The following is a 55673-nucleotide window of genomic DNA, read 5'->3' on the forward strand; positions in this document are numbered from 1 at the left end:
GTTGTTGAGGCGCTGGCGCAGCTAGTGCGCCAGAATTTTCGGATGCTTGGAAGCACCCCATTGCGTGCGGTCGCGGGGTAAACGCGATCAGGGCGTGATTACAATCTTGCCCGTCGACTTCCGCTCTTTGAGCAGTTGCATCCCCTGCGCGACGTCCTCAAGTTGCAGTGTATGGCTGATATGCGGCTTTATGCGCCCTTCTGCGTGCCACCGGAAAAGGGTTTCGAAGCTGTTGCGTACGGCCTCGGGGCGGAATTTTAAGTATCCGCCGATGTAAAAACCGATGACGGTCAGGTTCTTGACCAACAAGTGGTTTGCAGGGATTTGCGGCACCTCGCCCCCCGCGAAGCCAATTGGAAGCAAGCGGCCTTCGGGGTTGGTGGCACGAAACGCAGCTTTGAACACGTCGCCGCCGATGGCATCATAGACGACATCCGCGCCGCCCAGTGCTTTGACCCGCTCTCTCAGGTCTTCTGAGGCGTCGATCAGATGATCGGCCCCTGCGGCCTGGGCCACGGCAAGTTTGTCTTCGCCCCGCGCCTGCGCGATAACTGTCGCGCCCATGAGCTTGCCGATCTCGACTGCAGTCAAGCCAACGCCGCCCGCAGCGCCAGTCACTAAAAGTGTCTCGCCCGGTTGCAATCTCGCTCGATGATCCAGCGCCATGTGACTGGTGCCATAGGCGATCTGGATTGCGGCGGCCTCTTCAAAGCTAATGCAATCAGGCAATGGGATCGCGCGTTCGGCATCAAACACGCCGTATTCAGCCAACCCGTCCTGTCCGGAGTAGACCGCAATTCGATCGCCCGGTTTCAAACCCGACACGTCGGGCCCGATTTCATCCACAACGCCCGCGATTTCCATGCCCAGGGTAAAAGGGGCTGGGGGCGTGTCCTGATAAGTGCCTTTTTGCATCAGCAGGTCGGCGAAGTTCAGACCGCACGCCTTGATCGCAACCCGCACTTGACCCTTCGTTGGTGTTGGTACTTCAAGATCGCACAGCTCAGCCGGTACTCCGGTAGATTGAACGCTATAGGCCCGCATTTGTCCCCTCGCAATTTTGGGTCATAGGCACGCGTGAGGTGGCGAAAGTCAATTGGTTTGGTACATCAGAGGCAACGCGAAACCAGCAGGTTTCTTGCAACCAAGGCAACCGGGCACGTAGGGCGCAACGCAATACAACCACAACCCTTCAAAAAGGGGTATGACTCAACCGTCTTGAAAAAAATTCAAAAACCGGCATTATAAACGCCTAGTGCTGTTTAGGGGGGCGGCACAGTCCGTATTAGGGGTGCATTAAGGGGAACCCTCTAATTTTGCGATAGCGGACGTCGCGACCTCCAACGCAGATGTTTGTGTAGTATAGGAGAATACCAATGACTCATCACGTCGATGTCCATGTGGGCAAGCGCGTTCGGCATCGCCGCTGGCTGATTGGCATGACCCAACAGCAGTTGGCGCAGCAAGTTGGTATCAAGTTTCAGCAAATTCAAAAATATGAAACCGGAGCCAACCGAATCAGCGCTTCTCGCCTGTGGGATATTGCCGAGGCATTGGAAGTGCCGGTCAGCTTTTTCTTTGAAGGTTTGGAAGAAACCCAGAAAAGCGAATCGGACAAAAAATCCGTTCCTGCCGACCTGATGGGCGACAAGGAAGCATTGGATCTGGTGCGTTCATACTATGCGATTCCGGAAAATCAGCGTCGCCGTCTGTTCGAGTTGGCGCGAGTTCTCAGCGACGTCGCCTGAGTGACTTGACTTTGTTGGACATTGCTCGCACCTGTGAGCGATGCAACCAACGATCCAAAGCGACATCGAAATTGCCGAAGAAATGGCCGAAGCAGCACGTTCGGCCATTCTTCCGTTTTTTCGTCAAACAAATCTTGAAACGTCAAACAAGCTTACCGACGGGTTTGACCCTGTAACGGTGGCTGACCGCGCCGCCGAGCAAGCGATGCGAGAGGTTCTGTCCCGGCAGCGCCCAGAAGACGGTATTCTGGGCGAAGAGTTTGGTGCGCATAAAGGCTCCAGTGGCCGCACTTGGGTATTGGACCCTATCGATGGGACCCGCGGCTTTATCAGCGGAACGCCAACCTGGGGTGTTCTGATTGCGCTGAGCGATCACGATGGGCCATTTATGGGGGTCATCGATCAACCCTATATCGGAGAGCGTTTCATAGGATCGCCATCCGGCGCTCATTTGACCGGGCCTTTGGGCACCAGTAAAATGCAAACGCGCGATACCAGAACACTGGATCAGGCTACTTTGTTCACCACATTTCCCGAGGTCGGCACCTCAAAAGACCAGGCCGGGTTTCAGGCCGTATCCGAGCAGGTGCAACTAACGCGGTATGGAATGGATTGTTACGCCTATGCGCTTCTGGCCGCAGGACAGGCGGATCTGGTGATTGAGGCTGGCCTGAACTCTTACGACATTCAAGCACCTATCGCTGTAATTCAAGCGGCAGGGGGGATCGTGACAGATTGGCAAGGTGGCCCAGCGCATGATGGTGGTCGTGCCTTGGCTGCCGCGAACGCAGAGCTTCACGCCGCAGCCCTTGAGATACTGCGCCGATTCTGAACACTGTTGCCGCGCACACGAATGGCGGTTAAACCGTAAATAGCCGGTTCTTGAGCCCGTTTTCCGCCGGCCAACGCACTCCTTGCATGAAACGGGCAGATGCAGGAGAGCGATATGACCGAAATCCTACTCAAGAACGCTGACCTTATCCTGACGATGGACGACACCCGGCGGGAATTGTCTGGGGCTGACATTCTGATCCGCGAGGGGCAGATTGCCCAGATCGGGAAGGGCTTGCAGGCGCAGGGCGAAGTTCACGATGCCTCGGGCTGTCTGGTGACACCCGGTCTGGTGAACACCCATCACCACCTTTACCAAACCCTGACCCGTGCCGTTCCGGGCGGTCAGGATGCGTTGCTGTTTGGGTGGCTGCAAACGCTTTACCCGATCTGGGCAAGGTTCGGACCGGATGAGATGTTCACCTCTGCCCAGATTGGCTTGGCTGAACTGGCGCTTTCGGGCTGTACGCTCAGCTCCGATCACCTTTATCTCTACCCCAACGGCGCGCGGCTCGAAGACACGATTTCTGCTGCGTCCGAGCTGGGGATGCGGTTCCACCCAACGCGTGGCGCGATGAGCATCGGCGAGAGCGATGGTGGACTGCCGCCGGACAGCCTTGTTGAACAGGAAGCCGCCATTCTGGACGATATGATCCGGGTTGTTGACGCGTTTCATGACCCGTTAGAAGGGTCGATGTGCCGCGTTGGCCTTGCCCCGTGTTCGCCGTTCTCTGTCAGCCGTGAGCTGATGCGCGATGCAGCTTTGCTGGCGCGAGACAAAGGTGTGATGCTTCATACGCATTTGGCTGAAAATGATGAGGACATTGCTTATTCGCAGGCGCAGTTCGGGTGCCGCCCCGGTCAGTATGCCGAAGATTTAGGCTGGACCGGCCCCGATGTCTGGCACGCCCATTGTGTCAAACTGGATGGGGCCGAAATTGATCTGTTCTCGCGCACCAAAACAGGTGTGGCCCACTGCCCCTGTTCGAATTGCCGCCTTGGATCTGGCATCGCGCCAGTTCGGGCGATGCGTGACGCAGGCGTCAAGGTTGGTCTTGGCGCGGACGGCTCGGCCAGCAATGACAATGGCAACCTGATGTTGGAAGCGCGGCAGGCGATGCTGCTGCAGCGAGTGGCCAGCGGCGCAGACGCCATGTCGGCGCGAGAAGCGTTGGAGATCGCGACACGTGGCGGGGCTGATGTGCTGGGCCGCACCGATTGCGGCCGGCTTATGCCCGGTAAACGTGCGGATATCGCAGTGTGGGACACACGTTGCATCGAAAGCGCAGGCAGTTGGGATCCTGCAGCGTTGCTGTTGGCGGGGCCAATGACCGTGAAACATCTGTTTGTTGAAGGCCGTCAGATTGTGCGGGATGGGCATATCACTACGATTGATCTGCCCCGTGTGATCGAGCGTCAGAATGCGCTTGCGCGGGCGTTGCAGGCTTAAGCAGCCTGTTGCCCGCCGATCCAAACCTCGGCCACGGCCCGATCATCACCCATCATGATGGTCGGGAAGACTGCCTCCCACACATCGTTTGCATGGGCCTCGCGCTGGGCAATGGCTGGGGTCGAGGCGAGGTCGAGCACAACCAGATCCGCCTCCATCCCCGGTGCGACATTGCCGATGCAGTCATCCATGCGCAGGCTCCGCGCGGACCCGACGGTGCCCAGCCACAGCAATTGCGCCGGATGCAGCGGGCGGCCACGCAGTTGGCCGATTTCATAGGCTGCCGCCATTGTGCGCAGCATCGAGAAACTGGACCCGCCGCCTGTATCCGTGGCCAGACCGACGCGGTGGCCATCATGGATTAGCCCATTCATGTCAAACAGACCCGAACCGATGAAGGTGTTCGAAGTGGGGCAGTGGATCAGTGAGGCATCAACTTCGCGCAGCCGATCCCGCTCCCGGTCCTCCAGATGGATGACGTGTCCATAAAGACCGTTCTGGCCCAACAGACCGAACTTTTCGTAGGTATCAAGATAATCCCGCGCGTCGGGGAACAGGGATTGAACCCATTCGATTTCATCCGTTTGCTCGCTCAGATGGGTTTGCATCAGGCAATGTGGATGTTCGGCCCACAGCGCGCCCATCGCTTCCAGCTGTTCCGGGGTTGAGGTCGGCGAAAAGCGCGGGGTGATGGCATAGGACAGCCGGTCGATACGATGCCACTTTTCCAGCAGGGCTGCTGATTGATCGTAAGCAGTCTGCGCTGTGTCTCGCAGACCTTCGGGCGCATTGCGGTCCATGCATGTCTTGCCCGCCACCACCCGCTGCCCACGCTGCTGCGCTGCGGTAAAGAACGCATCCACACTTTCGGGGTGGATTGTGCAAAAGCTGCACATCGTAGTGGTGCCATGTGCGGTGGTCAGGTCCAGGTAACGATTGGCGATCTCGGTTGCATAGTCCGGATCGCCAAACTTCATCTCTTCCGGGAAGGTGTAGGTGTTCAGCCAGTCAATCAGCCGCTTCCCCCAACTGGCGATCATAGCCGTCTGGGGGTAATGCACATGCGGGTCAACAAACCCTGCCATGATCAGATGGTTGCCATGGTCCTTGGTGGCTGCATCGGGGTGAGCCTGCGTCAACGTATCGGCGGTGCCAACATCGGCGATGCGCCCGTCTTCGATCACAACCGCTTCGTGCAGTCGTGTGGCGTCGGTCGGCTCTCCTTCAAAAGGTGAACCTGTGAAACTCAGAACGCGCCCCTTCAAAAGCGTCTTTTGTGCCATTTGCCCTGTTCTCCACCTCATTTGAACCGCACATCAGCATAGGCGGACGAAAGAAGTGGGTAAATTGGCGCATTGTCATTGTTTTCCTGTAGCTGCTTCTTCTATTTAGGGGCCAATCGCCGAGACAAGGGGGCAGCGCATGACGACAGGCAGTGACGAAGCCGGACACGATCTGCCCCGGGACGAGGACGCCTATGCGCTGGACCCCAAGGTTGTGGCGGGAATCCTCTATGCGGTGGATATCGACGACCGCGACAAGCTGATTGAGCTGATGGAGCCGCTGCACGCGGCGGACATCGCGGACCTTCTTGAGCAGATCAACCCGTTTGACCGGTCCCGCCTGATCCGCCTGTATGACAAGGAATTTGACGGCGACATCCTGTCCGAACTGGATGAATCGGTCCGCGAAGAGGTGATATCGGTCCTGAACCCGGATGTTCTGGCTGAAGCCGTGCGCGAGATGGAAAGCGACGATGTCGTCGACCTGCTTGAGGACCTTGAGGAGCCTCAGCAGGAAACCATCCTGGATGCGCTGGAGGATTCCGAACGGATCGCCGCCGAACAGGCGCTGTCCTACCCTGAAAATTCGGCCGGCCGTCTCATGCAGCGCGAGGTCGTCATGGCGCCCGAGCATTGGACCGTCGGGCAAACGATTGATTTCATGCGCGCCAATGATGATCTGCCCGAGCAGTTTTATCACGTGGTGCTGGTCGATCCGCGCCTGAAGCCAGTGGCGCAGGTGACTTTGGGTAAGCTGATGGCGACGCGGCGCGAAGTACCGCTAACCGATCTGGCGGAAGAAGAATTTCACATCATCCCCGTCGATCAGGACGAAGAAGACGTGGCGTATGCCTTCAACCAGTACCATCTGATCTCGTCACCGGTGGTGGATTCTGATGGTCGTCTGGTTGGTGTTATCACCATCGACGACGCAATGGTTGTTTTGGATGAGGAACACGAAGAAGACATCCTGCGCCTCGCTGGCGTGAGCGACGAAAGCTCCATTTCCGACAGTGTGGCGGCGACAAGCCGACGGCGGCTGCCTTGGTTGGCGGTGAACCTATGTACGGCGATCTGTGCTTCGCTGGTGATTTCACAGTTTGAGGCCGCGATTGATCAACTGGTCGCGCTGGCCATCCTGATGCCCATTGTCGCGTCAATGGGTGGTAACGCGGGCACACAATCGCTGACGGTGGCCGTACGTGCTCTGGCGACGCGAGACCTGACCAATGCAAACGTAATGCGTGTTATCCGGCGCGAATTGTTGGTCGGCATGCTCAACGGGCTATGCTTTGCCATCGTGTTGGGTACCGTGGGGATGTTGTGGTTTGACTCTCCGCTATTGGGTGTCGTGATCGGCTCTGCCTTGGTCGTGAACATGATCATCGCCGGGTTCGCGGGTACGGTAGTACCTGTCGTGCTGGACCGTTTGGGTGTTGACCCGGCGCTGGCGTCCGGAACCTTTGTGACAACCACAACGGATGTCATGGGGTTCTTCATCTTTCTTGGCCTTGCCAGCGTGGTGCTCTTGTGACCGATCTGACCGAAATCAAGGCCGCAGCCCGCAAAGCGGCCTTTGCCCGCCGCAAGGCTGCATTTGATACGCGTTTGCCCGGTGCGGCCGGACGGCTATCCGAGGTTCTGGCGGGGCACCGGGGCGTACCCATGTCAGGCTATATGCCGATCCGGACCGAGATCGACCCTCTGCCCGCGATGGCCGAGGCATCGGCTTACGGGCCGGTTGGCGTGCCGGTCATTCAGGCCGCTGGTCAACCTTTGAAATTCTCTCGCTGGACGCCCGAAGGTGTACTAAAAGATGGCCCGTTCGGAGCCAAAGTGCCCGAGGTGGATGACTATTTCGACCCCGAGATTCTGATCGTGCCGCTGGTCGCGTTTGATGCAAATGGTGGTCGGCTGGGCTATGGCGGCGGGTTCTATGACCGCACGCTGGAAGGTTTGCGCGCCAAGCGCCCGACGCTGGCCATCGGTTTTGCCTTTGATGCGCAGGAAACAGAGGGCCTGCCGTTGGAGCCAACAGACCAACCGTTGGATATGGTCATCACGGAAAGCCGGGTGCTGACCTTCTAGCTGTTATTGCTCGAAATGGCTGCGCAAGTAATCCCAGGCATCAATTTCGGTGCCGTCTGTCAGAATGCAGACACCAAAAACGCTGCCGTCTTCGTTTTTCCGAAGTTGATAAGTCCCGTCGTTTTCGATGCAAAATGTTGCTGCGGGGTTGGGCATGGAGGTTTTGGTGCCTTCGGCAACGGCAGCCGAAGCAAACAAGACGCTGGCCGTCAGTAAAACTAAAGATTTCACGAAGAATTCCTTCTATTTTCAAACGCTCTTCAAAAATATTGCCACAGGTGAATGTGAATTCAACCCTCAACTCTGCGGCAAATTTCATGCTTCCGCCTTGTTATTGCCCTGCACAGCCCCTACGACCCGGATCATGAGGATTTTGTTTCTTGGTGACGTCATGGGGCGCGCGGGCCGCGCCGCCGTTCAGCAGCACTTGCCGCGCCTGCGCGATGAATGGCGGCTGGATTTTGTTGTGGTCAACGGCGAAAACGCGTCGAACGGTATGGGCCTGAGCGGCGATCACGCCAAGCTGCTTCTGGATGCGGGTGCGGATTGCCTGACGCTGGGTGATCATGCCTTCGATCAGAAGGACATGTTGCAATATATCGAGAAAGAGCAGCGCATCGTGCGCCCGGTGAACTTTGCCAAAGGCGCACCGGGGCGGGGGCATCGGCTGTTCAATGCACCGGGTGGGCGCAAGGTTCTGGTCGCGCAGGTGCTTGGGCAGGTTTTCATGAAACGGCCCTTTGACGATCCGTTCTCGGCCATCGAACCGATCCTGAAGTCGCATCCTCGCGGGGGGCAGGCGCAAGCCATCATCGTGGACATGCATTGCGAGGCGACGTCCGAGAAAATGGCGATGGGCCATTATTGCGATAAACGTGCCAGCCTCGTTGTAGGAACGCACACTCATGTGCCGACCGCAGATTCTCAGATATTGCCGGGTGGTACAGGCTATCTGACAGATGCAGGCATGTGCGGAGACTACGACTCGGTCATCGGGATGGACAAGCAGGAACCGATGCGCCGCTTCATCACCGGTATGCCCAAGGCGAGGTTCACCCCTGCAAATGGTGAAGCAACGCTAAGCGGCGTTTTCGTGGAAACCGATGATCGCGACGGGCGGGCAAAATCTGTGCATATGGTGCGCGTCGGGGGGCGTTTGGAACAAGCTGGGCCTGAATAACAAACGTCAGGCTTGCTCTGCCGTGCGCAATGCGTGAAACTGCATGTCATCAGGCGCTTGGGCCCGGGTTCGGACAGAATACCACGAATGAATTTCCTTTCACTGACAGACACGGGCAGCGCAATTCTGGCGTTGCTTATCGTTGCGGGCATGTTCGTCATGTTCCTGCGCGAGGTTTATCCGACCGAGGTTGTGGCCATCGGAGGCGTCTCGCTGATGCTTGTTACGGGCATTCTGCCCTATCAAAGCGCGTTGGCGGTTTTGTCCAATCCCGCGCCTTGGACGATCGCAGCAATGTTCATCATCATGGGGGCCCTGGTGCGAACGGGGGCATTGGATTCGTTCACCTCAACCGCGCAGAAACAGGCTCAGGTCAACCCGCGCATCGCGATTGGGCTGCTCATGGCGTTTGTCGTTCTGGCCTCGGCTGTGGTGTCGAATACCCCGGTGGTTGTGGTCATGATCCCGGTCTTTGTACAAATTGCGCGAACCTTGAATGTGCCCGCGTCCAAGTTGCTGATTCCTTTGAGTTATGCGGCCATTCTGGGCGGCACGCTGACATTGATTGGCACATCGACCAACCTGCTGGTTGATGGTGTTGCGCGCGCTCAGGGGATGACACCCTTTACAATCTTCGAGGTCACGCCGCTGGGGATCGTCCTTGTGATCTACGGGATGATTTATTTGCGCTTCATCGCGCCCAAGCTTTTGCCCGAGCGTGACAGTATGGCGTCATTGCTCAGCGACCGGTCGAAGATGAAGTTCTTTACCGAAGCCGTCATTCCACCCGACAGCAACCTGATCGGGCGCGAAGTGACCGGTGTTCAATTGTTCAAACGACCCGGAGTCCGTCTGATCGACGTGGTTCGCGGGGATGAATCACTGCGGCGCAATCTGAAAGGCGTTGAGCTGAGGGTTGGCGACCGTGTGGTTTTACGGACCGAGATGACCGAGTTGTTGAGTTTGCAAAGCAACAAGGAACTCAAGCGTGTGGATCAGGTTTCTGCCGTTGAAACCAAGACGGTCGAAGTGCTGATCACACCCGGATGCCGCATGGTAGGGCGGACCTTGGGAATGCTGCGTCTGCGGCGGCGATATGGTGTCTATGTCTTGGCGGTTCACCGTCGCAACCAGAATATCGGTCGCCAACTTGACGATCTTGTGGTCCGTGTGGGTGACACGTTGCTGCTGGAAGGTGCGCCCGCCGACATACAACGGCTTGCGGCTGAAATGGATATGGTGGACGTCACCCAACCGTCGGCGCGCGCTTTCCGACGCAGCCATGCGCCCATTGCAATAGGCGCACTGATTGGGATTGTTGCGCTTGCTGCGCTGGGCATCGCACCGATCCTGCTGCTTTCGATTGTGGCGGTGGCAGTAGTCTTGGTGACCCGCTGTATCGATGCGGATGAGGCATTTTCCTTTGTCGAAGGTCGGCTATTGGCTTTGATATTTGCGATGCTCGCCATTGGCGCAGCATTGGACAGTTCTGGCGCCGTGTCGTTGATTGTCGAGGCTGTTGCGCCTGGGCTTAGCGCTTTGCCGCCCTTCCTGATCATCTGGGCGGTCTATCTGCTGACCTCCGTCCTGACTGAACTGGTCTCGAACAACGCTGTTGCTGTTGTTGTTACGCCAATCGCCATTGGTTTGGCGCAGGCCGTGGGAATGGACCCGCGTCCGCTTGTGGTCGCGGTCATGGTGGCGGCTTCGGCCTCATTTGCAACGCCGATCGGCTATCAGACGAATATGATGGTCTATGGCCCCGGAGGTTATCGGTTTACCGATTTCATGAAGGTGGGCATCCCGCTGAACTTGACAGTTGGGTTGCTGGCGTCGCTGCTGATCCCGTTGATCTGGCCCCTTTAGGATCGGCTTAGAATTGCCACCTGTTTCAGGAAGCCCTTGTAAACGTGCAAAGACACACGATCTTTTTGAAATGTGATTTGTAAAAGGGGATTTGCCATGCTGACGACCGGAAAAGCCATATTGGCAGGTGCAGTGTTTGCCGCCATGATCAGTAGTGTCGCGATGGCGGGCACGGTTGAAGGTACCGCGACGTATCGAGAGCGTATCGCCCTTCCGCCCAATGCAACCCTGTTTGTTGAGCTTCAGGATATTTCGCTGGCCGATGCACCAGCCGTGACACTCTCGGCGCAACGATACGCTTTGACAGGTGTGCCTGCGCAGTTTGAACTGACCTATGATGATGCGTTGATCAAAGAAGGGCACAGCTACGCGGTGCGAGCGACGGTCACGCAGGGGCAAAAGCTGTTGTTCACTACAGACACGGTTTATCCGGTCCTGACAAACGAAGCGGGGAACTCGGCTGACTTGTTGCTGGTCCAAGCCCAAAGTCAGGGAAGTGTGACGATTGAGAACACCGAATGGGTTGCCGCAACCCTGAATGGCGCGCCTCTTGAGACGGAAAAACGCCCAGAGCTGAGTTTTGGGCAAGGCGGGTCCTTTGGTGGCAGCGGCGGCTGTAACCGGTTCAGCGGTCAGGCCGAGATTTCAGGCAACCGGCTCACATTTCCCGACAACATGGCCGCAACCCTCATGGCTTGTCCGCCCGAGTTGGATGAAGTTGAGCGCGCCTTCCTCAAGACGATGCAAAGCGTCACGTCCTTTGCGATGGAAGGCGACGCGCTGGCTCTTCTGAACGGCGACGGAGAGCCGGTGATCAAGCTGGTCCGCAAATAAAGCAGAGGGGCCATCAGGCGACAGCCCTAGACCGCCCTGCGTTGCGCCCCGAAAATATGCAACCGCCCAAGAACGTACCCTCGAGCGCGTTGTAGCCGTGGTAGCCTCCACCGCCGAACCCGGCGACTTCGCCAGCGGCGAACAGGCCAGGCACCACATTTCCATCGCCTCCGATCATCTGGCTGTCCAGGTTGGTTTGCAACCCGCCCAACGTTTTACGCGTCAGAACGTGCAGCTTGACCGCGATCAGCGGGCCGTTGGTCGGATCGAGGAACTTATGCGGTTTTGCTGTGCGGATCAGCTTGTCGCCGCGATAGTTTCGGGCGGCCAGAATCGCCATCATCTGGGCGTCTTTTGAGAATGGATTGTCGACCTGCGAGTCGCGCGCTTCGATCTGCCCGCGCAAGTGCGCCTCGTCAATCAACCCACCGCCCAGATGGTTCATCCGGTTGACCAGTTCGGTCAACGTGTTGGCGACGACGAAATCCTCGCCATGTTCTTTGAACGCTTCCACCGGTGCGGTTGCTTTGGAGCCTGACAGGATGCGCTGACGGATGACCTCTTTCCAACTGCCGGAGGTAAAGTCCGGGTTCTGTTCAGACCCGGATAGGGCGAATTCCTTCTTGATGACCTTTTGGGTCAGAACAAACCAGCTGTATTCGTATCCTGTTTTCAGGATTTCCTTCAGCGTCCCCAGCGTATCGAACCCCGGCAGGCAGGGCGGTTCCAGACGGTTTCCTTTGGCGTCGAACCACATAGAGCTGGGGCCGGGCAGAATGCGTATACCATGGGCAGGCCAGATCGGATCCCAGTTGCGGACGCCTTCGGTGTAATGCCACATGCGGTCGCCGTTGATCACATGTCCGCCGGCTTTTTCGCTGATCGCGATCATGCGGCCATCGACATGAAAGGGCACGCCAGCCACCATGTCTTTTGGAGGTTCGCCCAGACGATCCTTGGGCCAGTTCTGCCGAACCATTTCAAAGTTGCCGCCAATACCACCCGAGGTAACGATGACCGACGGCGCATAGGCCTCGAACTCTCCCACTTCGTCCCGGTTGGTCTTTCCGCCACGTTGGGCGGTGTCGTTGGCCAAAACCTCGCCTGATACGCCTTTGGCCGTGCCGTTCTGCATGATGATATGGCTGACCTGATGGCGGAACTTCAGCTGGATCAGACCGGCGCTGGCATGTTCGCGGACCCGACGGATGAAATGCTCCAGAACGCCGGGGCCAGTGCCCCAAGTGATGTGAAAACGCGGAACAGAGTTGCCATGCCCGTTCGCATAGGATCCACCGCGTTCTGCCCAACCTACGACCGGAAACCAGCGCAAACCCATCTGATGCAACCAGGGGCGCATTTCACCAGCCGCAAACTCGACATAACTCTCGGCCCATTTGCGGGGCCAAGCGTCTTCCGCGCGGTCGAACTGTGCGCTGCCCATCCAGTCACGAAGGGCAAGCTCTTGGCTGTCGTGTATGCCCATCCGCCGTTGTTCCGGAGTGTCGACCATGAACAAACCACCGAGGCTCCAGAACGCCTGACCACCCAGAAAGCTCTCGGGCTCCTGATCGACAATGATGACCTTTTTGCCCCGGTCGCCCAGTTCAGCTGCGGCGGCCAGTCCGGCTAGGCCTGCGCCGACGACAATCGCATCTGCTGTGTTCTTGGTCATGAACTGTCCTTTCAGCGTCGTCGAAACCAAACGAGGAACGGCAGCACGACGGCATACATCGTGATCCCGTAGACTGCGGACGGCAGGGCCAGAGGGCTAAATCCGCTCTCTGTGCCTGTGATTAGGGCCGCCAGTGTAATGCCCAGTGTCGAGTTCTGGATGCCAGTGTCAATTGATATGCTTTTACACTCGGCCCATGACAGATTTGCCGCACGTGCGATCCCCAGCCCAATAAGCAAAAGGGCCACGTTAAGCGAGATCAGACCGGTGCCCATGATGCCCAGGTTATCAATGAAAATCTGCCAGTTTCCAGCCAGGGCGGCCACGACAATCATGACAAACAAAACGGTTGCGAGCGTCGAAAGTCCGCCCTCGATGCGGTTTGCAAACCCGGTTGCAAACCTGCGAACTCCGACCCCAATGGCAACGGGAAGGGTGGTGATCAGAAACATGGCAATCGCCAGGCCGCTGATCGACACATCTGGCGCGTTTTCCCCCATGAAATAGGTAATGGACCACGCCGCCAGAAACGGCACTGTCAGGATTGAAAAGATGCTGATCACCGCAGTCAGGCTGACGGAAAGCGCCACGTCGCCCTTGGCTAGCTTGGTCAGTATGTTGCTGGTCACACCGCCCGGGCAAAAGCTGAGCAGCATGAAGCCAACTGCGATTTCAGGGGGCAGTCCAAACAGTGTGACGGTGAAGAACGCAGCAATGGGCAGAAGTACGACCTGACATACCGCACCAATTGCAAAAGGATATTTCCGGTTCAGCACACGCCGGAAATCCGCGATCTCTAGCCCGATGCCTAGGGACAGCATTATGGTGGCAAGCGAGATCGGCAGGCCGACATTGATGAGCAAATCCAAGAACAACTCCTCCCAAAGTCGTTTCGGATCAGCCTATGCGAGCATGAAAGGCGCAGGCAACCGCGCCGTTAGGTCACTTGTAGCGTTCGACGAAGCGGCGCAGGATTTCGCCGGGTTGGGTGACGTCTGCGGCGTTGCAGATGTCGATCAGGCGCTGGGCGTCTTCGGGCGGGAAATAGCCGTGATGTTTGTAGATGTTGATGCGCTGCTCAAAGTCTCTTGCATCCGCTTCGGGGTGAAACTGTGTGGCATAGACGTTCTGACCAAAGCGGATCATCTGAAACGGGCAGGGGTCTGAGGCAACAAGATGTACGCAGCCTTCGGGCAAAGCCTGAACAGCTTCTTTGTGGCCAACGAAGGCGTCGAACTCCAGGTTCAGCCCGGCTGTCAGTGGATCATTGGCACCATCGTCCGTCAGGCGGCAGGCTGACGGTCCGACCGGTTCGCCATAGCGGGCTTTGCTGACTTCACCGCCCAGATGTGCGGCCAGAACGCCCAAACCATAGCAGCAGCCCATGAAGGGGTGATCCTGCGCCGTGATCTGCGGCATGAGCCCCATGACCGCACCTTCGATCTTTGCATCCAGTTCAGATTTCGTCGCGGGATCATCGCTGACACAGCCGGGACCACCGCCAACGATGACACCTGCATAGTCTGTTACATCCAAACTTTCAGGCAGGTCCTCACAATCCAGCCGGATACGGTGGGTTTGCTCGGGCGCAAGGCCAGTCTTGTCCAGAATCGAAGCATATTCGGCGTCGGATGCATCCGTTTCCGGGCGCAGTTGCAGGATCAAAAAGCGTTTCATATGCTGCCTTTACCCGTCAAAGCGGCCAGAAGACAAGGATGGCAGGTATGGAAACCGCGATGATCAGCACCTCAAGCGGCAGACCCATGCGCCAGTAATCGCCGAACCGATAGCCTCCGGGGCCCAGAACCAGCGTATTGTTCTTGTGTCCAATTGGCGTGAGGAACGCGGCCGAGGCAGCTACCGCAACCGTCATCAGGAATGGGTCGGGTGAAACCTCGAGCGTGCGGGCCATTTGGATACCAACAGGGGCGGCGACAATGGCGGTGGCAGTGTTGTTCAGCACATCCGACAATGTCATGGTCACGATCATCAACACAGTCAGGATCGCCCAAGCGGGCAGACCATCGGTCAGTTGGATCAGCGCATTTGCAATGAGTTCAGTCCCGCCAGAGGTCTCCAAAGCACTGCCAAGTGGGATCATCGACCCCAGAAGGACAACCACCGGCCATTCGATGTGATTATAGATGTCGGCAATTGGCATGATCTTGGTCAGCACATAAGCGATGACAACCAGACCCAAAGCTATCGGCAGGTAGATCAACCCAATACTTGCGGCCAAAACGGCGGCAGCAAACAGGCCGATGGCCAGCCACGCTTTATCGTTTGCGGTAACATTCAGGCCGCGTCCGGCAAGGGGCAGGCAACCCAGCCACTCCGTCACATCCGCAGCGCGGTCGCGCGGGCAAAGCAGCAGCAGGATATCGCCGGGTTCCACCTCGGTTTTGCGAACCTGTTGGGTGATTTGTCGCCCCTGACGTGAGATGCCCATCAGCACTGTACTCTGCCGCCAGGCCAGTCCAAGACCCTGTGCGGTGCGCCCGGTGATGCGGGCGCTTTCCGGCACAACCACCTCGATGACTTCAAGCCCGTCGCCCTCAGCCGTCAGTAACTCCTGCCGTCGCGTGTCCGAAAAGTCGAGATTCAGCGCGGCGCGAAATTCGTCCAACGCCTCGGGTCGGGCCTCCAAAACCAGTGCGTCGCCTTCCTTCAGCGTGGCATGGGCGGATCGGCCATAACGCCTCTTGCCATCGCGGATCAGACCAATGATGGCGACATCAGATTTTTCAGCTGCCTCATAGAGCTCACTCACGCGTTTTCCGATATGGATCGAACCCGGCGGGATGGTTAGTTCGGCGATATACTCGGCCAGTGCTTCTGAGGTTTCAGTTTGCGGCCCGCGGTTAGGGATCAGACGCCAGCCGACCAGAGCGACAAAGGCAAGACCCGCAATTGCGGCTATCCCGCCCACGGGCGCAAAATCAAACATGTGAAACGGCTCGCCCAGCGTCTCGGCCCGGATCGACGCGATGATGATGTTCGGAGGGGTGCCGATCAGGGTCGCCATCCCCCCCAGAATGGTTGCAAAGCTCAGCGGCATCAGTGACAGACCCACAGACCGCCCGGCTTTGCGTGCGGTCTGGATGTCTACAGGCATCAACAGCGCCAGCGCCGCCACGTTGTTCATGAAGGCTGACAGGACCGCGCCGATCCCGCCCATCAGCGCAATATGCGCGCCCAGCCCCCGTGAGGCATCGACCAAAGTGCGGGTAATCATGAAAACCGCCCCCGAACGGACCAGCCCGGCCGAGACGACCAGCACAAGTGCCACGATGATGGTGGCCGGGTGGCCGAACCCTGCAAAAGCGTCATCCACTGGCACAACACCCAGCATGACGCCGATCATCAGCGCGGCGAAGGCCACAAGATCGTACCGAAACCGACCCCAAAGCAACATTCCAAAGACTGTGATGAAAAGCGAAAAAAGAATGATCTGATCAGTCGTCATGCCGTCACCATACAAGCCAGTGGTACTGTCGCAAGCCGCTCTCTTGATCCTGCCCCCCGCAAACGTCTATATGAGCGCCGAACACGTAATCACGATGACGAGGACGCATTATGGCAGGCCACTCCAAATGGGCCAACATCCAGCACCGCAAGGGACGTCAGGACGCCGCGCGGTCCAAACTGTTTTCCAAACTGTCGAAAGAGATCACCGTTGCCGCCAAGATGGGCGACCCTGATCCCGACAAGAATCCGCGCCTGCGTCTGGCCGTAAAAGAAGCCAAGTCGAACTCGGTCCCGAAGGACGTGATCGACCGCGCAATCAAGAAATCGGTCGCCGGTGAGGGCGACGATTATGAAGAAATCCGCTACGAGGGTTACGGCCCGAACGGTGTCGCGGTGATCGTCGAGACCATGACCGACAACCGTAACCGCACCGCCTCGACCGTGCGTTCGACCTTTTCCAAGAATGGCGGCAATCTGGGTGAGACGGGCTCGGTCGGGTTTATGTTCGACCGTAAGGGCGAGGTTGTCTATCAGGCGGATGCCGGCGATGCGGATACGATTTTCGAAGCCGCGATCGAGGCCGGGGCCGAGGATGTCGAAAGCTCGGAGGATGGTCACATCATCTGGTGCGCCGATACCGACCTGAACGATGTATCGAGCGCGCTGGAAGAAGCGTTGGGTGAATCGGAATCGACCAAGCTGGTATGGAAGCCCACCACCACGACCGAGCTGGGGCTGGAAGATATGCAAAAGCTGATGAAGCTGGTGGATGCGCTGGAAGACGATGACGACGTGCAACGCGTTACGACCAATTTCGAAGCCACTGACGAAGTGATGGCGCAGCTCTGAAAAAGCGCAAGATGCGGTTTGGAAACCCGGCCAACCTGGCCGGGTTTTTTCGTTTCCGGGCGATTTCCAATGGTTGTTGGCGGAATCCGTGGATGCGCTTAGGTTGGGCGGGTATTGATCTATGGAAAGATGCGACCGCAAGACCCATGACGCCCGAGACACCCGATGCTGCCAAACGCAATGTGCCTGTTCTGACTGGGCAGAGTATTATGTCTCAGGTTGCGTGGACCCTTGGCAGCCCATCGGTGGTATTGCCGTTTCTGGCGGTGTCTTTTGAGCTGCCAATGTTCGTGGCGGGTGCTTTGGTTTCGGTCCGGATGGTCGGCAGCATGATATCTGACTTCTTTCTGGCGCAATCCGTAGCGGCAAAATCCCAGAAGAAGCGGGCCATTGCCCTGACCGAAGCTGTTATCGGCGCTTGCCTGGTGACGGCCATGGCCGCCGCCGCGACCGGGATCGTTCCGCTGATTGCTGTGATCTTCGTTTCGGTTTTCTTTGTGATCGGCTTGGTGGACGAGGTCCAGAACCTCATGTTCACCGACCTGCTAGGCGATCATCTCCATTCACGCTCGCGCATGGTGATGCAATATTTGCAGCTTGGGGGTGGCGGCCTGTGTGCCATTGGCCTTGCTCTGCTAGTGCATCAGATCACCAAGGAAAACCCACCGTTTTCAAGACATTCCACCATGATCGGCGTGTCTGTTGCATTCTTTATGTTTTCGGGGCTTCTGATGTTGGCAATGACCGAGAACGCAGGCACTGCTGAACCGGCAAAGAAAGCTGAAACCAAACCAAAACTGTCATTTAGGGCCAATGTTCAGGGTATTCTGAGCATGTTCGAATTCCCTTGGTTTCGGCGCTTCATGATCATGCGTATGCCGTTGGTGGCGGTCACGCTCTCTGTTCCGTTCTTCGCGTTGATCGCGGCAGAGGCGCATCACAGTTCGGCACAAGGTCTGACTGCGATGATCGTGTCTTCTGCTTCGGGTTATCTTGTTTCGGGGCCATTATGGCAATTCGTGAATATGAAGTCCCATCGCGCTGTTATGATGGTTGGAACCTTGATGGTGGCTGCCACCGGAAGCGTCCTTTTGGCGTTCCACTACTTGGGCATCGATCACGATGTGCATCTGCATGCCATCGCTTTGTTTGTTGTCACCGTGGCGGTGACGGGGATCAGCAGTGCGCGCAAGCTGTATTTTCTGGATATCGCTCCCAAAGATCTGCGCGTGCAGGGGACGGCTGCGGTCAAATCAATTACTCGTTTGTCAGCTGTGCTGCTTTCGGCAGCCCTGGCCGCAGTGGCCCATATGCATGAGGTCGCATTGGCGGTCGCCTTCATTGTCGCCGCCAGCCTGGTGTCCTGCGTCACATGCTATCGAATGATGGAGCCTGTCCGGGAAGACGTATCCCAGCCGCAGGAGTAAAGCGCTTGTTCTCAAAAAAACGAAGAGATCTCGTTCAGGGGTTTCTTCAACTTTGCCACGGCTGGCACCGTGGCGGTTTCCGAAGGATGTCCCACTGCAATGATCATCGTCGGTTTCTCTGACGCGGGCCGGTCCAGCGCGTCGTTCAAAAACCGCATCGGGTTCGGGGTATGGGTCAAAGTGCTGAGACCGGCATGGTGCAGTGCAGCCAGCAAAAAGCCGGTGGCAATGTTCACGCTTTCCGGCACGTAGTAGTTCTTGTATCGCGTCCCATCTTCGAATTGTCCCCAGCGCTGGGCGAACACCACGAGCAGCCAGGGTGCAAAAGTCAGATGCTCTTTGACTGCGTTGGTGCCGATGGGCTCAAGCGCTTTGATCCACTCGTCGCCCGCGCCGCCCGCATAGAACCGGCGTTCTTCCTCTTCGGCCTCTTCGCGGATGCGTTGCTTCAGGTCAGGGGCGGAGATCGCAGCAAAGTGCCACGGTTGGTGATTGGCGCCAGAAGGCGCAGTGCCCGCTGTGCGCAAACACGTTTCGATTACAGAGCGGTCCACGGGGCGGGGGCTGAAATCCCGCACCGTATGGCGCTGGCGCATCTTGTCGTAGAACTGTTGTGCGGCACCTTGCATGTCCGCGTCGCTGATCTCGGATCGGTCCGGCAGGGGAATGGGATTATAGCTGAGGGCATCGCGTGAGAACATCGGTTCCTCCGAAACTGTGGTGTGCGATCAGTTCGCGCTGGGCGGTAACAGGACCTGCTTGGCGGCACGTCGAACGGCATGTGTAAGCGGTTTGAGGGCGGGTGCAAGTACGCGACCGACCTGCCAGTTGAGGGCAACATCCAGCGGAGCATTAGCGAGGAGGGGTTGCAACCGCCCGTCTTCCAAGGCGTCTTTGGAAAGGACTGCTGGGTTCATGCCCCATCCCAGACCGGCAATCGCGGCATCCACGAACCCGTTCGAGGACGGCAGGAAATGAAACGGGGGCGACAGGTTAGGCGCGGCATATTTCGAAAGCCATGCCTTCTGCAGACTGTCCTTTTGGTTGAAAACCAGGCAAGGCGCTTTGCCGAGCGTGCCCTTGTTCACACCGTCCTTGAACCACGTTTCGATGAAGGCAGGGCTGGCTGTGGGCAGGTATCGCAGGACACCCAGCGGCGTCACATCACACCCTGTAACAGGACGCCCGCCTACTGTGACGGCGGCGCTGACCTCGCCGCGTTTCAGCCACTCGGCCGAATGATCCTGATCGTCGATGACAAGATCAAACAGCATATCGGGTACTTGCGCCATTGCATCGATAAACCAAGTGGCCAGTACATCAGCAGGCACAGCAATGCGAACCCGCGCCGACACCGGATCCTGTTCCAATGCCAGTTCGCGGGCCAATTGCGACTCAAGCAGTCCAACATCCTCGGCATAGCGGGCAATGCGCAGCCCTGCGGGTGTTCCAGTGCAAGGTGTACCCCGGCGGATCAGCGCCGCACCTACACGATCCTCCAGCGCCTTGATCCGCTGGGAAATTGCCGAAGGCGTGACAGCCAATTCCACGGCTGCAGCCTCAAAGCTGCCAAGCCGCAGAATGGTTGACAATGCGGAAAGTTGATTGGGGTCTAGCAACATTAGCTTTGCTTAATTCGGAATAGAATCTTTAATTTGATAGATTCCCCGATGGGGCTTAGTCAACGCTGCCAAAGCGCAGGAGGTTCCATGCCCACATCCACGATCGCCGGTTTTGCACTGGGTTTCAGCCTGATCCTCGCGATCGGTGCGCAAAACGCCTTTATTCTGCGGCAGGGGTTGCGGCGCGAGCATGTATTTGTTCTGTGCCTGACCTGCGCGATATCTGATGCGTTGCTGATCGGGGCAGGTGTCGCGGGATTTGGTACGCTCGCGCAGGCGGTGCCGTGGTTCGAAACCGTGATGCGTTATGGCGGAGCCGCGTTCCTAACTTGGTATGGGCTGCGCAGCTTGCATTCGGCATGGCGGGGCGGCGCGGTGATGGAGATCGGCAATGGCCAGCGCACCAGCCTGAAGGCCGCGTTGCTTACGGTACTCGCGTTCACCTGGCTGAATCCGCATGTCTATTTGGACACAGTGGTCTTGATCGGTTCAATCTCGGCGCAGTATGACGACCGTCTGGGGTTTGCGCTGGGCGCGATGACCTCCAGCTTTGTGTTCTTCTTCTCGCTTGGATACGGCGCGGGTATTTTGTCGCCTGTTTTTACGAGACCCCGGGCGTGGCAAGTACTGGATGCCGGAATTGGCGTCGTCATGCTGGGTATCGCACTGAAACTTGTTGTCATGTGAAGGGTTGTTCCTGGCTCGGTTTCGGTGTTCAACCTAGGCCATGACCTCACACACCGTTTCGTCCCGTCCTCTTGCAGGCATGTTCTGGATGTTTGCCGCCGGGCTGTCTTTTGTTGTAATGACAGCTTTGGTGAAGTCGCTGGGCACGACCATCAACCCGATTCAGGCTGCGTTCCTGCGATACGCCCTGGGCTTGGCGTTCCTTCTTCCGGCACTGCGGTCGATCATGGCGACCAAACTGACACCCCGGCTGTTGACCCTGTTCGGGGTGCGCGGGGTGGTTCATGCGGTTGCTGTTATGCTGTGGTTCTTTGCCATGACACAGATCCCCTTGGCAGAAGTCACGGCCATGAATTACATGACGCCCGTTTACGTGACTTTGGGCGCGGCCCTGTTTTTGGGGGAAAAGCTGGCCTTTCGGCGGATCGCGGCAATTCTGGTTGCTTTGGTTGGTGTGCTGATCATCCTACGGCCAGGGTTTCGAGAGGTGTCAGCGGGCCATCTGGCTATGCTGGGGACGGCGCTGACACTGGGCGGTTCTTATTTGCTGGCAAAACTGTTGGTGCGGGATGTGCCACCTTCTGTCGTCGTGGCGCATTTGTCGATTTGGGTGACGCTTGCGCTGATCCCATTTGCTGTGGCCGTCTGGACGCAACCCAGCTTGCGCGATCTCGGGGTTCTGTTTCTGGTGGCCTGTTTTGCCACCGCCGGTCATTATTTCATGACGCTGGCCTTGCAGGCTGCACCTGTGGCCGTCACGCAGCCGATCACGTTTCTTCAACTCATCTGGGCCACATTGCTGGGCGCAGTCGTGTTCCATGAAAGCGTTGATATCTGGGTCGTCGCCGGAGGCACATTGATCCTGTGCGCCGTCAGCTTCATCTCATGGCGCGAAGCAGTCCTGAATCGTCGAGACTTGACGCCCCCGAGTATTGCTCCGAAGCTGTGATACCGGCACCATCGAGACCTTCATTGATTGACGAGTCAATAAAAAACTCCTAGTTTGGAGTCATAACGCCTGTTCAGGGGGTCATGATGCCAAAAGTTGGAATGGAGCCAATCCGCCGCGATGCTATTGTCCGCGCGACAATTGCCGAGCTGGGTGTGCAGAAATCCCTTGATGTTACAGTTAGCCAAATTGCGAAACGGGCAGGTATGTCCAGCGCGCTGGCGCATCATTATTTCGGCGGCAAGGATCAGATTTTTCTGGCGGCGATGCGTCAGATCCTTTCGGATTTCGGTGATGAGGCGCGGGCCAAACTGAAGGCATCTGCTCCGGAAGGCCGGGCGCAGGCGATCATTGAGGCGTGTTTCGCCCCCTCGTGTTTCACACCTGACGTGATCGCTGCGTGGATGACCTTCTATGTTCTGGCGCAAACCAATGATGATGCACTGCGCTTGTGGCAGATCTATCAGGCACGCATCCGTTCAAACCTGATCCACGCTTTGCGCGCCAGGATGCAGGACCCGGTTGAAGCTGCTGAAAACATGATTGCTCTTATTGACGGGTTGTACATCCGCGCGGCGCTCAGCGCGCCGGAAGAACCGCAACTGGCCGTGTCACACGCGAAACGCGTGCTCAACACTCTGCTCGAGGCTGAAAAATGACAAAACCGAACGTTCTGATCCTGATGGTGGATCAGCTGAACGGAACCCTCTTTCCCGACGGTCCCGCAGACTGGCTTCATGCCCCGAACTTGAAGAAGTTGGCCGAACGTTCGACCCGGTTTGCAAACGCATACACGGCGTCGCCGCTCTGCGCGCCGGGGCGGGCCAGCTTTATGTCCGGTCAATTGCCTTCGCGCACAGGCGTCTATGACAACGCAGCTGAGTTCCGCAGCGACATCCCCACTTACGCACACCATTTGCGCCGGGCCGGGTACTATACCTGCTTGTCTGGCAAGATGCATTTTGTCGGTCCTGATCAGATGCACGGGTTCGAAGATCGTCTGACCACCGACATCTATCCGGCCGATTTTGGCTGGACCCCGGATTATCGAAAACCGGGCGAGCGGATCGACTGGTGGTACCACAATATGGGTTCTGTCACCGGTGCGGGTGTGGCCGAGATATCAAACCAGATGGAGTATGACGACGAGGTTGCCTATAACGCCAAGGCCAAGCTCTATGATCTGGCGCGCGGTAAGGATAATCGTCCGTGGTGCGTGACCGTCAGCTTCACGCATCCCCACGATCCATACGTCGCCCGCCGCAAGTACTGGGATCTGTACGAGGATTGTGAGCATCTGCTGCCCGAGGTCGCTGATATCGGCTACGACAATCAGGACCCACACGCCAAGCGTATCTTCGACGCCAATGACTGGCGCAGTTTTGACATCACCGAAGAAGACATCCGCAAATCCCGCCGCGCCTATTTTGCCAATATCTCCTATCTGGATGACAAGATCGGTGAGATCCTCGAAGTGCTGGAAACCACCCGGCAAGAGGCGATCATTCTCTTCGTCTCGGATCACGGCGATATGCTGGGCGAACGCGGCTTGTGGTTCAAAATGAACTTCTATGAAGGTTCAGCGCGTGTTCCCTTGATGATTTCATCCCCCGATCTGCCTTCAGGCCGGATCGACACTCCGGTGTCTACTATCGACGTAACGCCAACCCTTGGGGCATTGGCAGGGGTCGATATGGATGAAATTGCACCGTGGTCGGATGGTGAAAACCTTGTGCCTCTTGCGCAGGGGGGCGAGCGCACCGCGCCGGTAGCGATGGAATACGCGGCAGAGGCATCTTATGCGCCGCTGGTCTCGTTGCGCTATGGCAAGTGGAAATACAACCGCTGCGCGTTGGACCCTGATCAGTTGTTTGATCTTGAGGCCGACCCTCACGAAATGACCAATCTGGCAGACAGCCCCGAACATGCAGGTACGCTTCAAACCTTGCGCGCAAAATCCGAAGCCCGCTGGGATCTGGATCGTTTTGACGCCGAAGTCCGAGCCAGCCAGGCAAGGCGCTGGGTCGTCTATGAGGCGCTGCGCCAGGGTGGATATTACCCGTGGGATTACCAGCCGCTGCAAAAAGCATCGGAACGCTACATGCGCAATCACATGGATCTGAACGTCGTCGAGGAAAACGCCCGCTTCCCGCGCGGCGAATAACCTCGTCATCTTTTCGAAAATACTCCCGCCGGAGGCATCCAGCCTTCTCGGCGGGGCAGGAGTTATGGAAATGGAAGCAGATTTTGTCATCGTTGGCGCCGGCTCTGCCGGATGCGCAATGGCATATCGTCTGAGCGAGGCAGGGGCCTCGGTTCTGGTGATCGAACATGGCGGCACCGATGCGGGGCCGTTCATCCAGATGCCAGCGGCGCTGAGCTATCCGATGAACATGTCGCGCTATGACTGGGGCTATCAATCCGAGCCTGAGCCGCAACTGAACAATCGCCGTCTGGCCTGTCCGCGCGGCAAGGTGATAGGCGGTTCGTCCTCGATCAACGGAATGGTTTATGTGCGCGGCCATGCGCGCGATTTCGACACCTGGGCCGAGATGGGTGCAGACGGGTGGTCCTATGCTGACGTACTGCCCTATTACAAGAGAATGGAAAGCTGGCATGATGGCGGCCATGGCGGGGATCCGTCGTGGCGCGGTACAGATGGCCCGCTGCATGTTTCACGCGGTCCACGTGAAAACCCCCTGTTTAAGGCGTTTGTGGATGCCGGCCGGCAAGCCGGATACCAGGTTACGGGCGACTATAACGGCGAAAAGCAGGAAGGTTTTGGCCCGATGGAGCAGACCGTCTGGAAAGGACGGCGTTGGTCCGCAGCAAATGCCTATCTGAGACCTGCACTAAAACGCGACAATTGCGATATCGTTCGGGGTCTTGCTTCTAAAGTCGTGATGGAAAACGGTCGCGCCACAGGGGTGGAATTGATCCGTGGCGGCAAGAAAGAGGTCATTAAGGCTCGGCGTGAGGTCGTTCTGGCGGCGTCGTCGATCAACTCGCCCAAGCTGTTGATGTTGTCCGGAATCGGCCCGGCAGCGCATCTGGCTGACCATGGAATCGATATTGTGGCGGATCGTCCGGGGGTTGGCGCAAACCTGCAGGACCATCTGGAACTTTATATCCAACAAGCCTCTTTGCAGCCGATTACATTGTACAAACACTGGAACCTATTCAGTAAAGGTCTGATCGGTGCGCAATGGCTGTTTACCAAGACGGGTTTGGGGGCGTCGAACCAGTTCGAAAGTGCAGCCTTTATCCGATCGAAACCTGGTGTTGAGTACCCTGACATTCAGTATCATTTCCTGCCCATGGCAGTGCGTTATGACGGGCAGGCAGCAGCGGAAGGCCACGGGTTCCAGGCGCATGTCGGTCCGATGCGGTCTCCGTCGCGTGGATCTGTGACGCTGCGATCCGCTGAAGCTGCGGATGCGCCAGTCATAAAGTTCAATTACATGAGCCACGAAAAGGATTGGGAAGATTTCCGGACCTGTATCCGTTTAACGCGCGAAATCTTTGGTCAGGACGCGTTCGAACCCTATGCCGGCAAGGAAATCCAACCGGGCGCTTCTGTGCAATCAGACGAAGAACTGAACGGCTTTATCGCGGAGCATGCGGAAAGCGCCTATCATCCTTGCGGTACCTGCCGAATGGGGCGAGCGGATGACAAAAACGCAGTGGTCGATCCCGAAGGTCGTGTGATTGGGGTAGAGGGGCTGCGCGTTGCCGACAGTTCTATCTTCCCGCAAATTACCAACGGCAATCTTAACGCGCCGTCGATCATGGTGGGAGAGAAAGTGTCGGATTCCCTGTTGGGCAAAGACCCGTTGCCCAAAGCCAATGACCGGCCTTGGATCCACCCGAACTGGGCAACGGCACAGCGTTAACCTTTTGACATGCCCCCGCTTGAATACGCGTGATTTCAGGCGCATATCGGGGACATGTTAAGAATTTGTTTAGCTTTTGTTCTCTTTCTGCCATCTGTCGCGTTGGCCGCAGAACGATTTATGGGGCAGATTCACGTGATCGACGCCGATACATGGGGTGTGGGCGGAGTCCGGGTTCGGTTGCATGGCATTGATGCCCCCGAGATAGATCAATCCTGTCATGACACCGAAGGTTCTCGCTGGCCATGTGGTGCGTGGGTTACGCAGGTCGTTCGGCAGAGGTATCAGGGTAAAACAGCGACTTGTGTGCCATTGGACCGGGATCGCTATGGCCGGGTTGTCGCAAAATGCACGTCGGGTGGGCAGGATGCAGCAGATCAACTGGTGCGGCAGGGCCTAGCCTTTGCCTGCCTCAAATATTCCAGTGCCTACGCCAGCGTTGAGAGGGACGCAAAAAGCCGAAAATTGGGGCTTCATCAGCAGTATATTCAAGTGCCTTGGGTGCACAGGGCGGCGGGAAAGTCACGATCGACAGTGAGTTGTCGGATCAAAGGGAATATCTCTGCGAAAGGGGACCGAATTTTTCACGTACCGGGCCAAAATTTTTATGCCAAAACTGAGATTGATATGTCCAGGGGCGAACACTGGTTTTGTTCTGCCGCTGAGGCTCGCGCTGCGGGATGGCGCGCGTCTCAGCGATGAAATTTGCGTCAAATTGATCCGCGTCAAAGCGAGCGCCGCCGGACGCATCTACGACTCATTTGCAACAACTAATTATGGAGCGAACAGGTATGTCCCACACCCCGCATGAACTGGCAGAAGAGTTCCCGGACAAAGTAGAACTGATGAGCCAGCTCAAACAGTCGGACGCGCATTTTGCCCGGCTTGCTGATGAGTATCACGAAATCAATCGCGTGGTGCATCGGGCAGAAACCAATGTTGAACCGATGGAGGAATTGGCCGAAGTGGATTTGCGCAAGAAGCGGGCAGCGTTGAAAGACGAAATCTGGGCGATCTTGTCCAAAGCCTAAGCCAAAAGGCGGGGGCTCTGCCCCCGTCGCGGCCTTGGCCGCGATTCCCCCGAGGTATTTCTGGCCAGATGAAGATCAGGTGACTTCGTAGGGCAGAGTGCCGCGTAAATCGGTGTCGATGCTGAGGCGACGTTCCAGGGGCGGGACCGAGCGCTGGTGGCAGGTTTGCCGTTCGCAGATGCGGCAAGATATGCCAATCGGTTCGTAAGAACTGGCATTGTTGATATCGAGGTTGTCGGCGTAGACAAGCGCCGGAGCATGCCGAACCTCGCACCCCAAGGCAATCGCATAGCGCCGGACAGGCGCGCCGAATGACCCGCCGGATTTCGATACATCTCGCGCAAGCGAAATATAGCGAACTCCATCTGGCGTTTCCGCCAATTGCCGAAGAAAATGCCCTGGTGTTTCAAAGGCCCGATGCACGTTCCACAAGGGGCATGCGCCGCCAAATCGCGCGAATTGAAGACGGGTGGCCGAGTGCCGCTTGGTGATCGTGCCAGCCTGATCCACGCGAACGAAAAAGAATGGGATACCTTTTGCTCCGGGGCGTTGGAGCGTCGATAGCCTATGGGCAATCTGCTCGATAGAAGCGCCAAATCGATTGCTCAGCAGTTCCAGATCGTGGCGCTCCTCTTGCGCGGCGGTCAGGAAGGTCGAATAAGGCATCAAAGACGCGCCGGCGAAATAATTGGCCAGTCCAATCTTTGCAATTGACCGGGCCTCTTCGCTTTGAAACTTTGCAAAATCCAACGTTGCTTCCAGCAGCTTGTCCTGGCTGATCAAAGCAACTTGTAACAGCAATTGAAACACTTGGGTTTGCGGAGCAGCGCGCGAGGACAGGCGGAGAATCTTGCTTTCAGAATCGTATCTGCGCAGGGGGTCCATGTCTGAAAAAACGACCTGAATACCGCGTTCTGAAAGGCTGTTCAGGGCGGCCTGCCGAATCCCACCAGGCCCGTCTGCCCGGTTGGAAAACAATTCTGCTGCCCTGTCCACGGCGTCGATATAGTTGTCGCAATAATGAAAGAAATCCCGCACCTCTTCCCACGGGCTGGCCTGAATGCGGGCATCTTCCCGACCCAGTGCTTCGTCCAGTGAGGCCAGGCGCTCGTGAGTTTGGCGGTAGGTTTTGTGTAATTCGATGAATGCGCGGGCCAAAGCGGGGGCGTTCGAGGCGGTCAGGCGCAAATCGGCCAGCGGAGGTTGAATGTCGGCAAACACCGGGTCGGCCAATGCCTCGCGCATGTCGGAGACAAGGCGTTCGCTATCGCCTGTGCTGAGTTCGGTCACGTCCATGCCGAATTCTTGCGCCAGAGCCAAAACAACCGTTGTTGAAATCGGTCTGTTGTTGTTCTCCATCTGGTTCAGGTAAGGCAGGGAGACACCCAGCTTGGCTGCGAATTCCCGCTGGGTCAGGGTCAGTCGTGTGCGCATCTCGCGCAGCTTTGCACCCGCATAGAGTTTTTGAGTCGCCATTGAGGGCCTTTGCAAGTTTTCTAAACTCGAAGTCTAACTTTGCAAACCTATCCATGCAAGCTGTCAGAGCCCCAATTGCCGTTCGCGTCGGATGACGGCCGCTATGGCGCAAATGGCCAGCAGGGCGGTTGTCAACATCAGCCACAACAGTGGCATTGCGCCGGTTTCGTGGGTCAGCAATGCGCCTGCCAGTGCGCTGAGTCCCGCACCACCGCCCAACATGATAGCACCACTCAGACCCGACGCGGTCGCCGCCAGATGTGGGCGAACAGATAGGGCGCCCGATGTTGCATTGGGAATAACCATGCCGTTGCCCACACCTACAAAGGTCATAAGTCCAAAAAAACTGAGTGCCGTACCGCTACCTGCCAGAAAAAGCAGGGCTGACAGCGCGACGCCGAAGGCGTTCAACAGGCTGCCCCAAAGCACCATGCGATTGACACCAATCCGTACGGAGTATCGCCCGCTGATGAAGTTCCCCGCAAAATATCCGACGGCCGGCGCGCCAAAATAGATACCGACCTGAGCAGCGCTCAACCCAAATAATTCCGTTCCGATGAACGGAGCGCCGCCCAGATAGGCAAAGAAGGCCCCTGACGAGAAGGCGCAGGCCAGTGAATACCCCCAGAAGCGAGGTGAGGTTAGCAACTCGGGGTATTCTTTGAATTGCTGTACAAGCGATTTCCCGCTTTTCGCTGCAGTTTCGCCGAAATCCGTGAATGTAAGGAACAAGGTTAAAGTGCCGATGGCAAATGGCAGCCAGAAATTGGCCTTCCAGCCGAGCGTCTCTTCCAGAATGCCGCCTATGGCAGGGCCGATCATGGGGACCACAGCCATACCCATGGTCACATACCCGATCATCGACGCAGCCTGATCCTGATCGTACATGTCGCGTACTGCGGCGCGGCTGAGTACCATACCCACCACCACAACCGCCTGGCACATCCTGAAAACCAGAAAGATCTCGGCGTTGGGCGCGTAAATGCATCCCAGGGTCGCCAGTAGGAACAGCGCAAGACCCCAAAGCAGAACGGGTCTGCGACCTGCCTTGTCAGCGAGCGGTCCGATCACAATTTGCAGAATGGCGTTAATCAGCAGGTACAAAGCAATCGATAGCTGCATAACTTTGTAATCGGTTTCGAAATACAGCGCCATGTTGGGCAGGCTTGGCAGGAAAAGGTTCATGCTCAGGGCGGACAAGCCCGAAAGCAAGACAAGCGTTGCCAATGTAGGTGGTGTGCGCGGCACGGCGCCAGAGCTGAACTGCATGGTTCACATGTATAGCCACGGAATTTCGGAATGCCAGTCGTTGCCAAAAATCAATGCGATACTTAGCTAATTTGCAGTTATCCAGATTGGTATTGCTAGTGTTTTGCAAATTTGCGGAAAAGGTCTTTGGTTGAGCAAGTCGAGCGGGTAGTGTCGCGCCAAATTTAATAGGGGATACTCGTCATGAAAGACATCCTTTCTGAGTTGGAAGACCGCCGCGGCAACGCACGACTGGGCGGTGGGCAGAGACGGATCGATGCCCAACATTCACGTGGCAAGTTGACGGCGCGTGAGCGGATCGAGTTGTTGCTGGATGAAGGCAGTTTTGAAGAATTCGATATGTTCGTCAGCCATCGCTGCACCGAATTTGGGATGGAAAACCAAAAGCCTGCAGGTGACGGGGTTGTCACCGGCTGGGGCACGATCAATGGCCGTATGGTCTATGTGTTCAGTCAGGATTTCACCGTCTTTGGTGGATCGCTTTCGGAAACCCACGCACAGAAGATTTGCAAGATCATGGATATGGCGGTGCAGAATGGAGCACCTATCATCGGGATCAACGACTCGGGTGGGGCGCGAATCCAGGAGGGCGTTGCCTCGCTGGCAGGGTATGCCGAAGTGTTCCAGCGCAATATCACGGCGTCCGGCGTCGTTCCGCAGATCAGCGTAATCATGGGCCCATGTGCCGGTGGCGCGGTTTACAGCCCGGCGATGACCGACTTCATCTTCATGGTCAAAGATTCGTCTTACATGTTTGTGACCGGTCCCGACGTTGTCAAAACCGTCACCAACGAGGTCGTAACCGCCGAGGAACTGGGTGGTGCTTCGACACATACCAAGAAGTCTTCGGTTGCGGATGCGGCGTTTGAGAACGATGTCGAGGCTTTGGCAGAAGTCCGTCGACTGGTGGATTTCCTACCTCTAAACAATCGCGAGAAGCCCCCGGTCCGCCCCTTCTTTGACGAGCCTGGCCGGCTTGAGCCGTCGCTGGACACGCTTGTTCCTGACAATCCCAACACGCCCTACGACATGAAGGAGCTCATTACCAAGATTGCGGATGAGGGCGACTTTTACGAAATCCAGGAAGACTTTGCCAAAAACATCATCACCGGCTTTATCCGTCTAGAGGGTCAGACCGTTGGGGTCGTTGCCAACCAGCCGATGGTATTGGCGGGATGTCTAGACATTGACAGCTCGCGCAAGGCGGCGCGCTTTGTGCGTTTCTGCGATTGTTTTGAAATTCCGATCCTGACATTCGTGGATGTTCCGGGCTTCCTGCCGGGCACGCAGCAGGAATATAGTGGTGTGATCAAACATGGCGCGAAGCTGCTTTATGCCTATGGCGAGGCCACAGTGCCCAAAGTGACCGTGATCACGCGAAAAGCCTATGGCGGTGCTTATGTGGTTATGGCGTCCAAGCACCTGCGCGGTGATTTCAACTATGCCTGGCCTACAGCCGAGATCGCTGTGATGGGTGCAAAAGGCGCAACTGAAATCATCCACCGTGCTGACCTCGGAAATGCGGAAAAGACAGCACAGCACGTCGCGGATTACGAAGATCGGTTTGCGAATCCCTTTGTTGCGGCCGAGCGCGGCTTTGTCGATGAGGTGATCATGCCTCAATCGACCCGCCGCCGCGTGTCCCGGGCATTTGCCAGTCTGCGAGGTAAGCAGCTGAAGAACCCTTGGAAAAAGCACGACAATATCCCGCTGTGATCAATCCGGGGCAGCGCAGCCTGCCCTGGTGTTCCTTCACGCCGTCCGGCTGAAGTTTGGGCGAATATTGCCCAAAATTGAGGCGGAATTGACAAGAATCGGCAAATAGTTGAATGATCCGACCCTTTAGACATAGATCAGCGCAGTTCAAAAGCACTGCGCGCGCGATCCCGGAAGGAGGAGCTTGCCCTTGGCGAGTCCGGGGTCGCGCCATTTGTCTGATGTTCAGTGCGCTCTGTTCTCCGGGTCTTGCTCAATCAGATGCGCCGTTGCCGGTACCCTCGGGCCAACCTGTGCATTTGGATGACGTTCTGCTTGATAACAATCCGGGCGAGTTGTGGGTGCGCTTTCGTTTCATTGCGCCAAGGATCGGCGGGACGGTAGGGCGGATCACTTATGATGTGGCGTCCAAGGATATGGAGCACTTGTGCCAAATTCTGGCGGTTCCCTATGTGGCCAAACATGAGCTGCAGCCTGCGCGGGTTGTCATTTCGTTGTCGGACAGACCGCTGGAATTTGGCGATGTCGCCCCGGACGCGACGCAATTTTTTGAAGCCTACCGGCTGGAGCAGTCCCGGTGTATCTGGGAGGGGCTTTGATCATGAACTTTTCCCGTCATGACGTCAGAGCATCTCAGACCAACGGTGCGGCTTTGGAGGTGCGCAACATGATTCCATCCCTTTTCGGGCATGATTTGTGCTTGTCTGTACGTGTTAAGCCGGGGGTGCTGACATGTTGAAGCATCGTGGCTTCCCCGGTCGCCTGACCGGTACGGATTTTCAGTTCACCATTCGTCGCGCCAATCCAAAAGGTGTGACGCCTCTGACCCGTCGGGAACGGTTTCGCGATCGCAGGCCTGCTGACAAGCGCGCAGATACCGCGTTCATGGAAGCGCTTTGGGTTCATTTCGGTGATCAGCCGTTCGAACGGGGCAACCTGGATGCAGGTCGCCTGAGCTGGTTGTTCGGGCGCGAGGTGGTTCCTGCAGAGGATCCGTTTGATCCGGCCAGTTATGATGCACTTTTGGTCATTGATGTGGATGCGGCTCGCGCATCCTTTCCTGATGTCATCGACGAGTTGGGCTGATTTTGACATTGGCTACCGCATATCAGAGAGCCGAACCCGGTGTTGCGGCGATCCTGCCCAAAGCCGGGCAGGATCTATGTGCGGTGTCAGAAGTTCAGCTGAGCGGCAAGCTGAACGCGATTGCCATCAAAGGTACGGCCGGTGGACGCGTCGTTCCGCTCACCATAGATGTACTCGGCGCTGAGGGTCAGATTGTCGGTCGCCTTGTAGAACGCGTTGACGTGGATCGTTTCCAGCTCGGTGAAGGACAATGTGCCGGTCGAGGTGGGAAGGTCATAATCTTCGCGACCATATGCAATGCCGACATTCCACTTCGGACTCAGGTCTTGTCTGAACTCGATAGTGTAGCCGTCAACATCATTCGCCTGACCTCCGACAATCGCATCTCCAATGCCGACGAGGTATGGGCCAAGGGCCTCACCCGTTACATAGTTGACCTGGAACAGCCCGCCTTGCCACGGGCGTACCGAGGCAGAGGCAGTAAAGCCTGTTTGGTCAACTTCAACACTGCCGGAATTGGCTTTGCCGTAAAGCACCGCACCGCGTGCGATGTAGGTGCCGTCGTTGTATTCCGCCGAGGCCGTGAGGACCGGATCGTCAGAGTTCGAACCGCTGACATTTTCTTCGACCGAAACGGCAAACTGAGCATTGCTTCCAAGCTGTCCAGTGTAACGCAGCTGCGGAACACGGGCGAAGGCGACGCCGACCGGGCCGTTGAATTCGACCGAGGTAGGATAGGAATCAAGCGGTTGGAAGTTGGTCCAGTACTGACCGATCAGGTACTGGTCCCCGATCGTGATGTTTGCGTGACGCACACGCAGCTCAGCGGTACCACCCGAGCCAAACAAGTCAAGTTCCAACTGCCCGCCGATGTCTCCGATTCCGCTTGGCGTGGAGGTGCGCAATCCGATCCGCGATTGGCGCACCGTGGCGCCAAAGGTGCCATCAGTCGCGGCAGAAGGTTCACCGATAACATTCACGAAGGCAGTGTCGCCCTGATCGAATTCGAAGTCATAGAAGAAATCGGCCTTGACGTAACCGTAAACGTCCAAAGTGGTGTTACCGATCCGAAAATCTCCGTCGGCGGTGCTGTTATTCGCGGATTCCAGCGCCTCGACCCTCGCGCGCAGTGCGTCGAGCTCGGCTTGGGTCTGGGCTTCCTGAGCATAAGCAAGGGTGCTGGTCACACTGAGTGCAGAGGCAGCAAGCAGGAGTGCCTTCAGTCTTGTAGTCGTCATGTGGGTATTTCCTTGTGTGCGAGTGTGCAAACCCAACGTTTCACGCGTTCAGTAGCGACGGAAATCACAAGGGTGAGACGAAAAACTATAATTTTCTCATGGAATTGTGTGGCTGAAGCTAAGAAAAATCACGACTGGGTGAACCGATCTGTCAACCATATGAATCCAAATACGATTTTGCTTATCAAACAAGTGTCATGCCGTGATGCCGCGTGTGTAAAGCTTCTGTGCGAGGAGCCGGTTTGTAACAGAAATGTGACGGGCAAGATGGCTTCGCTATCCGTGGGTCGTAAAAGAGGTTTCGGCGCAAACTTGCGCGAGGTCTCGCTGCATGGGCAGATTCCAGCCGAGACAACGCGCAGAAACAATGCTGTGTTTTCTGGTGAGATTGTGGCGTGCAAGGTGAACGAGCCGTGCGGCTCTACTTTGCCTGCGCCGCACGTGCACCTACTATTCCGTACCCCTTCCTCACGCGGGCAGGCTTGTGTTCCCCACAAAGACCTGTCCGCGTTTTTCTTTTTGCGAGAACGCGGCGAACAAAGGCAAAAACCTGCACAAATTCTGCCTGTACACTCTTTGATATTGAATAACAGTCTGCGTTTCGCGCATCTGACGCCCAACAAACCAAGAAACCAAAAAGGGCAGATATCATGCGAATCTCACGGCTCATCTTTGTTGCGACGATCTGCGCGGGCTTGGCTGCGTGCGGCGACACCACAGGCGAACAGGCTATCCTGGGTGGTGGGGCCGGCGCTGTCGGCGCAGCCGTCCTCAATGCCGACCCGCTTTTCGGCGCGGCCGTCGGCGCAGCGGGCAACGTGCTTTACTGCAAAACGCAGAACACCTGTAACTAACGCATCATTTTGGGGGCGCCTTTCGTCCCGTCCGTCATCGCGCATCACGCCGTCGCGGGGATCGTTCCCTGCGGCGGCGTTTTGCGTTTCCAGAACACCAAGCCAAAGGACGTTCCATGTTCAATAAGATCCTGATCGCCAACCGGGGCGAGATCGCCTGCCGGGTCATCAAAACCGCCCGCAAAATGGGTATCGGCACAGTTGCCATTTATTCGGACGCGGACAAGAACGCGCTTCATGTGTCGATGGCAGATGAAGCCGTGCACATTGGGCCGCCGCCAGCCAATCAGTCTTACATCGTGATCGACAAGGTCATGGACGCTATCCGCCAAAGCGGTGCACAGGCCGTTCACCCTGGTTATGGCTTCCTGTCGGAAAACGCCAAATTCGCCGAAGCGCTGGAAGCCGAAGGCGTGGCCTTTGTCGGCCCCCCGAAAGGCGCGATCGAAGCGATGGGCGACAAGATCACCTCGAAGAAAATTGCTCAGGACGCAAATGTTTCGACGGTTCCAGGCTACATGGGCTTGATCGAAGATGCGGATGAGGCGGTCAAAATCTCGAATGAGATAGGTTATCCGGTCATGATCAAGGCCAGCGCCGGGGGCGGTGGTAAAGGCATGCGGATCGCGTGGAACGACGAAGAAGCGCGCGAGGGCTTCCAGTCGTCCAAGAACGAGGCCGCGAACTCGTTCGGGGATGACCGGATTTTTATCGAGAAATTCGTCACCCAGCCGCGCCACATCGAAATTCAGGTTTTGTGTGACAGCCACGGAAACGGGATCTATTTGGGCGAGCGCGAATGCTCGATCCAGCGCCGGAATCAGAAAGTAGTGGAAGAGGCACCGTCGCCATTTCTTGATGAAGCAACCCGTAAGGCGATGGGCGAACAAGCTGTGGCCTTGGCCAAGGCCGTGGGTTATTCCAGCGCAGGTACGGTGGAATTCATCGTCGATGGGGAAAAGAACTTCTACTTCCTCGAAATGAACACCCGCCTGCAGGTGGAACACCCGGTCACTGAGCTGATCACAGGCGTTGATCTGGTGGAACAAATGATCCGCGTGGCCGCTGGTGAGCCATTGTCGATCACGCAAGACGACGTGACGCTGACTGGCTGGGCGATTGAAAACCGCCTGTATGCGGAAGATCCCTATCGCAACTTCCTGCCCTCGATTGGCCGTCTGACCCGTTATCGCCCACCGCAAGAGGTTGCGGCTGGTCCGATGCTGGTCAACGGCAAATGGCAGGGCGACGCGCACGAAGGTGAAGCGGCAGTGCGCAACGATACCGGCGTCTACGAGGGCGGCGAGATCAGCATGTATTACGACCCGATGATTGCAAAACTCTGCACCTGGGCACCGACCCGCGAAGCCGCGATTGAGGCGATGCGCGTTGCCCTGGACAGTTTCGAGGTTGAAGGCATTGGTCACAACTTGCCGTTCCTGTCTGCTGTGATGGACCACCCGAAGTTCATCAGTGGTGACATGACCACGGCTTTCATTGCCGAAGAATATCCCGATGGGTTTGAGGGCGTATCCTTGCCCGAAGATGACCTGCGCCGGATCGCGGCGTCCTGTGCGGCCATGCACCGTGTGGCCGAAATCCGCCGCACCCGCGTGTCGGGTCGGATGGACAATCATGAACGCAAAGTTGGCAAACGCTGGGTTGTATCGCTGGAAGGTCACGAATTGCCGGTTCAGGTGAACGCTGACAAAGAAGGTGCAACCGTCAAGTTCGAAGATGGCTCGACCCTGCGTGTGGCCTCGGATTGGACGCCGGGTGATCAACTGGCCGTATTAGATGTCGATGGCAGCCCGTTGGTTCTGAAGGTGGGCAAGGTTTCGGGCGGGTTCCGCATTCGCAACCGGGGGGCCGATTTGAAGGTTCTGGTGCGCCGTCCGCGTCAGGCAGAGCTGGCCAAACTGATGCCAGAAAAACTGCCGCCGGATACCTCGAAAATGCTGCTGTGCCCGATGCCAGGCCTGGTCGTGAAGATCGACGTGGAAGTCGGGCAAGAGGTACAGGAAGGTCAGGCGTTGTGCACGATTGAGGCGATGAAGATGGAGAACATCCTGCGCGCCGAGAAGAAGGGCACTGTTGCCAAGATCAATGCTGGTCCCGGCGACAGCCTTGCCGTAGACGAAGTGATCATCGAGTTCGAATGATCATGAAGACGCTTTCGACACATCTTACAAAGGCTCCGGCGTGCCACGCCGGAGGCCGTGGAGGTGTCGAAAGTGTTCAGCCACCCTCGCGCCGTTCGCGGATTTCGCGCTCACGCAGGGGTGTCTTGTCGATTGATCGGCCGATCTCGCGAACGCTCCAAGGGGAGGGTTTGCGTAGTTTCACCACGCCGTCTTTGTCGACAAACACCATCTGGAACCCGCGCGGGCGCAGTTGCGCCCTGATCGGGGATTTCGCTGACGGGTCGGTATCAGTCAAGACCACGACGTCCCGGTCACGCATGGCCTGTTCGCCATCCAATAGCATGTCGATCTGTTGTTGGAATCGCGGGTCGGCTGGCGTGTCTGCAAAGACAACGATAGGGCGGTTGACCCATAGAAAATCGCTGAGTTCGCTGTCGCCTGCCGGGCGAACAAAGCTGTCATCTGATGGTGCCGTGCCGTCCGCCGCCCAAGCGGCCAGCGGGATTAGTGCCGAGAAAACAAAGGCAAGCGTGCGAGTCATGTGGCCTCCTGTTCTTTCGAATATAGCCCCTGTCTCCGCGATTGCGACTGACGATTTACGCAGAACACTCAAAATTTTGCGCTTGCGCCCCGACGCAATTGTCAAGCGCATGACCTAAATGCGGACGTTTTGCGACGGCCGCCACCCGAATTGACGAGAGGAAATCGAAATGACCGACACGAAGGACTGGAAAGCGCTGGCCGAGAAAGAGCTGCGCGGACGTCCGTTGGACGATCTGACCAAGGAAACGCTGGAAGGCATCGCCGTCAAACCACTTTATACGCAAGAAGATACAGCAGATCTGCCGCATATGGGCTCGCTGCCGGGCTTTGGCCCGTTTACGCGCGGGGTGAAGGCGACGATGTATGCCGGTCGTCCGTGGACGATCCGCCAGTATGCGGGCTTTTCGACAGCCGAGGAGTCAAACGCCTTCTACCGCCGCAACCTGGCAGCAGGTCAGCAGGGTGTCTCAGTCGCTTTCGATCTGGCCACGCACCGTGGTTATGACAGTGATCACCCGCGTGTTGTAGGCGATGTGGGCAAGGCCGGTGTGGCCATCGACAGCGTGGAAGACATGAAGATCCTGTTCGATGGTATTCCGCTGGATAAGGTCTCGGTCTCGATGACCATGAACGGTGCGGTGGTTCCGATCCTGGCCAGTTTCATCGTTGCGGGGGAAGAGCAGGGCCATGACAAATCGGTGCTGTCCGGCACTATTCAGAACGACATTCTGAAAGAGTTCATGGTGCGCAACACCTATATCTATCCGCCCGAGCCGTCGATGCGGATCATTTCGGACATCATCGAATACACCTCGAACGAGATGCCGAAATTCAATTCAATTTCGATCTCGGGCTATCACATGCAAGAGGCCGGGGCGAACCTGGTGCAGGAATTGGCCTATACGTTGGCGGACGGACGCGAATACGTGCGCGCCGCGACCGAGGCCGGGATGGACGTGGACAAGTTTGCAGGCCGTCTGTCCTTCTTCTTTGCCATCGGCATGAACTTCTTCATGGAGATCGCCAAACTGCGCGCGGCGCGGACCCTATGGCATCGCGTGATGACCGAATTCGGTGCAAAATCCGAGCGGTCAAAGATGCTGCGTACCCATTGCCAGACCTCGGGCGTGTCGTTGCAGGAGCAAGATCCCTATAACAACGTGATCCGCACAGCCTATGAAGCGATGAGCGCGGTTTTGGGTGGCACCCAGTCGCTGCACACCAATGCGTTGGACGAGGCGATTGCACTGCCAACTGACTTCTCAGCGCGCATTGCTCGGAATACCCAGCTGGTGTTGCAGGAAGAGACCGGTGTGACTGATGTGGTCGATCCCTTGGCGGGCTCCTACTATGTCGAAAGCCTGACCAATGAACTGGTCGAAAAAGCCTGGGCCCTGATGGAAGAAGTCGAGGAAATGGGCGGCATGACCAAAGCCGTTGCCTCGGGCATGCCCAAGCTGCGCATTGAAGAAAGCGCCGCTCGTCGTCAGGCCATGATCGACCGGGGCGAAGAGGTGATCGTTGGCGTCAACAAATACCGCAAGGAACAGGAAGATCCGATCGACATTCTGGATGTCGACAACGTTGCGGTGCGCGAAGCACAGGTCGCGCGACTGGAACGTATCCGCGCAACCCGCGATGAGGCCGCGTGTCAGGCTGCGCTGGACGCGCTGACCAAGACCGCTCAAGAGGGTGGAAACTTGCTGGCCGCCGCGGTTGAGGCCGCCCGCGCCCGCGCATCCGTAGGAGAGATCAGCATGGCAATGGAAAAAGAGTTCGGTCGCCACCGCGCTGAAGTGAAAACCCTGGCCGGTGTGTATGGGGCGGCTTACGAAGGTGACGAGGGCTTTGCCGCGATCCAGAAGTCCATTGAAGAGTTTGCCGAAGCTGAAGGGCGACGCCCCCGTTTGCTGGTGGTCAAGATGGGGCAGGATGGTCACGACCGGGGTGCCAAGGTCATTGCGACCGCATTTGCGGACATTGGGTTTGACGTCGACGTTGGGCCTTTGTTCCAGACACCTGCCGAGGCCGCGCAGGACGCGGTGGACAATGACGTGCATGTGGTCGGGATTTCCTCGCAAGCCGCCGGGCACAAGACGCTGGCCCCGCAGTTGGTCGAAGAGCTCAAGAAAGCCGGGGCAGAGGATATTATCGTCATCTGCGGTGGCGTGATTCCGCAGCAGGATTACCAGTTCCTCTACGATCACGGCGTAAAAGCGATCTTTGGGCCGGGCACCAATGTTCCCGAAGCCGCGCAGGACATCCTGCGTCTGATCAACGAAGCGCGGGGCTAAACAGTGGCCAAGATTTTTCGTCGAAAAATCTTGTGATCTCGCGCCGATGGCGGAAACATTCGACCAGACCTGATTGGGTCTGGTCGAATTGTTTTTAGGAGGGGCGCATGTTGCTCGATCATCTGGCCGTTGCAGGCGAAACGCTGGAAGAAGCATCCGCACATGTCGAACAGGCTTTGGGCGTTGCGTTGCAGGCGGGCGGCAAGCACGAGAAGTTTGGTACCTATAATCGACTGCTGGGGCTCAAGGATGGTCTGTATCTTGAGGCGATTTCCATCGATCCTGACGCCCCCCAACCAGAACGAACCCGCTGGTTCGATCTAGACCGGTTTACGGGCAAACCCCGCTTGAGCAACTGGATTTGTCGCGTGCCAGACATCGAAGCCTCGCTGTCGGTGTTTCCCGATGGTATCGGGACACCGATTGATCTGACTCGTGGTGCCCTGCGTTGGCGTATGGCCGTGCCGCCGACCGGCCGACTTCCGTTTGACAACCTTTTTCCCGCGTTGATCCAGTGGCAGGGCGATCTGCACCCGGCGCAGATGTTGCAAGACAGCGGTTGCCGCCTGCGCAGGCTGGTCGTGTTCCACCCGGATGCGCTGACACTGGCCAAACATCTTGGCGCGTTGGACTGGGTGGTGTTCGACACTGGGCCAGCTGCCTTGCGGGCCGAGGTTGATACCCCGCACGGTCTGCGCGTGTTGGAATGAAGGTTCGCCCCGCACAGCCAGCAGATGCGCTTGCGATTGCCGAGATCGCCAATCAGATCATTCGCGAGACGCTGGTCACGTTCACCACCGATACTCGCAGCGCTGAGAGTATCGCCGAAGATATCCACGCCCGAGGTCCCGGGTTTCTGGTTGCAGAAATTGAAGGCCGCGTGGTCGGGTTTGCGACCTTTGGACCTTTCCGCTCGGGCCCGGGTTATGCGCATAGTTGCGAACACTCCATCCAATTGGCGCCTGAAGCGCGCGGCCAAGGCGTGGGCCGCGCCCTGATGGTCGCACTGGAGAAAGCTGCGCGAGCCAAGGGGGTCCACGTCTTGGTTGCTGGTATCTCATCCGCAAACCCGTCTGCTGTTGCATTCCACGCAGCGTTGGGGTTCGAACAGGTCGGGGTTATGCCTCAAATCGGTTACAAATGGGGGCAGTGGCTGGATCTTGTGCTGATGCAGAAAATTCTTTCCCCGGATTGATCTATCGCACCTGACAGTCCCGAATTGTGGCGCTAGGGTACGCCCATGTCGATTTGGACTCGCATATCAGACGCTCTTAGCGCACTTGCACAGGGCGAAAGCCTGACCGCTGTTTTTGAAAAGCTTCGCTCACCGCCTGAACGCTCGGTGGCGTTTACGATTGCCGTCATTGCGCTGGGCGCAAAAATGGCTAAGGCAGACGGGCAGGTGACGCGGGACGAGGTCACAGCCTTCCGCGACGTGTTCCAGATTGCACGCGAGGATGAGGAGGGCGCGGCGCGGGTTTTCAACATGGCGCGCACGGATGTGGCCGGGTATCAGGATTATGCCCGCAAGATCGCCCGGATGTTTTCCGAAGACAGCACCACACTGTGCGACCTGATGGAAGGGCTGTTTCACATTGCGATGGCCGACGGGTTCTATCATCCCAATGAGAATGAGTTTTTAGAAGAGGTCAGCCGCATCTTTGGCCAAACAGATGCGCAGTTTTTGGCCTTGCGTGCGCGGTTTGTGCCGGACGCACCCAACGACCCATATGTGGTTCTGGGAGTATCCCGGGATATGCCCGTGGCCGAGATCCGCAAGGTCTGGCGTCAGCTGGTGCGCGAGACACACCCGGACGCCATGATGGCACGCGGGGTCCCCGAAGAAGCGATCCGGTTGGCTGAAAAGAAGATGATCGACATTAATCGCGCCTGGGACGAGATCAACGGCGCGGCGGCCTGAGGGGATGCGGTTGGCGACCTATAATATCGAATGGTTCGCCAATCTTTTCGACAAGAATGACGCCCTTATTGTCGATGACAGCTGGTCCGGCAGGCACGATGTCACCAAAGCGCAGCAAGTTGAGGCAATTGCCAAGGTTCTAACCGCGATGGATGCCGATGCAGTGCTGATTGTCGAGGCACCGAACACCGGCAAACGACAAAATACAGTGCGTGCTTTGCAAGGCTTTGCCGAGGCATTCGAACTGCGCACCGCCGATGCGGTGATGGGCTTTGCCAATGACACACATCAGGAATTGGCACTGCTGTTTGACAGAACTGTTCTGAGCGCACGTCACGATCCAAAAGGGGGCATTGAAGACGGGTCGGCTCCTCGGTTCGACGGTGAATTCAGAATTGATCTGGATGTTGACGCGACCGAAGACATTGTTGAGTTTTCCAAACCGCCAATGGAACTGGCGCTGACGACTAAGGCAGGCAATGAAGTCAGGCTTATTGGAGCACATCTGAAATCAAAGGCGCCGCATGGGGCAGAGTCCAGGGACGAAGCGATCCGAATCTCGATTGCCAATCGTCGCAAGCAGCTAGCGCAGGCAGTTTGGTTGGCCCGAAGGGTTGAGACGCATTTAGAACAGGACGAGTCTGTCATTTTGCTGGGGGATCTGAATGACGGGCCGGGGCTGGATGAATTTGAACACCTCTTTGGGCATTCATCTGTTGAGATTTTGCTGCAGTCCGGGCTGTATGATCCGCACGCGGTCAGGGCACATGAATTTCGGCCAGGTTCGATCCCGTCCACTGCGCGCTTTGCGCGCCCCGAAGAGGGCCGATTTCTGGAGGCGCTTCTGGATTACATCATGATTTCCCAAGATTTGCGTGCCTTTGATCCCGTCTGGCGTATTTGGCACCCATTTCGGGATACTGTTTGTTGGTCTGAACCCGAAATGCGGCAAGCGCTGTTGACAGCTTCGGATCATTTTCCGGTCACTCTGGATATTGACCTGTGATCTTTGCAGCCTCTGCCCAAAGGTTTATATCAAGGCTATGAAACGGATTGTTCTGATCAGCATCGTGTTGGCATCATTTGCAATGCCAGCTTCGGCCCAAGAAGACACTGGAAAATCCCTGATGGAGCAGGGAGCCGAGTTATTTTTCGAAGGGCTGCGCAAGGAAATGGAACCGGCGCTGGATGACTTGCTTGGATTGGCGGATGAGTTCGGCCCAGCCATGCAGTCGTTCTTGCAAGAGATGGGCCCGGCGCTGGCGGAACTGGCAGCTCAGGTCAAGGATTGGAGCGCTTATGAGGCACCCGAGATCCTGCCCAATGGCGACATCATCATCCGCAAAAAGCCGGTTGAAGACCTGCCTGAACATGAAAACAAGGACGAAGAGAACCCCGAGGGCACAACTGATATCTGAGTTTGCCTCAGCCCTTGATGATCACCTGCGTTTCAGATTTCAGGGCGCTTGCCAGCGAGTTCAGGCGTGCCTCGGCCACTTCGCTGAACAAAGGTGCCGCAGCCTCGGGTAAATACAGTTCTAACTCGCGCTTTTTCGGATAGAATTTCAGGCGCCCCATATTGGCTTCGTTGTGCATCCAGAGCATTGCGCCAAATCGCATGGCTTTTCCCAGAATTTCGGCCTGCTTCTGGTCTTTCTCGTCTAGCAACTCATACAGGGGCGTAAACCGGTTGCCTTCGCGTTTGTTCTTGTAACGATGTTGCAGGGCCAACCCGATAAAGACACGCTCGGAATGTTTCAAACCCCCAAGATTGGCGCGAGTGACATTGTCAAAGCAAACCTCGGCCCGATAATCGGGATGAGCGCGCCAACTGACATCGTGCAGCAGGCACGCGGCCTGAATCAGGCGTACGCGGCTGGGCGGGGCAGATTTGAACAGCGGCATGACAAAGTCATACAAGTTGCGGCCAAAACCAGGCAGACGCGCATCCTTTGCTTCGGAAAAGCGGCTGGCTTCGATCAGGGGGTCGCGGTCCCGCAGTTCCTGCGGCATCTGTTCATACAGCAACCCTTCGCGGATGCCATAGCTCGAAATCGCGATATCCTTGGGTTTGAAGGTTCGGATCAGCCGGGCCAGAACATCCATTGCATAAGGAATCAGCGACATACGAGAGCTTGAGACCCCAGCCTCGCCACGCAGTTTTTCGTAGTCGCTTTTTTCTATGAACTTGATGGTATCGCGCACTTGTTTGGTGGTCATTCGGTATTCGTGCAGCACGTTCAGCGGATAGCCCCGCCGCAGCATGTCCAGTCGCGCAAAAGCTCGCCAACTGCCTCCGACCAGAAACAGGCGATCTCGCTGCGGACCCATCTGATCGCGCAACTCTTCCATTGTTGACTTGATATGCGCCTTTCGGGCTCGTCGCCCGCCTTTGATGTCGCGCAGCTTTAGAGGGCCTAGGGCAGAGGTCACGCGACGACCAACCTGACCATCGCCGATTTCGGCTAATTCCATGGACGAGCCGCCAATGTCGCAGATCAGGCCGTACGCACCGGGCCAGCCTAGCAACACGCCTTGTGCAGACAGACGTGCCTCTTCCGCGCCGTCGATTACGGCCACATGCAACCCGGTTTCTGCCTCGACCTGTGCGCAGAAATCCGGGCCGTCTTCGGCCTCACGCACCGCAGCCGTGGCCACCACATGCAGCCCGGGCAGATCCAGATCCATCGCCAGATGCTGGAATCGCCGCAGCGCCGCCAGTGCACGGTCACGCCCGCGTGGGTTTAACCGGCCCGTCTCGGACAGGCCCGCGCCCAGTTCGCACATCACCTTTTCGTTGTAAAAATAAGCCGGCGACCGGGCTGCGCCGTCGAAGATCACCATCCGAACCGAGTTCGACCCCACATCGACCACTCCGACCCGCGACAGGGCACGTGTGCCAGGGTCGTCGAACAAAGGTTTTCCGAAAGGTCCCCAGTCCGGGATGTCGGTTTCGACGGTCTGATCCATGTGTCTTCCAGATAGTGCAGTCAGAGGATGCGAAATTGGAGCTTGCGGGTCAATCACCCGTGTCGACCTCGTCCGGGCTTGTGTTCAAAATCCGAACGGCCAATGCGCGTGTGATGTCACGCTTTTCCGCTAATGCCAGATGGTCGAGTTGCGCAACAACGTTTGCAGCGGTTTCAAACCGTCGATCCATATGTTTCACGAGATAAGCGATGACTTCGGGGCCAGGATTCAACTGACGATCCACAAACAGTTTGGCCAGCACCGCGCCCAGAAGCGCGTCGTCAGGCGGGTCCAATGCGACGTGATGGGCCCCTTCAACGCGGCTTTGAAGATCCGCCAGGGGCAGTTCCCAAAATTTCGGTGCAAGCCTGCCGGTCATTAACAAGGCATGCCCTTCGGCCAGCACCAGATTGTGCAGGTGAAACAGTGTTTTCTGCTGTTCCAAATCCCCGGCGACCATGGGTACATCTTCGACGGCGATCGGTCCTCGCGCCAGATCAGGTACGTCGTCATAGCGCAGGTCTGCTGCCTGAACGATCCGACCGCCGGTTTCAGCGGCCCAGACATGCGCCAGATGAGTTTTGCCCGCGCCCGCCGGTCCGCTCAGTACCAGCTTGTTTCCGGGCCAAGACGTGGCCGAAATCATCGCAACCGCCAGAGCATTGGAAGGCGAGACAAAGAAATCCTCACGCCCAAGCGCAGTTTTGGCGGGCAGGTCAAAGCTGAGTTGTCGGGCCATTTACTCGGTTTCCTGATCCTGACTTTCAAGACCGGTGTAAAGTCTGCTGTCCAGATACAGCGAAGTTGCAAACCGCGCCAGCACGCCAAGCGCTGCTGCGACGGGGACTGCGATCAGCATACCGACAAAGCCAAACAATGCGCCAAAGACCGAAAGCGCCAGCAGCAGCCAGACCGGGTGTAACCCTACAGAGTTGCCGACCAATTTGGGTGTCAGGAAATTCCCTTCGGTGACCTGGCCAATGGCAAATATGCCCGCTATCAAACCGATATGTGCCCAATCGCCCCAGAACTGAAACAGCGCGAGCCCAATGGCCAGCGTTCCACCAATCAAGGCGCCCAGATAAGGAATGAACGTGACCAACCCCGCAATAAAGCCTACGATCAGGCCGAATTGCAGACCCGCGAGCATCAGAGCGACCGCGTAATATGTGCCAAGGATAAGGCAAACGGTACCCATCCCGCGCACGAAAGAGGCCAAAACGGCGTCAATCTCGACCGCCAGCCGCTTGATGGTTGGGGCGTGGTCGCGTGGCAAAAGCTCTCCGATGCGAGCGATCATGCGGTCCCAGTCCAACAGCATATAGACCGCGACAACCGGTACGATGACCAGCAGAACCACAATGTTGATTGCGGACCCCAGAGAGGTCAGCACCGTCTGCAGAACATCCCCTGTCTTGGACTTCAAAGTATCGCCAAAAGATACCAACATCTGGTGCGTGCTTGATTCCCGATCCAAAAGGGACGGAAACTGTCTTTCGATAAAGCCGCGCAACTCTTTGAACAGGGCCGGCAAGACATCAACCAGGTCCAATAGCTGTGTGATCAAGGCGGGTACGACCATCAGGATTGCCAACACGAACCCCAATACGCCCACAACCGTGATGATAGCTGTGGCCGCCATGCGCGAAAGGCCAAGCCGCTCAAGCCTATCCGCGACAGGATCAAGGAAGTAGGCAATGGCCCCGCCGATCACAAACGGCAGCAGGACGTCTCCCAAGGCCCAGAGGATCAACGCAAAAACCGCAGCGGCGAAGCCCCAGTATCTTAGTTGATCCTTAACCGGCAATGCCATCGCGATCCCCTTTTGGCAGGTCATTGACGGTGTTCTTGGCGTATCAAGCCCCGTGATGCAAGCGCTTCATGTGGCCTGAAATTGCGGCGGTTAGTCCTGTAGCGTCCCCAGTTCCGGCGTGTCCTCGTCTGCGGCTTCATCAGGCCAATTGGTACGCCAGATTTCTGCAGACCAATGTCCGCAATGGACAGCAGGTCGGTCGAAACCAGGTAGCGTGGGCAGCAACGGCTGGACAATAACATCGTGGCGGGGGACGGCGAAGTAAGGGAAAGAGTATCGCTCTTTGCCTGACCGGTTTACCACCCGATGTGGTGTGGATTTCAATCGCCCGCCTGACCATAGCTCTAGCATATCGCCAATGTTGACCACAAAGCCGCCGGGTGGGCAATCCGGTGTGATCCATCCACCGTCACGCGTTTGAACCTCAAGTCCACCCACCGGATCAGGGGCGATGATGGTCAGTGCGTCCGTGTCTTTGTGCGGATGGATGCCATAGCCCGTTTCATCGTCTGCCTGCGGCGGGTAGTGCAGAAGGGTCATGTTGGTCATAGGGTTCTGAAACGCACTGCGCAGAGCGTCGGGCTTCAAACCCAGACCGTTTTCTAATGCGCCGAGCAACAGATCGGTAACGCGATCCAGTTGGGCCCAATAGTCCAGAATGGTCGCCTTGGCACTTGGCACCTCATCCGGCCAGAGGTTTGGTCCGTACAGAGCACAATCCGCACGTATCGGCGCGTCTTCTGCAACCTCGTGGTGCAGCTTGTACCCTTCATATTTGTCGGCCTTGCCCGAGCCATCGTTGGGAGTGAAGAACCCCATGGGAATATAGCCGCGATAGTTTTCGCGGGTGATGGCCTGATCCCATTTGCGCGACTCATCGATGGCAAAGATGTCTCGGGTCGTTCGTCTGACTTGATCAACGGTTTCCCGAGTCACGCCTGTCCCGGTGATGGACAGGAACCCGATCCCGGTACAAGCCTCAAGGATGTGTTGCACCGTTGCTTCGTATGCATCGGTTTTCGGTTCGGTCAGAGGCGAGATGTCGATTGTTGGAATGCTGTCCATCAGTGAATCCTGACCCCTTGGCGTTCCAGTTCCGTATGGACAGGTGCCAAATTCAACTGGTCCAGGTCCTGATTGCTTTTGAGTGAAAGTGCGGCCGCAATGCCTGCACCCTGACCCATGACGGCGCAACAGGCCATGTTGCGCGTGGCGGCATGAGCCACTCGGTCCGCGCCATGCGACCGGCCCGCGACCAGCAGGCCCTTGACCCCTTTGGGCAACATCGAGCGATAGGGAACCTGCATGTACCGCCCCGTGGTGGGCAGGATCAAAATGCCATAGCCGTCTATGAATTCGGGATAAATGCCAATGGTATCTTCAAACCGACCCTGATGGCGGGCGTCGTTTTCTGTCATGTTGTACAGGGCATCGATCTTGCGGGTGTCGCGGATGCCAATAGTCATTCCGAAGTTCCGAAGCCGCGCGTTTTCGCATCCGGGCATGAACCTTCGTAGGGCATCGATGGCTAACATCGACTGTCGGCGGCCTTCGATCTCACCGCGTGTCAGGCTGTCAGGGTCGGTCCCGTCGATCTCGGCCAGATGGATGAGGTTCATATACGTCAGCTCACCCGTGTCATGCATTGCGCCCCAGGTGCCCGCGATGGTGTTGAGATGCGGGGGGATCAGACCTTGATCAATCGCCTGCTGGAACGGTTTGTGAACAAAGGGCGAGAACATGTCGTCCTCTTTGCCGCTGGTCTCAATATTCCACTCACCGCCGCCGCCCCAGTCCTTATAGGTTTGCGGGTCGGCTTTCACGCCCTCCATGAAGGCGCGCTTGTCGACACCGGCCAGATGGAACATGACCGAGGCGGCCATCATGTCTTCGCGTGGGGTCTTGTGGGTCGGTGCGCCTGCGCGGTGCGCCACATCTGCGTCGCCGGTGGCGTCGATTACCACTTTGGCCAGGATCGCCTCGCGCCCCGCCTTGGATTCGGTGATGATGCCGGTGATCCGGTCGCCATCCATGATGGGGGCGACGAACTGGCGATGAAGCATTGGGTGCACGCCTGCCTCTTCGACCAGCTTGTCGGCCACCAGTTTGAACCCTTCGCTGTCCAGTTCATAACTGAGCGACTGGCTTTCAGGCACCGCCGCGCCCATGTCCTTGGCGCGGGTTTCGAATTCCATCCCGATTCCGCCAGCCTCAATGGTTTGCTCATGGCGATACCATGCGAAACCCTCGACACCCACAGCAGTGATGTTGCCGCCCATGCAACCAAAGCGGTCGACCAGAGATACTTCGGCCCCGGCCCGCGCCGCCGCCAGTGCTGCGGCCAGCCCTGCGGGACCAGAGCCAACAACCAACACGTCGGTCTGATGGATGACAGGGATTTGGCGGGCGGGTTCCTGAATTGTTTGCATCGGCGCCTCGTGGAATTAGCAGTTCCGTTACAATTGAAATTCTCAATTGGCGGGTCAATCAAAAAACCGACTGACGCGAAGTCGCAAAAACGCCAATGTCCGATTGCCCCCGGCGGGGCTTTGGAATAATCACCTGTGCAGTCGATTTCTTACCTTTGAAGGTCCACCTATGCGCCTGAGCCGTTACTTTCTGCCCGTTCTCAAGGAAAACCCGTCTGAGGCTCAGATTGTCAGCCACCGGCTGATGCTACGTGCCGGGATGATCAAGCAGGCTGCGGCCGGGATTTATTCGTGGTTGCCGATGGGTTTCAAAGTGCTGCGCAAGCTGGAAAACATCGTGCACGAAGAACAGGCGCGCGCGGGCCATATCGCGATACAGATGCCGGTTTTGCAATCGGCCGATCTGTGGCGCGAATCCGGGCGCTATGACGATTACGGTCAGGAAATGCTGCGGATGAAGGACCGGCATGACCGGGACATGTTGTTTACGCCCACGGCGGAAGAACTGGTGACAGATATTTTCCGCGGTCACGTAAGCAGCTACAAAGATCTGCCGCTGACGCTGTATCAAATCCAGTGGAAGTTCCGCGATGAAATCCGCCCGCGTTTTGGCGTGATGCGGGGCCGCGAGTTCTATATGAAAGACGGCTACAATTTTGACCTGACCAAGGAAGATGCGCTGCACGCATATAACCGCCATCTGGTCAGCTATCTGCGCACTTACGAACGCATGGGTCTGCAGGCGATCCCGATGCGCGCCGATTCAGGCCCCATTGGTGGCGATGACACGCACGAATTCCTTGTGCTGGCTGATACCGGTGAATCCGAGGTCTTCTATGACAGTGCCGTCACCGACCTGACATTCGGAGACCGCGAGATCGACTATGACAGCCGTGAACAGTGCCAGGCCATACTGGAAGAGTTCACTTCGAAATACGCGCGTACCGACGAAACGCATGACGCGGCGCTGTTCAACCAGATCCCCGAGGAGCGCCGTCGCGTTGCACGAGGTATTGAGGTCGGGCAGATTTTCTATTTCGGCACCAAATACTCCGAACCTCTAGGCGCGACCGTACAGGGCCCTGATGGCAAACCGGTTCCGGTACACATGGGCAGCCACGGTATCGGCGTCAGCCGCTTGGTAGGTGCGATCATCGAAGCAAGCCATGACGATAAGGGCATCATTTGGCCCGAGGGAGTAACGCCGTTCCACTGCGGTATCGTGAATCTGAAACAGGGTGATGAACAAGCAGATGCGGCCTGTGACAAGATATATTCGGCGCTGACCGCTTTGGGTCTGGAGCCGTTGTATGATGATCGAAAAGAACGGGCTGGGGGCAAGTTTGCAACCATGGACCTTATCGGTCTGCCTTGGCGCATCACCGTGGGTCCACGTGGTCTGAAGAATGGTGTGGTTGAACTGACTTGCCGCCGCACTGGTGAAAGCGAAGAGCTAAGCCCCGAAGCGGCTGTCACCAAAGTTGCAGAAATCTATCAGCAGATCGCCTGATCGCGATCATCGGATGCTGCGCTGACAGTCACGGCGAGTACATCAGATCTGGCCGCTAACTGAGGCCAAAGCAAAGCGACCGGCCCGGGCCTTAATTTTGGTCTGGTGTCGGACGCTCTGCCAGAACGTCGCCATCGGCGTCGTCGCCTCGAGCGACCACAATGGGACGACCCAGACGGCTGACCAGTTCACGAAACTCGAGGCCCAGAAACCGTAGCCCACAAACGCGTGCGTCGGTTGTTCGATCCGTGATGCACAAACGGCCCTGGCGAAACACCAGTCGATATCCTTTTTCTTTTAGGATGTCTGCCAAATTGCTCCAGCTTGCCGCGCTGACAAAGATCGGCCGAATGGCCGCGCGCAGCAGTGCTGCTGTTTCACAATCCAGTTCTGTTGATGCCCTGCGAGTCGGAATTGAGCCCGCGCCATTGGTAGAAATTTGAAAATTCATTGAGCGACCCCCGCTCGTTAAATGTGTTCCCCCGTAGTTAGGGTGACAAAGTTTCCAAAAATAATCAAAATGAGTAATAAAATTTCACCATCATTGTTGCCTTTTCGATTCACAGACTCACGAAGCGCGATGATTAACTTCATAACTGAAACAATCCGGTCGTGTCTGTGAAGGTCTTCACAACTCATGGTATAACGCTACGTTTCGAAGTCATCCATTTTGCGGCGACTTATCTGTGGTGACCCGAATCAATGCGGCTCATTCGGGCCGAGGTATGGGGTCTTTGCGACTACCGGCTTGACCATCGGGAGAAATGCCGAAACTGTCGCCGCAAACAAGAAACACCCCGGAGCAGGCATGGCCAAGACACCCCCGCCCTTTGCCCCTTTTGAATGGAAGATCGCCTGGCGTTACCTTCGGGCCCGCAGGGCTGAAGGTGGTGTAAGTGTGATGACGTGGATTTCTCTGATCGGTATCACGCTTGCAGTGTTCGCACTGATTGCGACGTTGGCGGTTCGGTCGGGCTTCCGTGCGGAATTTGTGGGCACAATTCTGGGTGCCAACGCACATGTGACAGTCTATTCGTCCGGGGAAATTGATGATCAGGGTCAGGTCGACCGAACGATAGCCGATTACGAAGATCGCGCAGCCCGGATCGCGCAGGTCGCCGGAGTTGAACGGGCTGCGCCTTTGGTAAAAGGGCAGGTGTTGATCACCAATCGCGACCGCAGCAGTGGGGTTGAGGTGTTTGGCATCCGACCCGACGATCTGTTCGATTTGCCGGGTATCGCCCAGGCAGAGCAGGCCGCAGGCGATCTGACAGAGTTTCAAACAGGTGAAGATGTCATCGCCATTGGATCCGGTGTTGCGCGCAGTATCGGAGCCACCGTGGGGGATGTCGTCAAGCTGACCTCGCCAAATGGGGTCAAGACCGCCTTTGGCACTTCACCGCGTGTAAACGCGTATCGCGTTGTCTATGTGTTTTCAGCTGGTCGCTACGACATCGACCGCACCCGCGTGTATATGCCGTTTTCGCAAGCTCAGAGTTTCTTCAACCGTGAAGGTGTTGCGGATGAGATCGAAGTGATGGTGCAGCAGCCGGAAAGTCTGGGTCCAATTCTGATTTCGATCATTGAGGCCTCGGGCGAACGCAGTCAGATATGGACATGGCAGGATGCGTCCGGCGGCTTTCTTCGCGCGCTGGAAGTTGAAGACAACGTGATGTTCATCATCCTTTCGATTCTGGTTCTGATTGCCGCGATGAATATCGTTTCGGGCCTGATCATGCTGGTTAAAAACAAGGGTCGAGACATCGGCATCCTGCGGACCATCGGTCTGAGCGAAGGGTCCGTTCTGCGGGTCTTTTTCATCTGCGGTGCATTCACCGGCCTGATAGGAACGGCGATGGGTGTTATTCTGGGATGCCTATTCGCAATCTACATCGATCCGATCTTTTCTTTTGTGAATTACGTGATGGGCGGTGGTGTCTGGGACCCGTCGATCCGCGGCATTTACGCTTTACCGGCCGAGTTGCACCTGAGTGACGTGCTCAAGGCCATCGGCCTGTCGCTTGGCCTGTCTTTCATCGTCACCTTTTTCCCAGCCCGTCGTGCGGCACGGCTGAACCCGGTCGAGGCGTTGCGTTATGAGTGATGTCACATTGCGTCTGAGCGGGCTGACCAAAACCTACCTAAAGGGCACACCGGGCGAGGTGCAGGTACTACGTGGGGTCGATCTGGACTTACGCGCGGGGGAGGCCGTTGCGATGGTTGCTCCGTCAGGTGCGGGCAAATCAACGCTTCTTCACATCGCGGGCCTGTTGGATAGGCCCGATGAAGGCTCGGTCGAGATTGCCGGTCAGAGCGTGACCGGCAAGGGTGATCGTACCAGAACTGCACTACGTCGGCGGGACGTCGGGTTCGTGTATCAGTTTCACCACCTTCTGCCCGAATTCACAGCTTTGGAAAACGTCACCCTGCCACAACTGGCGAATGGCGTTTCTGAAAAAGCTGCGCAGGCACGGGCTATGGACCTTCTGGATCGGGTTGGCGTCGCCCCACGTGCCAGCCACCGCCCTGCGGCGTTGTCGGGCGGGGAACAACAGCGTGTGGCCTTTTGCCGGGCGCTGGCCAACGCACCGCGTGTTTTGTTGGCGGATGAGCCGACCGGCAATCTGGACCCGGAAACCTCGGATCAGGTTTTTGACGCGCTGATGGCACTGGTGCGCGACGAAGGGCTTTCGGCCTTGATTGCGACCCACAACCTGGATCTGGCGGCTCGTATGGACCGAATGGTCAAGCTTGAGGGCGGGGTGCTCAGGCCAGTTGCGTGATTGCAACGCCTATGGCCATTACGGCGATTCCGCCGGCTCGTATCCATGTCAGTGGCGTGATCTGAGCGCCAAATAGGCCAAAATGGTCAATCGCCGCTGTGCTGATCAATTGCCCCAGCAATACAAAGAAAACCGCGTTACCGACACCGAAGTGCGGGGCCACGTGGGTGATCGACAGAACATAGAACGAGATCAGAACACCGGCCAGCAACAAGTGTTTCGGGGTCGCAGCCACCTTGGAAAGCGCTTCGAGACCCGGAAATAGAAGCATCACTAAGGCCGACGCGATAAAGGCGATCGCAAACAGGATCACGGCGGCGGTGGTTGGGGAGCCAATCAGCTTGCCTAGGGCCGCGTTCAACGCCGCAAGAATAGGGACGCCGATCCCGGCTGCCAGCATAATCGCTGCGTATTGTGTCATGGCCCGTGCCCTCCGCCTGCGTTGATCTGGATCATTGCGCCAAGACATCCGCCGGGCAACCCTTCAATTGTCAATCTTGACAGGAGGATAGGATGTTCAAGGCAACCCTTGGTGCGCTGGTATTGTCGGTTTCAGTCGTATCGTCTCAGGCCGCTTTGGCGCAGGACGCCAAGATCGGACAAGAACTTTACATGCACTATTGTGCAACCTGTCATGGGATTGATGCGACCGGGCAGGGGCCTATGGCCAGTGTGTTGGTCGTGCAGCCGACTGATTTGACCGATTTATCCGGCCAGGATGGTCTTTTCCCAACCGCCCGCGTAGTTGGCCGGATCGATGGACGGGACCCTTTGGTCAGCCACGGCAGCCCGATGCCGGTGTATGGCCCGTATTTTGATGGGCAGGACACATCGATGAAAACGCCGCAGGGACAGCCGATCCTGACAAGCCAGCCTATTGTGGATCTGGTGGCCTATCTGGAAACGCTTCAGGACTGACTGCAAATCCCGTCTACTTCGGCTTCGCTCCACGGCAAAAGAACCGCTCGTTCACGCCCTTTTTCCGGCAACGGAGACAGGTCGAAATGTGCGCCCAACATAGTGTGGAGCCTTGCTGTGCGTTCGGCCTGAGGGTCCAGCGCACGGCAGCAAACGTATTCTTCGACGATCGCGCCCTGCTGTTCGAAGCCGTAGGACAAAAAGTCAGGCGAGGTGTCCAGATCGAACAGATACGGATCCCGCCGCCCGCCATGCTCCGCCGCGGCCCGTAAAGGGTGATAGCCGGTGGTTGCGCGATTTTGCCATTGCCAGACATGGGTCAGTTCATGGGCCAGCAGCATCGCGGCAATCAGGTTCATCTGATCGGGGAAGTCGGTCATATAATCTTCCAGATACCAGTCGCGCGCAAAGTAGACCTTGTTGAAAAGGGCGACGGCAGCTGGTTTGCCTGTCACAAGCCCAGCTTCGACCGGCGGCAGAATAAGCTCGCGGCAAGCCTGACGTGGGCGTTCCTCTCGGAAATACGTCACCGGGGCGACCGGAGCCCCTTCGACCAGACGCACACTATCCAGGTTCAGTGTTTCTCCTTGGATGCTTTCTGCAAACACGCGCTCTGGCTCTGTCAGCGGACGACCGCAGGACGATAGAAACAAGAGAGAAACTAGAAATACGCGCAGAACCATACGTAGAATCCTAGTCTGCCGCGCCGGTTCCGCAAACCGTTTTCACAGGCTCATGGCCAGCACCCGGCTGATTTCGGTCAAGGACCGCCCGGATTGGTCCATCCATGTATTAAAAGCTTTCTGGACGGCCAACATCGCTTTCTTGGACGTGGCAGGTTTGTCGATCACGCCTTCGGCGATCAGCCGGGCGGTAACGTCCTGGGACAGAATAAAACTGTCACGTCCTATGAAACGCATCGCGTATTGCGCAGACGCACCGCCCAGTCGCGACCCGCGCTTGGCCAGCAGTGCCAGCAAGTTGATGTAATCTGCCGAGGGCCAGCCCCCCAGTACTTTGCCCGCACCGCCTTCTTCGCGCAGTTCCATCAGAAACGCGGCATTGTCACGAACGGCTGCGATCTTGGTGCCGTTGCGAACGATTCGTTTGTCTTGCAGCAACGCATCGAATTTTTCGTCATCCATAAACGCGCATCGACCCACGTCGAACCCGTCAAATGCCACCTCGAAACCATCCCATTTGTTCTCGATGACCTTCCAGTTGAACCCGGCCTGAAAAACACATTTGGTTAACATGGCAAGCCAACGATCTTCGGGTATTGCTGCCAGTTCCTCAGGGCTTTTGGGTTTGTGCAGCATGGCTTGCAATGCATCCGGCCCGCCGTGCCGTGATGCTGAGATGTCGAAGATTTCGTCAAAGGTGCGCATTTGTTCAATCTCAAGGTTATGCTGAAAATGTTTATCGTTTGTTCCGGTTTTGCAATGGGGAATCAGTTCTTGCGCGTTGAATCGGTGGATAACGGGCTTTGACCTTGACGATGAAAAAACGGGCTTTTGCAAAGTATTTCTCGACAAACGGTCGAAATTTGGTTTTGATTGACTCGTCAGTCAATGTCCCGTGTGAAAAACAGGGGCATGGGACAGGTCGGGTTGAGCGCCGCAAGTGCGCTTAAGTGGAGCGAAAAAGAAAGAGTAGGGCGAAAGACTTTGCTTTTCACAATCGCCACACTTTCCTTTTCCGACAAAGTTTGTGCATGTTGCGACATGATGGTGTCGTCAAACAAGAGACCCGGCAGGAAGGTCATAACCGGGTTCAGGAAAACAATTAAGACTGGGAGAAAGTCCATGAAGAAACTGAGTGTAAGCCT

The 55673-nt window shown here is 57.1% G+C and carries 57 protein-coding genes (2 of these 57 running past the window's edge); 34 read left to right on the top strand and 23 right to left on the bottom strand.

All coding sequences use genetic code 11. The features are described from left to right. Positions 1-81 carry the 3' portion of a LysR family transcriptional regulator gene (locus I9187_RS13625; protein ID WP_171175507.1) on the top strand. Its footprint begins 801 nt before the window's first position, so 81 of the gene's 882 nt are visible here — the last part of the coding sequence; its start codon lies beyond the left edge, outside the window; the stop codon is at positions 79-81. A 6-nt stretch (positions 82-87) separates the two neighbouring features. Here I9187_RS13625 and I9187_RS13630 read toward each other — a convergent pair whose 3' ends face one another. Continuing rightward, the gene (locus I9187_RS13630; RefSeq protein WP_171175506.1) at positions 88-1044 is read right to left on the bottom strand and encodes an NADPH:quinone oxidoreductase family protein; all 957 of its coding nucleotides are present in this window, start codon (positions 1042-1044) and stop codon (positions 88-90) included. A gap of 332 nt (positions 1045-1376) precedes the next feature. Between I9187_RS13630 and I9187_RS13635 the strand changes: the two genes are divergently transcribed. The 3 genes from I9187_RS13635 (at position 1377) to I9187_RS13645 (ending at position 4029) form a co-directional block, all read left to right on the top strand. After that, complete coding sequence (locus tag I9187_RS13635; RefSeq protein WP_171175504.1) at positions 1377-1748, top strand: helix-turn-helix transcriptional regulator; 372 nt, start codon at positions 1377-1379, stop codon at positions 1746-1748. A gap of 40 nt (positions 1749-1788) precedes the next feature. Next, the gene (hisN, locus tag I9187_RS13640) at positions 1789-2580 is read left to right on the top strand and encodes a histidinol-phosphatase (protein WP_171175501.1); all 792 of its coding nucleotides are present in this window, start codon (positions 1789-1791) and stop codon (positions 2578-2580) included. A 114-nt stretch (positions 2581-2694) separates the two neighbouring features. Then, positions 2695-4029, top strand: a complete 1335-nt coding sequence (locus I9187_RS13645; RefSeq protein ID WP_171237203.1) for an 8-oxoguanine deaminase — start codon at positions 2695-2697, stop codon at positions 4027-4029. On the opposite strand, the gene guaD is transcribed toward I9187_RS13645, so the two are convergent. Then, positions 4026-5312, bottom strand: coding sequence for a guanine deaminase (gene guaD, locus I9187_RS13650; protein WP_171175497.1), 1287 nt, complete (start codon positions 5310-5312; stop codon positions 4026-4028). The two genes, I9187_RS13645 and guaD, sit on opposite strands and share 4 nt — an antisense overlap. Before the next feature lie 139 nt (positions 5313-5451). On the opposite strand from guaD, the gene mgtE reads away from it, so the two are divergent. Both mgtE and I9187_RS13660 read left to right on the top strand, forming a co-directional pair. Beyond that, positions 5452-6846 (top strand): magnesium transporter, encoded by a 1395-nt coding sequence (gene mgtE / locus I9187_RS13655; protein WP_171175495.1) that lies wholly within the window; start codon positions 5452-5454, stop codon positions 6844-6846. Then, positions 6843-7400 carry a 5-formyltetrahydrofolate cyclo-ligase gene (locus I9187_RS13660; RefSeq protein WP_171175493.1) on the top strand — a complete coding sequence of 186 codons (558 nt, stop codon included), beginning with the start codon at positions 6843-6845 and terminating at the stop codon, positions 7398-7400. Before mgtE ends, I9187_RS13660 begins: the two co-directional genes overlap by 4 nt. A 3-nt stretch (positions 7401-7403) precedes the next feature. Here the strand turns inward: I9187_RS13660 and I9187_RS13665 are convergent, their stop codons facing one another. Beyond that, positions 7404-7631 carry a DUF333 domain-containing protein gene (locus I9187_RS13665; protein ID WP_171175491.1) on the bottom strand — a complete coding sequence of 76 codons (228 nt, stop codon included), beginning with the start codon at positions 7629-7631 and terminating at the stop codon, positions 7404-7406. A 133-nt stretch (positions 7632-7764) separates the two neighbouring features. Between I9187_RS13665 and I9187_RS13670 the strand changes: the two genes are divergently transcribed. The 3 genes from I9187_RS13670 (at position 7765) to I9187_RS13680 (ending at position 11280) form a co-directional block, all read left to right on the top strand. Continuing rightward, entirely contained in the window at positions 7765-8580 is an 816-nt protein-coding gene (locus I9187_RS13670; protein WP_171235466.1) for a TIGR00282 family metallophosphoesterase, read from the top strand. Between the two features lie 87 nt (positions 8581-8667). Next, positions 8668-10446, top strand: coding sequence for an SLC13 family permease (locus tag I9187_RS13675; RefSeq protein WP_171175487.1), 1779 nt, complete (start codon positions 8668-8670; stop codon positions 10444-10446). Between the two features lie 96 nt (positions 10447-10542). Next, positions 10543-11280 (top strand): YbaY family lipoprotein, encoded by a 738-nt coding sequence (locus tag I9187_RS13680; protein ID WP_171175485.1) that lies wholly within the window; start codon positions 10543-10545, stop codon positions 11278-11280. Positions 11281-11293: 13 nt separating this feature from the next. Here I9187_RS13680 and I9187_RS13685 read toward each other — a convergent pair whose 3' ends face one another. The 4 genes from I9187_RS13685 to I9187_RS13700 form a co-directional block, all read right to left on the bottom strand. Beyond that, the gene (locus I9187_RS13685) at positions 11294-12955 is read right to left on the bottom strand and encodes an FAD-binding dehydrogenase (protein WP_171175483.1); all 1662 of its coding nucleotides are present in this window, start codon (positions 12953-12955) and stop codon (positions 11294-11296) included. Positions 12956-12966: 11 nt separating this feature from the next. After that, a complete protein-coding gene (locus I9187_RS13690) occupies positions 12967-13824 on the bottom strand; it encodes a bile acid:sodium symporter family protein (protein WP_171175481.1) in 858 nt (285 codons plus the stop codon). A gap of 73 nt (positions 13825-13897) precedes the next feature. Next, the gene (locus tag I9187_RS13695) at positions 13898-14632 is read right to left on the bottom strand and encodes a glutamine amidotransferase (protein ID WP_171175479.1); all 735 of its coding nucleotides are present in this window, start codon (positions 14630-14632) and stop codon (positions 13898-13900) included. Between the two features lie 16 nt (positions 14633-14648). Then, positions 14649-16421, bottom strand: a complete 1773-nt coding sequence (locus tag I9187_RS13700) for an SLC13 family permease (RefSeq protein ID WP_171175477.1) — start codon at positions 16419-16421, stop codon at positions 14649-14651. A 110-nt stretch (positions 16422-16531) separates the two neighbouring features. Between I9187_RS13700 and I9187_RS13705 the strand changes: the two genes are divergently transcribed. Both I9187_RS13705 and I9187_RS13710 read left to right on the top strand, forming a co-directional pair. Continuing rightward, complete coding sequence (locus tag I9187_RS13705; protein WP_171175476.1) at positions 16532-17272, top strand: YebC/PmpR family DNA-binding transcriptional regulator; 741 nt, start codon at positions 16532-16534, stop codon at positions 17270-17272. Positions 17273-17364: 92 nt separating this feature from the next. After that, complete coding sequence (locus I9187_RS13710; RefSeq protein ID WP_245223224.1) at positions 17365-18699, top strand: MFS transporter; 1335 nt, start codon at positions 17365-17367, stop codon at positions 18697-18699. A gap of 11 nt (positions 18700-18710) precedes the next feature. On the opposite strand, the gene I9187_RS13715 is transcribed toward I9187_RS13710, so the two are convergent. Both I9187_RS13715 and I9187_RS13720 read right to left on the bottom strand, forming a co-directional pair. Then, positions 18711-19400 (bottom strand): nitroreductase family protein, encoded by a 690-nt coding sequence (locus I9187_RS13715; RefSeq protein ID WP_171175471.1) that lies wholly within the window; start codon positions 19398-19400, stop codon positions 18711-18713. A gap of 27 nt (positions 19401-19427) precedes the next feature. After that, positions 19428-20321, bottom strand: a complete 894-nt coding sequence (locus I9187_RS13720) for a LysR family transcriptional regulator ArgP (protein ID WP_171727837.1) — start codon at positions 20319-20321, stop codon at positions 19428-19430. Between the two features lie 87 nt (positions 20322-20408). On the opposite strand from I9187_RS13720, the gene I9187_RS13725 reads away from it, so the two are divergent. The 7 genes from I9187_RS13725 to I9187_RS13755 all read left to right on the top strand — a co-directional run bounded on the left by I9187_RS13725 (position 20409) and on the right by I9187_RS13755 (position 26881). Beyond that, entirely contained in the window at positions 20409-21008 is a 600-nt protein-coding gene (locus tag I9187_RS13725; protein WP_171175467.1) for a LysE/ArgO family amino acid transporter, read from the top strand. 40 nt (positions 21009-21048) lie between these two features. Further along, positions 21049-21957 (top strand): DMT family transporter, encoded by a 909-nt coding sequence (locus I9187_RS13730; RefSeq protein WP_171175465.1) that lies wholly within the window; start codon positions 21049-21051, stop codon positions 21955-21957. 86 nt (positions 21958-22043) lie between these two features. Continuing rightward, positions 22044-22616, top strand: coding sequence for a transcriptional regulator BetI (betI, locus tag I9187_RS13735; RefSeq protein ID WP_171175463.1), 573 nt, complete (start codon positions 22044-22046; stop codon positions 22614-22616). Then, a complete protein-coding gene (gene betC, locus I9187_RS13740) occupies positions 22613-24121 on the top strand; it encodes a choline-sulfatase (protein WP_209940221.1) in 1509 nt (502 codons plus the stop codon). The genes betI and betC overlap by 4 nt, the downstream gene beginning before the upstream one ends. Before the next feature lie 70 nt (positions 24122-24191). Continuing rightward, entirely contained in the window at positions 24192-25850 is a 1659-nt protein-coding gene (betA, locus tag I9187_RS13745) for a choline dehydrogenase (RefSeq protein ID WP_171175458.1), read from the top strand. Between the two features lie 120 nt (positions 25851-25970). Further along, a complete protein-coding gene (locus I9187_RS13750; protein WP_245223225.1) occupies positions 25971-26552 on the top strand; it encodes a thermonuclease family protein in 582 nt (193 codons plus the stop codon). Positions 26553-26641: 89 nt separating this feature from the next. Then, a complete protein-coding gene (locus I9187_RS13755; protein WP_171175447.1) occupies positions 26642-26881 on the top strand; it encodes a YdcH family protein in 240 nt (79 codons plus the stop codon). A gap of 75 nt (positions 26882-26956) precedes the next feature. Here I9187_RS13755 and I9187_RS13760 read toward each other — a convergent pair whose 3' ends face one another. Next, positions 26957-28357 carry a helix-turn-helix transcriptional regulator gene (locus tag I9187_RS13760; protein WP_171175445.1) on the bottom strand — a complete coding sequence of 467 codons (1401 nt, stop codon included), beginning with the start codon at positions 28355-28357 and terminating at the stop codon, positions 26957-26959. A 63-nt stretch (positions 28358-28420) separates the two neighbouring features. Beyond that, positions 28421-29626, bottom strand: coding sequence for a multidrug effflux MFS transporter (locus tag I9187_RS13765; RefSeq protein ID WP_171175443.1), 1206 nt, complete (start codon positions 29624-29626; stop codon positions 28421-28423). Positions 29627-29809: 183 nt separating this feature from the next. Here I9187_RS13765 and I9187_RS13770 point away from each other — a divergent pair, with 183 nt between their 5' ends. The 3 genes from I9187_RS13770 (at position 29810) to I9187_RS13780 (ending at position 32428) form a co-directional block, all read left to right on the top strand. Next, positions 29810-31342: an acyl-CoA carboxylase subunit beta gene (locus tag I9187_RS13770; protein WP_171175441.1), complete on the top strand. Its 1533-nt coding sequence runs from the start codon at positions 29810-29812 to the stop codon at positions 31340-31342. Positions 31343-31563: 221 nt separating this feature from the next. Further along, on the top strand, positions 31564-31941 hold the full coding sequence (locus I9187_RS13775) for a DUF6497 family protein (RefSeq protein WP_245223226.1): 378 nt from the start codon (positions 31564-31566) through the stop codon (positions 31939-31941). 133 nt (positions 31942-32074) lie between these two features. After that, the gene (locus tag I9187_RS13780) at positions 32075-32428 is read left to right on the top strand and encodes a hypothetical protein (protein WP_171175437.1); all 354 of its coding nucleotides are present in this window, start codon (positions 32075-32077) and stop codon (positions 32426-32428) included. An 86-nt stretch (positions 32429-32514) separates the two neighbouring features. Here the strand turns inward: I9187_RS13780 and I9187_RS13785 are convergent, their stop codons facing one another. After that, entirely contained in the window at positions 32515-33666 is a 1152-nt protein-coding gene (locus I9187_RS13785; protein WP_171175435.1) for a DcaP family trimeric outer membrane transporter, read from the bottom strand. Positions 33667-34316: 650 nt separating this feature from the next. On the opposite strand from I9187_RS13785, the gene I9187_RS13790 reads away from it, so the two are divergent. After that, positions 34317-34520 (top strand): hypothetical protein, encoded by a 204-nt coding sequence (locus I9187_RS13790; protein ID WP_171175434.1) that lies wholly within the window; start codon positions 34317-34319, stop codon positions 34518-34520. A 116-nt stretch (positions 34521-34636) separates the two neighbouring features. Continuing rightward, positions 34637-36682, top strand: coding sequence for an acetyl/propionyl/methylcrotonyl-CoA carboxylase subunit alpha (locus I9187_RS13795; protein ID WP_171237216.1), 2046 nt, complete (start codon positions 34637-34639; stop codon positions 36680-36682). 76 nt (positions 36683-36758) lie between these two features. Here the strand turns inward: I9187_RS13795 and I9187_RS13800 are convergent, their stop codons facing one another. After that, positions 36759-37205, bottom strand: coding sequence for a DUF4174 domain-containing protein (locus I9187_RS13800; protein WP_171175430.1), 447 nt, complete (start codon positions 37203-37205; stop codon positions 36759-36761). A gap of 169 nt (positions 37206-37374) precedes the next feature. Between I9187_RS13800 and scpA the strand changes: the two genes are divergently transcribed. The 6 genes from scpA to I9187_RS13830 all read left to right on the top strand — a co-directional run bounded on the left by scpA (position 37375) and on the right by I9187_RS13830 (position 42840). Further along, entirely contained in the window at positions 37375-39501 is a 2127-nt protein-coding gene (gene scpA, locus I9187_RS13805) for a methylmalonyl-CoA mutase (protein ID WP_171175428.1), read from the top strand. Between the two features lie 107 nt (positions 39502-39608). After that, entirely contained in the window at positions 39609-40211 is a 603-nt protein-coding gene (locus tag I9187_RS13810) for a VOC family protein (RefSeq protein WP_171175426.1), read from the top strand. Next, positions 40208-40696: a GNAT family N-acetyltransferase gene (locus tag I9187_RS13815; protein WP_171175424.1), complete on the top strand. Its 489-nt coding sequence runs from the start codon at positions 40208-40210 to the stop codon at positions 40694-40696. Before I9187_RS13810 ends, I9187_RS13815 begins: the two co-directional genes overlap by 4 nt. Positions 40697-40741: 45 nt before the next feature. Then, complete coding sequence (locus tag I9187_RS13820; protein WP_171175422.1) at positions 40742-41422, top strand: molecular chaperone DjiA; 681 nt, start codon at positions 40742-40744, stop codon at positions 41420-41422. A 4-nt stretch (positions 41423-41426) separates the two neighbouring features. Next, positions 41427-42428 (top strand): endonuclease/exonuclease/phosphatase family protein, encoded by a 1002-nt coding sequence (locus I9187_RS13825; protein ID WP_171237220.1) that lies wholly within the window; start codon positions 41427-41429, stop codon positions 42426-42428. A gap of 37 nt (positions 42429-42465) precedes the next feature. Further along, complete coding sequence (locus tag I9187_RS13830; protein ID WP_171175418.1) at positions 42466-42840, top strand: hypothetical protein; 375 nt, start codon at positions 42466-42468, stop codon at positions 42838-42840. Positions 42841-42847: 7 nt separating this feature from the next. Here the strand turns inward: I9187_RS13830 and I9187_RS13835 are convergent, their stop codons facing one another. From I9187_RS13835 to I9187_RS13855, 5 genes are all read right to left on the bottom strand, one after another. Continuing rightward, the gene (locus I9187_RS13835; protein WP_171175416.1) at positions 42848-44392 is read right to left on the bottom strand and encodes a Ppx/GppA family phosphatase; all 1545 of its coding nucleotides are present in this window, start codon (positions 44390-44392) and stop codon (positions 42848-42850) included. A 49-nt stretch (positions 44393-44441) separates the two neighbouring features. After that, a complete protein-coding gene (locus tag I9187_RS13840; RefSeq protein WP_171727835.1) occupies positions 44442-45131 on the bottom strand; it encodes a DnaA/Hda family protein in 690 nt (229 codons plus the stop codon). Continuing rightward, a complete protein-coding gene (locus tag I9187_RS13845; RefSeq protein ID WP_171176236.1) occupies positions 45132-46205 on the bottom strand; it encodes an AI-2E family transporter in 1074 nt (357 codons plus the stop codon). A gap of 90 nt (positions 46206-46295) precedes the next feature. After that, a complete protein-coding gene (locus tag I9187_RS13850; RefSeq protein ID WP_171237223.1) occupies positions 46296-47270 on the bottom strand; it encodes an isopenicillin N synthase family oxygenase in 975 nt (324 codons plus the stop codon). Beyond that, positions 47270-48634 (bottom strand): FAD-dependent oxidoreductase, encoded by a 1365-nt coding sequence (locus I9187_RS13855; protein WP_171175412.1) that lies wholly within the window; start codon positions 48632-48634, stop codon positions 47270-47272. The genes I9187_RS13850 and I9187_RS13855 overlap by 1 nt, the downstream gene beginning before the upstream one ends. 169 nt (positions 48635-48803) lie before the next feature. On the opposite strand from I9187_RS13855, the gene proS reads away from it, so the two are divergent. Further along, the gene (gene proS / locus I9187_RS13860) at positions 48804-50144 is read left to right on the top strand and encodes a proline--tRNA ligase (RefSeq protein WP_171235493.1); all 1341 of its coding nucleotides are present in this window, start codon (positions 48804-48806) and stop codon (positions 50142-50144) included. A 91-nt stretch (positions 50145-50235) separates the two neighbouring features. Here proS and I9187_RS13865 read toward each other — a convergent pair whose 3' ends face one another. Beyond that, positions 50236-50595 carry a hypothetical protein gene (locus tag I9187_RS13865; RefSeq protein ID WP_171175409.1) on the bottom strand — a complete coding sequence of 120 codons (360 nt, stop codon included), beginning with the start codon at positions 50593-50595 and terminating at the stop codon, positions 50236-50238. Between the two features lie 357 nt (positions 50596-50952). On the opposite strand from I9187_RS13865, the gene I9187_RS13870 reads away from it, so the two are divergent. Together I9187_RS13870 and I9187_RS13875 are read left to right on the top strand one after the other, a co-directional pair. Beyond that, positions 50953-52248 carry a lipoprotein-releasing ABC transporter permease subunit gene (locus tag I9187_RS13870; RefSeq protein WP_171727833.1) on the top strand — a complete coding sequence of 432 codons (1296 nt, stop codon included), beginning with the start codon at positions 50953-50955 and terminating at the stop codon, positions 52246-52248. Beyond that, on the top strand, positions 52241-52927 hold the full coding sequence (locus I9187_RS13875; protein ID WP_171175405.1) for an ABC transporter ATP-binding protein: 687 nt from the start codon (positions 52241-52243) through the stop codon (positions 52925-52927). The genes I9187_RS13870 and I9187_RS13875 overlap by 8 nt, the downstream gene beginning before the upstream one ends. On the opposite strand, the gene I9187_RS13880 is transcribed toward I9187_RS13875, so the two are convergent. Continuing rightward, the gene (locus tag I9187_RS13880) at positions 52911-53348 is read right to left on the bottom strand and encodes a DMT family transporter (protein WP_171175403.1); all 438 of its coding nucleotides are present in this window, start codon (positions 53346-53348) and stop codon (positions 52911-52913) included. The genes I9187_RS13875 and I9187_RS13880 overlap by 17 nt on opposite strands. A 92-nt stretch (positions 53349-53440) precedes the next feature. Here I9187_RS13880 and I9187_RS13885 point away from each other — a divergent pair, with 92 nt between their 5' ends. After that, positions 53441-53845: a cytochrome c gene (locus tag I9187_RS13885; RefSeq protein WP_171175401.1), complete on the top strand. Its 405-nt coding sequence runs from the start codon at positions 53441-53443 to the stop codon at positions 53843-53845. On the opposite strand, the gene I9187_RS13890 is transcribed toward I9187_RS13885, so the two are convergent. From I9187_RS13890 to I9187_RS13900, 3 genes are all read right to left on the bottom strand, one after another. Then, the gene (locus I9187_RS13890) at positions 53836-54528 is read right to left on the bottom strand and encodes a hypothetical protein (protein WP_171237227.1); all 693 of its coding nucleotides are present in this window, start codon (positions 54526-54528) and stop codon (positions 53836-53838) included. The genes I9187_RS13885 and I9187_RS13890 overlap by 10 nt on opposite strands. Positions 54529-54570: 42 nt before the next feature. Next, positions 54571-55233, bottom strand: coding sequence for a DNA-3-methyladenine glycosylase I (locus tag I9187_RS13895; RefSeq protein WP_171175397.1), 663 nt, complete (start codon positions 55231-55233; stop codon positions 54571-54573). Positions 55234-55409: 176 nt separating this feature from the next. Then, a complete protein-coding gene (locus I9187_RS13900) occupies positions 55410-55652 on the bottom strand; it encodes a hypothetical protein (RefSeq protein WP_171175395.1) in 243 nt (80 codons plus the stop codon). Here I9187_RS13900 and I9187_RS13905 point away from each other — a divergent pair. Continuing rightward, a protein-coding gene (locus tag I9187_RS13905; RefSeq protein WP_171237229.1) for an ABC transporter substrate-binding protein crosses the window boundary here: on the top strand, positions 55651-55673 show its 5' end (the start). 928 nt of this gene lie beyond the right edge of the window; only the first 23 of its 951 coding nucleotides appear in the window; it begins with the start codon at positions 55651-55653; the stop codon falls past the right edge of the window. The genes I9187_RS13900 and I9187_RS13905 overlap by 2 nt on opposite strands.

The organism is Ruegeria sp. HKCCE4148 (genome assembly GCF_017872495.1).
Lineage (GTDB): Bacteria > Pseudomonadota > Alphaproteobacteria > Rhodobacterales > Rhodobacteraceae > Ruegeria.

Excerpts from the sequence above, each read along its gene's own strand:
- I9187_RS13630 (WP_171175506.1), bottom strand. The coding sequence starts at position 1,044 with ATGCGGGCCTATAGCGTTCAATCTACCGGAGTACCGGCTGAGCTGTGC.
- I9187_RS13635 (WP_171175504.1), top strand. The coding sequence starts at position 1,377 with ATGACTCATCACGTCGATGTCCATGTGGGCAAGCGCGTTCGGCATCGC.
- hisN (WP_171175501.1), top strand. The coding sequence starts at position 1,789 with ATGCAACCAACGATCCAAAGCGACATCGAAATTGCCGAAGAAATGGCC.
- I9187_RS13645 (WP_171237203.1), top strand. The coding sequence starts at position 2,695 with ATGACCGAAATCCTACTCAAGAACGCTGACCTTATCCTGACGATGGAC.
- guaD (WP_171175497.1), bottom strand. The coding sequence starts at position 5,312 with ATGGCACAAAAGACGCTTTTGAAGGGGCGCGTTCTGAGTTTCACAGGT.
- mgtE (WP_171175495.1), top strand. The coding sequence starts at position 5,452 with ATGACGACAGGCAGTGACGAAGCCGGACACGATCTGCCCCGGGACGAG.
- I9187_RS13670 (WP_171235466.1), top strand. The coding sequence starts at position 7,765 with ATGAGGATTTTGTTTCTTGGTGACGTCATGGGGCGCGCGGGCCGCGCC.
- I9187_RS13675 (WP_171175487.1), top strand. The coding sequence starts at position 8,668 with ATGAATTTCCTTTCACTGACAGACACGGGCAGCGCAATTCTGGCGTTG.
- I9187_RS13680 (WP_171175485.1), top strand. The coding sequence starts at position 10,543 with ATGCTGACGACCGGAAAAGCCATATTGGCAGGTGCAGTGTTTGCCGCC.
- I9187_RS13685 (WP_171175483.1), bottom strand. The coding sequence starts at position 12,955 with ATGACCAAGAACACAGCAGATGCGATTGTCGTCGGCGCAGGCCTAGCC.
- I9187_RS13695 (WP_171175479.1), bottom strand. The coding sequence starts at position 14,632 with ATGAAACGCTTTTTGATCCTGCAACTGCGCCCGGAAACGGATGCATCC.
- I9187_RS13700 (WP_171175477.1), bottom strand. The coding sequence starts at position 16,421 with ATGACGACTGATCAGATCATTCTTTTTTCGCTTTTCATCACAGTCTTT.
- I9187_RS13705 (WP_171175476.1), top strand. The coding sequence starts at position 16,532 with ATGGCAGGCCACTCCAAATGGGCCAACATCCAGCACCGCAAGGGACGT.
- I9187_RS13710 (WP_245223224.1), top strand. The coding sequence starts at position 17,365 with ATGCGCTTAGGTTGGGCGGGTATTGATCTATGGAAAGATGCGACCGCA.
- I9187_RS13715 (WP_171175471.1), bottom strand. The coding sequence starts at position 19,400 with ATGTTCTCACGCGATGCCCTCAGCTATAATCCCATTCCCCTGCCGGAC.
- I9187_RS13720 (WP_171727837.1), bottom strand. The coding sequence starts at position 20,321 with ATGTTGCTAGACCCCAATCAACTTTCCGCATTGTCAACCATTCTGCGG.
- I9187_RS13725 (WP_171175467.1), top strand. The coding sequence starts at position 20,409 with ATGCCCACATCCACGATCGCCGGTTTTGCACTGGGTTTCAGCCTGATC.
- I9187_RS13730 (WP_171175465.1), top strand. The coding sequence starts at position 21,049 with ATGACCTCACACACCGTTTCGTCCCGTCCTCTTGCAGGCATGTTCTGG.
- betI (WP_171175463.1), top strand. The coding sequence starts at position 22,044 with ATGCCAAAAGTTGGAATGGAGCCAATCCGCCGCGATGCTATTGTCCGC.
- betC (WP_209940221.1), top strand. The coding sequence starts at position 22,613 with ATGACAAAACCGAACGTTCTGATCCTGATGGTGGATCAGCTGAACGGA.
- betA (WP_171175458.1), top strand. The coding sequence starts at position 24,192 with ATGGAAGCAGATTTTGTCATCGTTGGCGCCGGCTCTGCCGGATGCGCA.
- I9187_RS13750 (WP_245223225.1), top strand. The coding sequence starts at position 25,971 with ATGGGGCAGATTCACGTGATCGACGCCGATACATGGGGTGTGGGCGGA.
- I9187_RS13755 (WP_171175447.1), top strand. The coding sequence starts at position 26,642 with ATGTCCCACACCCCGCATGAACTGGCAGAAGAGTTCCCGGACAAAGTA.
- I9187_RS13760 (WP_171175445.1), bottom strand. The coding sequence starts at position 28,357 with ATGGCGACTCAAAAACTCTATGCGGGTGCAAAGCTGCGCGAGATGCGC.
- I9187_RS13765 (WP_171175443.1), bottom strand. The coding sequence starts at position 29,626 with ATGCAGTTCAGCTCTGGCGCCGTGCCGCGCACACCACCTACATTGGCA.
- I9187_RS13770 (WP_171175441.1), top strand. The coding sequence starts at position 29,810 with ATGAAAGACATCCTTTCTGAGTTGGAAGACCGCCGCGGCAACGCACGA.
- I9187_RS13775 (WP_245223226.1), top strand. The coding sequence starts at position 31,564 with ATGTTCAGTGCGCTCTGTTCTCCGGGTCTTGCTCAATCAGATGCGCCG.
- I9187_RS13780 (WP_171175437.1), top strand. The coding sequence starts at position 32,075 with ATGTTGAAGCATCGTGGCTTCCCCGGTCGCCTGACCGGTACGGATTTT.
- I9187_RS13785 (WP_171175435.1), bottom strand. The coding sequence starts at position 33,666 with ATGACGACTACAAGACTGAAGGCACTCCTGCTTGCTGCCTCTGCACTC.
- I9187_RS13790 (WP_171175434.1), top strand. The coding sequence starts at position 34,317 with ATGCGAATCTCACGGCTCATCTTTGTTGCGACGATCTGCGCGGGCTTG.
- I9187_RS13795 (WP_171237216.1), top strand. The coding sequence starts at position 34,637 with ATGTTCAATAAGATCCTGATCGCCAACCGGGGCGAGATCGCCTGCCGG.
- I9187_RS13800 (WP_171175430.1), bottom strand. The coding sequence starts at position 37,205 with ATGACTCGCACGCTTGCCTTTGTTTTCTCGGCACTAATCCCGCTGGCC.
- scpA (WP_171175428.1), top strand. The coding sequence starts at position 37,375 with ATGACCGACACGAAGGACTGGAAAGCGCTGGCCGAGAAAGAGCTGCGC.
- I9187_RS13810 (WP_171175426.1), top strand. The coding sequence starts at position 39,609 with ATGTTGCTCGATCATCTGGCCGTTGCAGGCGAAACGCTGGAAGAAGCA.
- I9187_RS13815 (WP_171175424.1), top strand. The coding sequence starts at position 40,208 with ATGAAGGTTCGCCCCGCACAGCCAGCAGATGCGCTTGCGATTGCCGAG.
- I9187_RS13820 (WP_171175422.1), top strand. The coding sequence starts at position 40,742 with ATGTCGATTTGGACTCGCATATCAGACGCTCTTAGCGCACTTGCACAG.
- I9187_RS13825 (WP_171237220.1), top strand. The coding sequence starts at position 41,427 with ATGCGGTTGGCGACCTATAATATCGAATGGTTCGCCAATCTTTTCGAC.
- I9187_RS13830 (WP_171175418.1), top strand. The coding sequence starts at position 42,466 with ATGAAACGGATTGTTCTGATCAGCATCGTGTTGGCATCATTTGCAATG.
- I9187_RS13835 (WP_171175416.1), bottom strand. The coding sequence starts at position 44,392 with ATGGATCAGACCGTCGAAACCGACATCCCGGACTGGGGACCTTTCGGA.
- I9187_RS13840 (WP_171727835.1), bottom strand. The coding sequence starts at position 45,131 with ATGGCCCGACAACTCAGCTTTGACCTGCCCGCCAAAACTGCGCTTGGG.
- I9187_RS13845 (WP_171176236.1), bottom strand. The coding sequence starts at position 46,205 with ATGGCATTGCCGGTTAAGGATCAACTAAGATACTGGGGCTTCGCCGCT.
- I9187_RS13850 (WP_171237223.1), bottom strand. The coding sequence starts at position 47,270 with ATGGACAGCATTCCAACAATCGACATCTCGCCTCTGACCGAACCGAAA.
- I9187_RS13855 (WP_171175412.1), bottom strand. The coding sequence starts at position 48,634 with ATGCAAACAATTCAGGAACCCGCCCGCCAAATCCCTGTCATCCATCAG.
- proS (WP_171235493.1), top strand. The coding sequence starts at position 48,804 with ATGCGCCTGAGCCGTTACTTTCTGCCCGTTCTCAAGGAAAACCCGTCT.
- I9187_RS13865 (WP_171175409.1), bottom strand. The coding sequence starts at position 50,595 with ATGAATTTTCAAATTTCTACCAATGGCGCGGGCTCAATTCCGACTCGC.
- I9187_RS13870 (WP_171727833.1), top strand. The coding sequence starts at position 50,953 with ATGGCCAAGACACCCCCGCCCTTTGCCCCTTTTGAATGGAAGATCGCC.
- I9187_RS13875 (WP_171175405.1), top strand. The coding sequence starts at position 52,241 with ATGAGTGATGTCACATTGCGTCTGAGCGGGCTGACCAAAACCTACCTA.
- I9187_RS13880 (WP_171175403.1), bottom strand. The coding sequence starts at position 53,348 with ATGACACAATACGCAGCGATTATGCTGGCAGCCGGGATCGGCGTCCCT.
- I9187_RS13885 (WP_171175401.1), top strand. The coding sequence starts at position 53,441 with ATGTTCAAGGCAACCCTTGGTGCGCTGGTATTGTCGGTTTCAGTCGTA.
- I9187_RS13890 (WP_171237227.1), bottom strand. The coding sequence starts at position 54,528 with ATGGTTCTGCGCGTATTTCTAGTTTCTCTCTTGTTTCTATCGTCCTGC.
- I9187_RS13895 (WP_171175397.1), bottom strand. The coding sequence starts at position 55,233 with ATGCGCACCTTTGACGAAATCTTCGACATCTCAGCATCACGGCACGGC.
- I9187_RS13900 (WP_171175395.1), bottom strand. The coding sequence starts at position 55,652 with ATGGACTTTCTCCCAGTCTTAATTGTTTTCCTGAACCCGGTTATGACC.